At 65.4% G+C, this 56,838-nt stretch carries 52 protein-coding genes (1 of these 52 only partly in view); 14 read left to right on the forward strand and 38 right to left on the reverse strand.

What is annotated here, in order from left to right:
* Positions 1–34 precede the first annotated feature (34 nt).
* The 6 genes from ABZ720_RS07185 to ABZ720_RS07210 form a co-directional block, all read right to left on the reverse strand.
* Positions 35–283, reverse strand: a complete 249-nt coding sequence (locus ABZ720_RS07185) for a type II toxin-antitoxin system HicA family toxin (protein ID WP_366554837.1) — start codon at positions 281–283, stop codon at positions 35–37.
* A 54-nt stretch (positions 284–337) separates the two neighbouring features.
* Positions 338–1,132 carry a FadR/GntR family transcriptional regulator gene (locus tag ABZ720_RS07190; protein WP_366554838.1) on the reverse strand — a complete coding sequence of 265 codons (795 nt, stop codon included), beginning with the start codon at positions 1,130–1,132 and terminating at the stop codon, positions 338–340.
* Positions 1,133–1,142: 10 nt separating this feature from the next.
* Complete coding sequence (locus tag ABZ720_RS07195; RefSeq protein ID WP_366554839.1) at positions 1,143–2,153, reverse strand: ABC transporter ATP-binding protein; 1,011 nt, start codon at positions 2,151–2,153, stop codon at positions 1,143–1,145.
* Positions 2,146–4,077, reverse strand: coding sequence for a dipeptide/oligopeptide/nickel ABC transporter permease/ATP-binding protein (locus ABZ720_RS07200; RefSeq protein WP_366554840.1), 1,932 nt, complete (start codon positions 4,075–4,077; stop codon positions 2,146–2,148). Before ABZ720_RS07200 ends, ABZ720_RS07195 begins: the two co-directional genes overlap by 8 nt.
* A complete protein-coding gene (locus tag ABZ720_RS07205; protein ID WP_366554841.1) occupies positions 4,074–5,021 on the reverse strand; it encodes an ABC transporter permease in 948 nt (315 codons plus the stop codon). Before ABZ720_RS07205 ends, ABZ720_RS07200 begins: the two co-directional genes overlap by 4 nt.
* A gap of 73 nt (positions 5,022–5,094) precedes the next feature.
* Complete coding sequence (locus ABZ720_RS07210; protein WP_366554842.1) at positions 5,095–6,663, reverse strand: ABC transporter substrate-binding protein; 1,569 nt, start codon at positions 6,661–6,663, stop codon at positions 5,095–5,097.
* Between the two features lie 132 nt (positions 6,664–6,795).
* On the opposite strand from ABZ720_RS07210, the gene ABZ720_RS07215 reads away from it, so the two are divergent.
* Positions 6,796–8,049, forward strand: coding sequence for a Zn-dependent hydrolase (locus ABZ720_RS07215; protein WP_366554843.1), 1,254 nt, complete (start codon positions 6,796–6,798; stop codon positions 8,047–8,049).
* A 101-nt stretch (positions 8,050–8,150) separates the two neighbouring features.
* On the forward strand, positions 8,151–9,476 hold the full coding sequence (locus ABZ720_RS07220; protein WP_366554844.1) for an NAD(P)/FAD-dependent oxidoreductase: 1,326 nt from the start codon (positions 8,151–8,153) through the stop codon (positions 9,474–9,476).
* Between the two features lie 58 nt (positions 9,477–9,534).
* On the opposite strand, the gene ABZ720_RS07225 is transcribed toward ABZ720_RS07220, so the two are convergent.
* The 3 genes from ABZ720_RS07225 to leuC all read right to left on the reverse strand — a co-directional run bounded on the left by ABZ720_RS07225 (position 9,535) and on the right by leuC (position 12,487).
* The gene (locus ABZ720_RS07225) at positions 9,535–10,140 is read right to left on the reverse strand and encodes a hypothetical protein (protein ID WP_366554845.1); all 606 of its coding nucleotides are present in this window, start codon (positions 10,138–10,140) and stop codon (positions 9,535–9,537) included.
* A gap of 305 nt (positions 10,141–10,445) precedes the next feature.
* Entirely contained in the window at positions 10,446–11,054 is a 609-nt protein-coding gene (gene leuD / locus ABZ720_RS07230; protein ID WP_366554846.1) for a 3-isopropylmalate dehydratase small subunit, read from the reverse strand.
* Positions 11,055–11,077: 23 nt separating this feature from the next.
* Positions 11,078–12,487 carry a 3-isopropylmalate dehydratase large subunit gene (gene leuC, locus ABZ720_RS07235; RefSeq protein ID WP_366554847.1) on the reverse strand — a complete coding sequence of 470 codons (1,410 nt, stop codon included), beginning with the start codon at positions 12,485–12,487 and terminating at the stop codon, positions 11,078–11,080.
* 253 nt (positions 12,488–12,740) lie between these two features.
* Between leuC and ABZ720_RS07240 the strand changes: the two genes are divergently transcribed.
* Positions 12,741–13,127, forward strand: coding sequence for an ankyrin repeat domain-containing protein (locus ABZ720_RS07240; protein WP_366554848.1), 387 nt, complete (start codon positions 12,741–12,743; stop codon positions 13,125–13,127).
* A gap of 425 nt (positions 13,128–13,552) precedes the next feature.
* Here the strand turns inward: ABZ720_RS07240 and ABZ720_RS07245 are convergent, their stop codons facing one another.
* Genes ABZ720_RS07245 through ABZ720_RS07255 form a run of 3 tightly spaced genes read right to left on the reverse strand, consistent with a single transcriptional unit; the run spans position 13,553 to position 15,548 of the window.
* Positions 13,553–14,056 carry an MgtC/SapB family protein gene (locus ABZ720_RS07245; protein ID WP_366554849.1) on the reverse strand — a complete coding sequence of 168 codons (504 nt, stop codon included), beginning with the start codon at positions 14,054–14,056 and terminating at the stop codon, positions 13,553–13,555.
* A 47-nt stretch (positions 14,057–14,103) separates the two neighbouring features.
* Entirely contained in the window at positions 14,104–14,655 is a 552-nt protein-coding gene (locus ABZ720_RS07250) for a GNAT family N-acetyltransferase (protein WP_366554850.1), read from the reverse strand.
* Positions 14,652–15,548, reverse strand: coding sequence for an N-formylglutamate amidohydrolase (locus ABZ720_RS07255; protein WP_366554851.1), 897 nt, complete (start codon positions 15,546–15,548; stop codon positions 14,652–14,654). Before ABZ720_RS07255 ends, ABZ720_RS07250 begins: the two co-directional genes overlap by 4 nt.
* A gap of 113 nt (positions 15,549–15,661) precedes the next feature.
* Between ABZ720_RS07255 and sfsA the strand changes: the two genes are divergently transcribed.
* Complete coding sequence (gene sfsA / locus ABZ720_RS07260) at positions 15,662–16,366, forward strand: DNA/RNA nuclease SfsA (RefSeq protein WP_366554852.1); 705 nt, start codon at positions 15,662–15,664, stop codon at positions 16,364–16,366.
* 19 nt (positions 16,367–16,385) lie between these two features.
* Here the strand turns inward: sfsA and ABZ720_RS07265 are convergent, their stop codons facing one another.
* The 19 genes from ABZ720_RS07265 to ABZ720_RS07355 form a co-directional block, all read right to left on the reverse strand.
* Positions 16,386–19,454 carry an efflux RND transporter permease subunit gene (locus ABZ720_RS07265; RefSeq protein ID WP_366554853.1) on the reverse strand — a complete coding sequence of 1,023 codons (3,069 nt, stop codon included), beginning with the start codon at positions 19,452–19,454 and terminating at the stop codon, positions 16,386–16,388.
* A 4-nt stretch (positions 19,455–19,458) separates the two neighbouring features.
* The gene (locus tag ABZ720_RS07270) at positions 19,459–20,619 is read right to left on the reverse strand and encodes an efflux RND transporter periplasmic adaptor subunit (protein WP_366554854.1); all 1,161 of its coding nucleotides are present in this window, start codon (positions 20,617–20,619) and stop codon (positions 19,459–19,461) included.
* A gap of 119 nt (positions 20,620–20,738) precedes the next feature.
* A complete protein-coding gene (locus tag ABZ720_RS07275; protein ID WP_366554855.1) occupies positions 20,739–21,284 on the reverse strand; it encodes a hypothetical protein in 546 nt (181 codons plus the stop codon).
* 176 nt (positions 21,285–21,460) lie between these two features.
* The gene (clpA, locus tag ABZ720_RS07280; RefSeq protein ID WP_366554856.1) at positions 21,461–23,791 is read right to left on the reverse strand and encodes an ATP-dependent Clp protease ATP-binding subunit ClpA; all 2,331 of its coding nucleotides are present in this window, start codon (positions 23,789–23,791) and stop codon (positions 21,461–21,463) included.
* A 9-nt stretch (positions 23,792–23,800) separates the two neighbouring features.
* Positions 23,801–24,130 carry an ATP-dependent Clp protease adapter ClpS gene (clpS, locus tag ABZ720_RS07285; protein WP_275818977.1) on the reverse strand — a complete coding sequence of 110 codons (330 nt, stop codon included), beginning with the start codon at positions 24,128–24,130 and terminating at the stop codon, positions 23,801–23,803.
* A 245-nt stretch (positions 24,131–24,375) separates the two neighbouring features.
* Positions 24,376–24,915 (reverse strand): phasin family protein, encoded by a 540-nt coding sequence (locus ABZ720_RS07290; RefSeq protein ID WP_366554857.1) that lies wholly within the window; start codon positions 24,913–24,915, stop codon positions 24,376–24,378.
* Between the two features lie 219 nt (positions 24,916–25,134).
* Entirely contained in the window at positions 25,135–25,929 is a 795-nt protein-coding gene (locus ABZ720_RS07295; RefSeq protein ID WP_366554858.1) for an SDR family NAD(P)-dependent oxidoreductase, read from the reverse strand.
* A gap of 201 nt (positions 25,930–26,130) precedes the next feature.
* Positions 26,131–26,319, reverse strand: a complete 189-nt coding sequence (ccoS, locus tag ABZ720_RS07300; protein ID WP_366554859.1) for a cbb3-type cytochrome oxidase assembly protein CcoS — start codon at positions 26,317–26,319, stop codon at positions 26,131–26,133.
* Positions 26,316–28,613, reverse strand: a complete 2,298-nt coding sequence (locus ABZ720_RS07305) for a cation-translocating P-type ATPase (protein ID WP_366554860.1) — start codon at positions 28,611–28,613, stop codon at positions 26,316–26,318. The genes ccoS and ABZ720_RS07305 overlap by 4 nt, the downstream gene beginning before the upstream one ends.
* Complete coding sequence (locus ABZ720_RS07310) at positions 28,610–29,461, reverse strand: DUF2189 domain-containing protein (RefSeq protein WP_366554861.1); 852 nt, start codon at positions 29,459–29,461, stop codon at positions 28,610–28,612. Before ABZ720_RS07310 ends, ABZ720_RS07305 begins: the two co-directional genes overlap by 4 nt.
* A gap of 49 nt (positions 29,462–29,510) precedes the next feature.
* Positions 29,511–29,720, reverse strand: a complete 210-nt coding sequence (locus ABZ720_RS07315) for a hypothetical protein (protein WP_366554862.1) — start codon at positions 29,718–29,720, stop codon at positions 29,511–29,513.
* Positions 29,717–30,592 carry a cytochrome-c oxidase, cbb3-type subunit III gene (gene ccoP / locus ABZ720_RS07320; RefSeq protein WP_366554863.1) on the reverse strand — a complete coding sequence of 292 codons (876 nt, stop codon included), beginning with the start codon at positions 30,590–30,592 and terminating at the stop codon, positions 29,717–29,719. Before ccoP ends, ABZ720_RS07315 begins: the two co-directional genes overlap by 4 nt.
* The gene (locus ABZ720_RS07325; RefSeq protein ID WP_275818963.1) at positions 30,583–30,753 is read right to left on the reverse strand and encodes a cbb3-type cytochrome oxidase subunit 3; all 171 of its coding nucleotides are present in this window, start codon (positions 30,751–30,753) and stop codon (positions 30,583–30,585) included. Before ABZ720_RS07325 ends, ccoP begins: the two co-directional genes overlap by 10 nt.
* Before the next feature lie 6 nt (positions 30,754–30,759).
* Entirely contained in the window at positions 30,760–31,497 is a 738-nt protein-coding gene (gene ccoO / locus ABZ720_RS07330; protein ID WP_366554864.1) for a cytochrome-c oxidase, cbb3-type subunit II, read from the reverse strand.
* A 6-nt stretch (positions 31,498–31,503) separates the two neighbouring features.
* Entirely contained in the window at positions 31,504–33,162 is a 1,659-nt protein-coding gene (ccoN, locus tag ABZ720_RS07335) for a cytochrome-c oxidase, cbb3-type subunit I (protein WP_366554865.1), read from the reverse strand.
* A 196-nt stretch (positions 33,163–33,358) separates the two neighbouring features.
* Complete coding sequence (locus ABZ720_RS07340; RefSeq protein WP_366554866.1) at positions 33,359–36,091, reverse strand: ATP-binding protein; 2,733 nt, start codon at positions 36,089–36,091, stop codon at positions 33,359–33,361.
* The gene (locus ABZ720_RS07345) at positions 36,091–36,345 is read right to left on the reverse strand and encodes a DUF6332 family protein (protein ID WP_366554867.1); all 255 of its coding nucleotides are present in this window, start codon (positions 36,343–36,345) and stop codon (positions 36,091–36,093) included. Before ABZ720_RS07345 ends, ABZ720_RS07340 begins: the two co-directional genes overlap by 1 nt.
* 9 nt (positions 36,346–36,354) lie before the next feature.
* Positions 36,355–36,729 (reverse strand): response regulator transcription factor, encoded by a 375-nt coding sequence (locus tag ABZ720_RS07350; protein ID WP_366554868.1) that lies wholly within the window; start codon positions 36,727–36,729, stop codon positions 36,355–36,357.
* Positions 36,730–36,876: 147 nt separating this feature from the next.
* A complete protein-coding gene (locus ABZ720_RS07355; protein ID WP_366554869.1) occupies positions 36,877–38,370 on the reverse strand; it encodes a helix-turn-helix domain-containing protein in 1,494 nt (497 codons plus the stop codon).
* A gap of 208 nt (positions 38,371–38,578) precedes the next feature.
* On the opposite strand from ABZ720_RS07355, the gene ABZ720_RS07360 reads away from it, so the two are divergent.
* From ABZ720_RS07360 to ABZ720_RS07380, 5 genes are all read left to right on the forward strand, one after another.
* The gene (locus ABZ720_RS07360) at positions 38,579–39,919 is read left to right on the forward strand and encodes a substrate-binding protein (RefSeq protein ID WP_366554870.1); all 1,341 of its coding nucleotides are present in this window, start codon (positions 38,579–38,581) and stop codon (positions 39,917–39,919) included.
* Positions 39,920–40,013: 94 nt separating this feature from the next.
* Positions 40,014–41,018 (forward strand): branched-chain amino acid ABC transporter permease, encoded by a 1,005-nt coding sequence (locus tag ABZ720_RS07365; RefSeq protein ID WP_366554871.1) that lies wholly within the window; start codon positions 40,014–40,016, stop codon positions 41,016–41,018.
* Between the two features lie 7 nt (positions 41,019–41,025).
* Positions 41,026–42,159, forward strand: a complete 1,134-nt coding sequence (locus tag ABZ720_RS07370) for a branched-chain amino acid ABC transporter permease (protein ID WP_366554872.1) — start codon at positions 41,026–41,028, stop codon at positions 42,157–42,159.
* Positions 42,160–42,164: 5 nt separating this feature from the next.
* Positions 42,165–42,923 (forward strand): ABC transporter ATP-binding protein, encoded by a 759-nt coding sequence (locus ABZ720_RS07375; RefSeq protein WP_366554873.1) that lies wholly within the window; start codon positions 42,165–42,167, stop codon positions 42,921–42,923.
* On the forward strand, positions 42,923–43,696 hold the full coding sequence (locus ABZ720_RS07380; protein ID WP_366555165.1) for an ABC transporter ATP-binding protein: 774 nt from the start codon (positions 42,923–42,925) through the stop codon (positions 43,694–43,696). The genes ABZ720_RS07375 and ABZ720_RS07380 overlap by 1 nt, the downstream gene beginning before the upstream one ends.
* Before the next feature lie 25 nt (positions 43,697–43,721).
* Here ABZ720_RS07380 and ABZ720_RS07385 read toward each other — a convergent pair whose 3' ends face one another.
* The 5 genes from ABZ720_RS07385 to ABZ720_RS07405 form a co-directional block, all read right to left on the reverse strand.
* Positions 43,722–44,432: an ABC transporter ATP-binding protein gene (locus tag ABZ720_RS07385; RefSeq protein WP_366554874.1), complete on the reverse strand. Its 711-nt coding sequence runs from the start codon at positions 44,430–44,432 to the stop codon at positions 43,722–43,724.
* On the reverse strand, positions 44,429–45,205 hold the full coding sequence (locus tag ABZ720_RS07390; RefSeq protein ID WP_366554875.1) for an ABC transporter ATP-binding protein: 777 nt from the start codon (positions 45,203–45,205) through the stop codon (positions 44,429–44,431). The genes ABZ720_RS07385 and ABZ720_RS07390 overlap by 4 nt, the downstream gene beginning before the upstream one ends.
* On the reverse strand, positions 45,202–47,076 hold the full coding sequence (locus tag ABZ720_RS07395; protein WP_366554876.1) for an ABC transporter permease: 1,875 nt from the start codon (positions 47,074–47,076) through the stop codon (positions 45,202–45,204). The genes ABZ720_RS07390 and ABZ720_RS07395 overlap by 4 nt, the downstream gene beginning before the upstream one ends.
* A gap of 84 nt (positions 47,077–47,160) precedes the next feature.
* Positions 47,161–48,393 (reverse strand): ABC transporter substrate-binding protein, encoded by a 1,233-nt coding sequence (locus ABZ720_RS07400; protein ID WP_438264086.1) that lies wholly within the window; start codon positions 48,391–48,393, stop codon positions 47,161–47,163.
* Between the two features lie 87 nt (positions 48,394–48,480).
* The gene (locus ABZ720_RS07405) at positions 48,481–49,200 is read right to left on the reverse strand and encodes a response regulator transcription factor (protein ID WP_366554877.1); all 720 of its coding nucleotides are present in this window, start codon (positions 49,198–49,200) and stop codon (positions 48,481–48,483) included.
* 260 nt (positions 49,201–49,460) lie between these two features.
* On the opposite strand from ABZ720_RS07405, the gene ABZ720_RS07410 reads away from it, so the two are divergent.
* From ABZ720_RS07410 to ABZ720_RS07430, 5 genes are all read left to right on the forward strand, one after another.
* Positions 49,461–50,372 (forward strand): glycosyltransferase family protein, encoded by a 912-nt coding sequence (locus ABZ720_RS07410; protein WP_366554878.1) that lies wholly within the window; start codon positions 49,461–49,463, stop codon positions 50,370–50,372.
* Positions 50,373–50,655: 283 nt separating this feature from the next.
* Entirely contained in the window at positions 50,656–51,165 is a 510-nt protein-coding gene (locus tag ABZ720_RS07415) for a TRAP transporter small permease subunit (protein ID WP_366554879.1), read from the forward strand.
* Positions 51,162–52,487: a TRAP transporter large permease gene (locus tag ABZ720_RS07420; protein WP_366554880.1), complete on the forward strand. Its 1,326-nt coding sequence runs from the start codon at positions 51,162–51,164 to the stop codon at positions 52,485–52,487. The genes ABZ720_RS07415 and ABZ720_RS07420 overlap by 4 nt, the downstream gene beginning before the upstream one ends.
* Before the next feature lie 133 nt (positions 52,488–52,620).
* A complete protein-coding gene (locus ABZ720_RS07425; protein WP_366554881.1) occupies positions 52,621–53,679 on the forward strand; it encodes a TRAP transporter substrate-binding protein in 1,059 nt (352 codons plus the stop codon).
* A gap of 116 nt (positions 53,680–53,795) precedes the next feature.
* Complete coding sequence (locus ABZ720_RS07430; protein WP_366554882.1) at positions 53,796–54,539, forward strand: FadR/GntR family transcriptional regulator; 744 nt, start codon at positions 53,796–53,798, stop codon at positions 54,537–54,539.
* A 58-nt stretch (positions 54,540–54,597) separates the two neighbouring features.
* On the opposite strand, the gene ABZ720_RS07435 is transcribed toward ABZ720_RS07430, so the two are convergent.
* Both ABZ720_RS07435 and ABZ720_RS07440 read right to left on the reverse strand, forming a co-directional pair.
* Positions 54,598–55,770 carry a TRAP transporter substrate-binding protein gene (locus ABZ720_RS07435; RefSeq protein ID WP_366554883.1) on the reverse strand — a complete coding sequence of 391 codons (1,173 nt, stop codon included), beginning with the start codon at positions 55,768–55,770 and terminating at the stop codon, positions 54,598–54,600.
* A 241-nt stretch (positions 55,771–56,011) separates the two neighbouring features.
* Positions 56,012–56,838 carry the 3' portion of a PqqD family protein gene (locus ABZ720_RS07440; RefSeq protein WP_366554884.1) on the reverse strand. The gene runs 379 nt beyond the window's last position, so only the last 827 of its 1,206 coding nucleotides appear in the window; its start codon lies off the right edge, out of view; the stop codon is at positions 56,012–56,014.

The following is a 56,838-nucleotide window of genomic DNA, read 5'->3' on the forward strand; positions in this document are numbered from 1 at the left end:
ACCCCTCATCTCAGACCCTCCAAAGGCAGAAGAGTCAGACAGAATCCGCTACGATTGAGTCGAGCTTGAGGCCGTCAAACTTCTGAGTCGGGACACTAGCGGGATGCGGTCGATGAAAGGTTTCCACCGCGCCGTCACGTTCGAACCGCACCCGCGACCCTCTGCCCTCGATGATGCGGCAGCCCAGCGCAATAAGCAGAGACTCAATGGCCGCCCACTCGATGCTACCCGAGACGGGATCCTTGAACACCGCAGCCAGAGTCTTCCGCTGCTTGCTGTTCATGCAAGCAATATGGCATGGATGATGAAATGTGCAAGCGGACGAGGAGTTCGCCCCTCACCCGCCCTCCGGCTGGCGGATGGCGGCGCGGGTGAGCATGTAGCGTTCGGCCTCGGCCATGTGCTCGGCCATGAGCGCGCGGGCGCCCTCGGCGTCGCCCAGCTTGAGCAGGCGCATGAGGCGCACCTGGTAGTTCAGCGCCGTCTCGCGCAGTTGCGGGTTCGGGGTGGCGTAGATGGCGCGGCAGACAGCCATCTCGCGCAGCAGGCGATGCAGGAAGACGCAGGAGAAGGTCAGCAGGCGGTTGTCCGAGAAACCGGCCAGCACCGAGTGGAAATCCAGCTCCGACAGGCGCTGCTGGAACTCCTCCTCCGCGTCGGCGGGGAGGTGATCATAGAGTCGGATGGTCTCCTGCAGGCGCACATAGGCCGCCTCGTCCAGCCGCCCGGCCAGCCCCGCCACCAGCTCCGGCTCCAGCAGCTTGCGCAGGGCATAGATCTCGGAAAGGCTGGGCCGGCTGAAGAGGAAGAGGTTGCTGAGCAGGTCCATGGCCTGCCCCGCCGAGAGCGCCGAGACGAAGACGCCGCCGCCGGGGCCGGTGCGGGTCTTGATCAGCCCCTGGGTCTTCAGCGCCTTCAGCGCCTCGCGCACCGTGCCCTTGGCCGCCTGCAGATGCGCCTCCGAGAGCCACTCCTGCGGAATGCGGTCGCCAGGGCGCAGGCCGTGGGCGGCGATCAGGTCGCGGATCTGCTGGGCAATGGCGTCGGCCCGGCGGGTGGGCCGGCGCGGCGGCAGCTCCAGGCGCTCGCCCACCCAGGCCGGCTCGTCGGCCCCAGGCGCGTCAGGCCTCATTGTCGTCGCCTCATGCCCGCTCCCCGACCCGCGGCGGGTGGAAGCAGGCGGCCAGGTGCGCCGGCTCCTCTCCTTTGGCCTCGAGCGGCGGCCGCTCGCTGCGGCAGCGTTCATCGGCGGCGGGGCAGCGCGCGGCGAAGGCGCAGCCGGGCGGCGGGTTGAAGGGGTCGGGCAGCTCCCCGCTTTCGGACTCCGGCACCAGCACCGGCTTGCCCGGCACCGGCGCCGAGTCCAGCAGCAGCCGGGTGTAGTGATGCGCCGGCCGGGCGAAGATGCGCTTGGCCGGCCCGACCTCGGCCAGGCGGCCGAAGTACATCACCGCCACCCGGTCGCTCACGCTCTCCACCACCGCCAGATCGTGGCTGATGAAGACATAGGTGAGGCCGAAGCGCTGCTTCAGGTCGTCGAGCAGGTTGAGCACCTGCGCCTGCACCGAGACGTCCAGCGCCGACACCGGCTCGTCCAGCACCATGAGCTTGGGACTGGCCGCCAGCGCGCGGGCGATGCCGATGCGCTGCGCCTGGCCGCCGGAGAACTCGTGCGGATAGCGCTGCAGGAACTCCGGGCGCAGGTTGACCGCGTCCATCAGCTCGGCCAGCCGCTCCTCACGCTGTGCCCGGTTCAGGCCCAGCAGGTGGATCAGCGGGGTTTCGATGATGGTGCGGATGGTCTTGCGCGGGTTCAGCGAGGAGATCGGATCCTGGAAGACATACTGGATCTGCCGGGCCATGGCCTTGAAATCCCGGCGCACCGCCTCGGCCAGATCCTCGCCCTGAAAGCGGATGGCGCCGTCGGTGGGGCTGTCGAGCCCGGCCAGCATGCGCGCCAGCGTGGACTTGCCGCAGCCGGACTCGCCGACGATGCCCAGGGTCTCGCCCGGCTGCACCTCGAGGCTGACGCTCTGGACCGCGTGGACCGCCGGGCGCGGCTTGCCGAAGAGGCTCTTGCCGCCGCCAAAGCGCCGCTCCACCTGCTGCATCTCGACCAGGGGGGCCGTAACAGGCATGGCCGTATCAGGCATGGGCCGCAGCCTCCTCACCGGCTTCAAGTGGGAAGAGACAGCGCGCGGCGCGCCCCGGTGCCACCTCCTGCAGGGTGATCTCACCGCTGCGGCAGCTCTCCTGCGCCCGGGGACAGCGCGGCGCGAAGGCGCAGCCCGGCGGCAGGTCGTCCACCGAGGGCGGTAGCCCCTCGATGGCATCCAGCCGCCGCTCGCCCTGGCCCAGCACCGGCACGCAGTCGATCAGCTTGCGGGTATAGGGATGCGCCGGCGCGTCCAGCACCTCCTCCGTACGTCCTGTCTCCACGATGCGCCCGGCATACATCACCGCCACCCGGTCGCAGAGCGCGGAGACCACGCCGAAATCATGCGTGATGAAAAGGATCGAGGTCTGCTTGTCATGCCGCAGCTTGTTCATCAGGGTCAGAATCTGCGCCTGCACGGTGACGTCGAGCGCGGTGGTGGGCTCATCGGCGATGATCACCTCGGCGTCGTTGGCGAGCGCCATGGCGATGCAGACCCGCTGGCGCATGCCGCCGGAAAGCTCGTGCGGATAGGCGGACAGCCGCCGGCCGGCGTTGGGAATGCGCACCAGTTCCAGCAGCTCGCGCGCCCGGCTCTCCGCCTTGGCCCGGCCCAGCGGCTGGTGCGCCCGGATGGCCTCCACCAGCTGATCGCCGACAGTGAAGAGCGGGTGCAGGCTGGACAGCGGATCCTGGAAGACGTGGCTCACCGGCCCGCCGCGCAAGGCGCGGATACGCTCATCCGAGGCGGCGAGCAGGTCCTCGCCCTTCAGCAGGACCGCTCCGCCCACGATGCGTCCCGGGGGCGTGGGCACAAGACCCATGATCGACATGGCCGTGACCGACTTGCCGGAGCCGGACTCGCCCACCAGGCCAAGGCATTCGGTCTGCCCGAGCCGCAGGTCGACGCCGCCCACCGCCTCCACCTGACGCCGGCCCATGCGGAAGGCCGTGCGCAGCCCGCGCACCGAGAGGGCGGCCTTCTGGTCCTCTGCCTCCTCCGCCGGCACAGACGCCGGATCGCGCTCGATCGCCGTGCGCGCCACCGGACGGGTCAAGGCACCGGACTTCAGGCGTGGGTCGAGGACGTCGCGCACGCCGTCGCCGAAGAGGTTGATGCTCATCACCAGGAGGAAGATCGCCAGGCCCGGGATGATCGCCACATGCGGCGCGTTGAACAGCACCCCGCGGCCGTCGCCCAGCATGGAGCCGAGGTCGGCCTGCGGCGGCTGGGCGCCCAGGCCCAGGAAGCTGAGCCCGGCGGTCTCCAGGATCATCCAACCCACGGTGGTGGACATGGTGATGACGATGACCGGCAGGACGTTGGGCAGGATCTCGGTGAAGAGCACCCGTGCCGGCGACTTGCCCGCCAGACGCGCCGCATCGACGAACTCGCGCTGCGCCAGGCCCAGTGTGACGCCGCGGATGTTGCGGGCGAAGAAGGGGATGTTGACCAGGGCGATGGCATAGAGCGCGTTGATCAGTCCCGGCCCCAGCACGGCGACGATGGCCAGCGCCAGCAGGATGTAGGGAAAGGCCATCAGCATGTCGATGCCGCGCATCATCAGGTTGTCGACCCGCCCGCCGGCAAAGCCAGCCAGCAGGCCGATCAGCGAGCCGAAGAAGGCAGCGATGATCGTCGCAGACAGCCCCACCGCAATACTGACCCGCAGGCCCGAAAGGATGCGCGAGAGGATGTCCCGGCCCAGGGCGTCGGTGCCCAGGAGATGCCCCTCCGTCAGCGGCCGCAGCAGGCGGTTGGAGGGGTCCGTGGCATTGGGATCGTGCAGCGGCAGCAGCGGCGCGACGAGCGCCAGCAGCAGCAGCGCGACCAGGATGAAGAAGCCGCCGGCCGCCATGCGGTTGTTGAGCAGCAGGGCGAAGGCGCTGGGCCGCCGGTTGTCCTTGCGTTGGCCCGTCATCGCCGCAACCTCGGATCCAGAGTCGACTGCACCACGTCGGCAGCCAGATTGAAGAGGACGTAGCTGGCGGCGACCACCAGGACCCCGCCTTGCACCAGCAGCAGGTCGCGGGTGGAGATGGCCTTGACCAGCATGGCGCCGATGCCCGGCCACTGGAACACCGTCTCAATATAGACGGCCCCGCCCAGCACGAAGCCGGCCTGAATGCCGATGACGGGGATCACCGCCACCAGCGCCGACTTGGCCGCATGGCGATAGACCACCCGCCGCTCGCTCAGACCCTTGGCGCGGGCGGTGCGGATGAAGTCCTGGCGCAGCACCTCGAGCATGGCGGTGCGGGTGAGACGCGCGATCACGCCCGTTGCCACCGCCGCCAGCGTCACCGCCGGCAGCAACAGGTGGCGCAGCAGGTCGGGCAGGTCGCCGCCGCCGTAGATCGCATACATGCCGCTGGCCGGCAGCAGCTTGAGATTGACCGCGAAAAACAGGATCAGCAGCAGCCCGAGGAAGAAGGACGGCGTGGAGATGCCGATCAGCACGAAGAAGGTGACGATGCGGTCGGTCCAGCCGAACTGGCGCACCGCCGAGACGATCCCGGCCAGCAGGCCGAAGACCGAGCAGAGCAGCAGCGCCGTGCCGGCGAGGATCAACGTCGCCGAGAAGCGCTCCAGCACCTCGTCGATCACCGGGCGATTGAGGGAGTATGAGCGGCCGAAGTCGCCCTGCAGCAGATTGCCGAGCCAGACCAGATATTGCTCCGGCAGGGAGCGATCGAGCCCGAGCTGGCGGTTGAGCCGCTCCACATTCTCGGGCGTGGCGTAGGAGCCGAGGATCGCGGTGGCCGGATCGCCGGGGATCATCGCCATGATCAGGAAGACGATGAGCGTCAGGCCCAGCAGCACCGGCACCAGCGCGATCAGGCGTTTGAGGATATAGCCGCCCACGACTGCGTCCCCCCGAATGGGCGCGGGTCCGCCCGCTCGCTGACGGACGGACCCGGCTGGATCTACTGCAGGCCTACTGCTTGGCCACGTCGTGCAGCATCAGGAAGAAGGAGGGCTGCAGCCGGAAATTCTCCACGGCCGCGGTGGTCACCGCCCCTTGCTTCCAGTTGGCGACGAAGGCCCAGGGTGCATCCTCCTGCACGATCGCCTGCATTTCGCGATAGAGCTCGGCCCGCTCCTCCGGATCGGTGGAGATACGCGCCTGGTTCAGCAAAGCATCGACCTCCTCGTTGGAGTAGTAGCCCGAGTTGAAGCCACCCTCCTCCGGGAAAGCCTCGCTGCGCAGGGTGAGGAACGGCAGGGTGTCTGGATCGTTGGTCATCCAGGCCATCTCGGCCATGTCCGCCTTGCCCTCGAGCCCCGGGTTCACCTGATCGAGGAAGGTGTTCCACTCATAGGTCTCGATCTCGACTTCCATGCCCACCTCGGCCAGGTCGGCCTGGATTGCCGTGCCCATGGCGACGGGGTCGAGCATGCCGGAGCCGCCTTCGGTGACATAGAAGGTAACGGTCTCGCCGTCATAGCCGGCCTCGTCCAGCAGCTCGCGCGCCTTGTCCGGGTCGTGCGGATAGGGCTCGAGCTCCTCGTTGTAGGCCCAGGCGAAGGCCGGCGCGATCGGACCGGCAGCGATCTCGGCCGTGCCCTGCAGCACGTCCTCCACCAGCGCCCGCTTGTCGATGGCGTAGTTCACCGCCTGGCGCGCCGCCTTCTCGGTGAAGGGCCCCTCGCGCATGTTGAGGATCAGGAACCAGACGTGCGGGCCGGCCTGCTCATGCACGGCGAAGTCCGAGGCATCGCGGAAGTCGCTCATGGAATCCGGCGGCACCTCGACCATGATGTCGAGCCCGCCCGACAGCATTTCGGCCACGCGGGTGTTGGAATCGGTGATCGGGCGGAAGACCACGGCTTCCGGCTGCGGCGCGCCGTCCCAGTAGTCTTCGTTGCGGGTGACCACCACGCGCTGATTCGAGGCCCACTCCTCGAACTTGTACGCGCCGGTTCCCACCGGGTTGCGGCCGTAGTCCTCGCCCTGCTCCTCGACGGCAGTCGGCGAAACGATCAGGCCGGTGGGATAGGCCAGGTTGGACAGGAAGGGCGCGAAGGGCTCGCTCAGCGTGAAGCGCACCGTGAGCTCGTCCACCGCCTCGACCGAGTCCACCGCCGAGAAGAAGAAGGCCAGCGGGAAGGGCCCGGTGTCGTGATAGGGGTGTTCCTCGTCCAGCATACGCTCGAAGTTGAACTTCACCGCTTCGGCCGTCAGCGGCGTGCCATCATGGAAGGTCACCCCGTCGCGCAGGCTGAAGGTATAGACCGTGCCGTCCTCGGAGACCTCCCAGGAGTCTGCCAGAGAGGGTTCCACCTCCAGCGTCCCGTCGGCATAGCGCACCAGGCCGTCGTAGAGATTGACGAGAATGCGGAAGTCGTTGACCGCGGTGACGGCTTGGGGATCGAGCGACTGCGGCTCGGCAATCTGCCCCACCACGAGCACGTTGGGTGGGGTCTGGGCCGCTGCCGGCATGGCCAGAGCGAGCGCGGTGCCGGCGAGCGCGATCTGGAGCGATCGCTGCGCCATACGAAGCATTGGAAACCTCCCTCCTGCGAAAGCGTGATGCGATAATTAATCCTGAAAATTTTGTGACAAGCAACCATTGATCATTATAAATTCCGAGTGGTGGGTTACCCCCAACCTCCTCACAGCCTCGGGAGAACCAGGATGACGGACACCTCGGCCGCGCGGATCGACGCGGCGCGACTGAGCAGCCTGCTCGACGGCCTCAACCAGTTCGGGCGCAATCCCGACAGCGGCGGCTTCAATCGTCCGGGCTTTTCCGACGCCGACCTCGCCGCACGGCGCTGGCTGTCGACGCGCATGGAGTCGGAAGGGCTCAGCGTGCGCTGGGACGCAGCGGGCAATGTCTTCGGGCGTCTGGGTCCGGAAGACCGCCCCTCGGTGATGACCGGCTCCCACGCCGACACGGTGCCGGAAGGCGGCGCCTTCGACGGCACCCTGGGCGTGGCGGTGGCCCTGGAATGCGTCCTGGCCCTGCGCGATGCCGGCATCATGCCCGACTATCCCATCGAGGTGGTTGCCACCAGCGAGGAGGAAGGCCGCTTCGGCGGCATGCTGGGTTCCCAGGCCATGGTCGGGGCGATCGACAAGGATTGGCTCGAACAGGCCGCCGATGCCAACGGCGTGCGGCTCTGGGACGTGATGCTGGCCCAGGGACTCGATCCCTCCCTGGTCCCCGAAGCCCGCCGCGCCCCGGGCAGCGTGCGCGCCTTCCTGGAACTGCACATCGAACAGGGGCCGGTGCTGGAGCGCCGCGGCACCAGCATCGGCGTCGTCGACAGCGTATCCGGCGTGGTGAACTGGTCGGTCTCGCTTTTTGGTGAGGCCAATCACTCCGGCACCACGCCCATGTCGATGCGCGCCGACGCCTTCGCCGGCCTGGCGGAAGCAGCCGGGCAGATACCCCGAATCATCGCCGAGACGGGCAGCGAGCAGTCGCGCATCACCATCGGGAAGGTCGATCTGCAGCCAAACTTTCCCCACACCGTCCCGGGCCAGGCCGACTTCTCGGTGGTGCTGCGCGACACGGACCCGGCAATCATGCACGCGCTTTGCGCCGCCTTCCGCGCAGCGGTGGAGCAGGCCTGCCGCAACCACAACCTCACTCACGAAATCGTCGAGCGCAGCTGGCTCGATCCCGTGCGCCTCGACACGGATATCACCCAACTCCTGACCGAGGAGGTCGGGAAACTCGGGCTCAGCCATATGGTCATGCCTTCGGGCGCCGGCCACGATGCCCAGACCATGCAGGGCCTCTGCCCGTCCGGCTTGATCTTCGTGCCCAGCCGCGGCGGTGTGAGCCACGCGCCGGAAGAATGGACGGACTGGCCGGCGATCCTCGACGGCGCGCAGTTGATGCTGAACGCCCTGATCCGCCTCTGCCGCGCCGAGAACTGATCAGGCCCAAGCAGCCTTCTTGCGTTGATGTTCCGCCTGCCGCTTGCTTAGCTCGGGCTCCCGCCGCACGCGCGTCGCAGCAGCCAGGAGAGAGCGAGCAGATGGGTCCTGTTGTCGATCCCGTTACCCCGGATGAGCAGCTACCGGAAAAGGTCGATGTCGTTGTGGTCGGCGCCGGCATCGTCGGCACCTGCACTGCGCTCTCACTGGCCGAACGGGGTGTCTCAGTGGCGCTGTGCGAAAAGGGCGAGGTGGCCTGCGAGCAGTCGAGCCGCAACTGGGGTTGGGTGCGCACCACCGGTCGTGACAGCCGGGAAATGCCGCTGATCCAGGAAGCCCAGCGCCTCTGGGACGAGATGAACGCCAAGACCGGGGCGGATACCGGCCTGCGGCGACCGGGCATCGCCTATCTGGCGGACAGCGACGCCAAGGCGGAAGGCTTCGAACACTGGCTGGCCATGGCCAAGGCGCATCAGGTGGATTCGCGCCTCGTCACCGGCGCGGAGCTGGAAGCGCTCATGCCCGGGGCGACTCGAAGCTACAAGGCCGGGTTGCTGACCCCCAGCGACGGGCGCGCCGAGCCGCAGAAAGCCGCCCCGGCCATCGCCAGCGCGGCCCAGCGCCTGGGCGCGAAGCTTTTCACCCGCTGCGCCGTGCGCGGAATCGAAACCGAGGCCGGGCGCGTGTCCTCGGTGATCACCGAGCGCGGGCGCATTGCCTGCTCCTCGGTGGTGCTGGCCGGCGGGGCCTGGTCGCGCCTCTTCTGCGCGCGCCACGCCCTGACGCTGCCGCAGCTCACCGTGCGGGCCTCGGTCTTCCGCACGACACCTGTGGAGGGCGGGCCGGACAGCAATCTCTGGACCCCGAAGGTGGCGCTGCGCAAGCGCCTGGACGGCGGTTACAGCATCGCCAACGGCCACGCCAACCTGGCGGAGATCGTGCCGGACCACTTCGCCTTCTTCTTCCAGTTCCTGCCGGCCCTGCGCGCCGAACGCGGCAGTCTGAAGCTCAAGCTCAACAGCCGCTTTATCGAGGAACTGCGCCGGCCCAAGCGCTGGGCACTCGACGCCCCCTCGCCTTTCGAGGCAAACCGCTGCCTCGATCCAGAGCCGGTGGACTCGATCAATCAGGAGGCCTGGGACGACCTGCGCCAGCTCTTCCCCGTGTTCCAGCAGGCCCAGATCGCCCAAGCCTGGGCCGGCATGATCGACGTCACTCCGGATGCGGTTCCGGTCATCTCCGAAGTGGAGCAGCAGACGGGCTTTTTCGTGGCCACCGGCTTCTCCGGCCACGGCTTCGGCATCGGGCCCGGCGCCGGCACGCTCATGGCCGAACTCGTCACCGGCGCCCCGCCCTGCGTCGACCCGACGCCCTTCCGCTTCAGCCGCTATTCCGATGGCAGCAAGCCACGGTTGGAGATCTACTGAAGCGCTTGAATCTGCGCGAACACGTTCAAATCAGAGCAGATTCACGGGCCGAGCAGCCTCAGTAGTAGCGAACCCTTGTAGCGCTGCGCTGGGCCTCGTTGGCAGCAAGGCGTGCTTCACGTTCCTGTTGGATCGCCCCTATCGCCGAGTCGCAGGAGCGGGCGTCATTGTTGTTGCTCTGGCAGTTCTTTCGGACCTTGCTCATGGCATCGGCCGCTTCATCCTCGATGCGCGCGGCGCGCCTGTCGAACCAGATGTCCCGTTCCTCGAGGGTTCCAAACTCCTCCGGCGGGAGCAGGACCATGACGGACGAGGGGTACTTGTGCATGGCACCGGTGCTGGCATCGACGGCAACGCCGATCAGCCCTCCGAAGAGCACATTTCCGAAGGTCATACCCTGAAAGCTGCTGTCCAGGGGCGCAGCAGCTTTCTGGTACCCTTCCTTCTCACAATTCACCGACACGTGATCTTTAGACTTGCCCAAGGACACGCTGCCGGGCGTCGGATTGACGACCGCCACGACGCTGCCGCCACGCTCCAGACTGCAGGTGGCGCCTGATGGATCACTGTTGATGGTTACCGTCTGACTCGTGCCTTCCACGATGGAAGAGCAGGCAGACGTCAAGAATAGCAGCCCCAGTAAGGGCACGATGATACGAAACATGGACTCCCCCCGATATGCGAGAATTAGCTTCGCCATTCTACAAGGTGCAGGGGAATCGCAAACACAAAACCGCGTCGGCTAGCCGCCCTGGATCGCCGCGTCGGCTGCGCCTCCTCGCGATGACGCCGTGGGAATTGGGGGCTGATAATCCAGTCTCGTCATCGCGAGCCGCAAAGCGGCGCGGCGATCCAGGGCCATTTTCTAGTGGCCCCCAGGGATCTTGGGGACTGCCGCGCTCCCTGCGGTTGCCCGCAATTACGGCGGTTTGAGCCTTGCCGCCTGGACCGTTCGAGCAGAAGCGATTCTCAGCCGTAAAGCCAGGGTTGGCTGGCCTGCTGCTTGGCTTCGAAGGAGTCGATGGCCGGGGCGTTCTGCAGGGTCTGGCCCACGTCGTCGAGGCCGTTCAGCAGGCAGTGCTTCTTCCAGGCATCGACCTCGAAGGGGATCACCTCGCCGTCGGGACCCTGGATGGTCTGGCTTTCCAGGTCCACCGTCATGGTCGCGTTGGCGCCGCGTTCGGCCGCCTCCATCATCTTGTTGACCTGCTCCTCCGGCAGCACGATGGGCAGGATGCCGTTCTTGAAGCAGTTGTTGTGGAAGATGTCGGCAAAGGACGGCGCGATGACGCAGCGAATGCCGGCGTCGAGCAGCGCCCAGGGGGCATGCTCGCGCGAGGAACCGCAGCCGAAGTTGTCGCCGGCAATGAGGATCTTGGCATTCTTGTAGGCCGGGCGGTCGAGCACGAAATCCTTGGGGCTTCCGTCCTGGTTGTGACGCAGGGCGTAAAACAGCCCCTCCGCCAAACCGGTGCGCTTGATCGTCTTCAGAAAGCGCGCCGGGATGATCATGTCGGTGTCGACGTTCACCATCGGCAGCGGCGCGGCGACGGCGGTGAGCTTGTTGAACTTTTCCATTTCTCTCGTCCTTTGTCGCCGGCTCAGCAGGCCAGTTCGCGCACGTCGGCCAGATGGCCGTAGATCGCCGCGGCGGCGGCCATGGCGGGGCTCATCAGGTGCGTGCGGCCGCCAGGGCCCTGACGGCCCTCGAAGTTGCGGTTGGAGGTGGAGGCGCAGCGCTCGCCCGGCTCCAGCTTGTCCGCGTTCATGGCCAGGCACATGGAGCAGCCCGGCTCACGCCAGTCGAAGCCGGCTTCCGTGAAGATGCGATCCAGCCCCTCGGCCTCAGCCTGTTCCTTCACCAGGCCGGAGCCGGGAACGATCATGGCATAGACGCTTTCGGCGACCCTGCGGCCCTCGACCACCTGCGCCACTTCGCGCAGGTCCTCGATGCGTCCGTTGGTGCACGAGCCGATGAAGACCTTGTCAATCGCAACATCGGTCAGCTTCTGCCCGGCCTTCAGCCCCATGTACTCCAACGAGCGTTCGATCGCCTTGGCCTTGTTGGCGTCGCGGCCCGCTTCCGGCCCGGGAATGCTGCCGGTGATGGGCAGCACGTCTTCCGGCGAGGTTCCCCAGGTGACCAGGGGCTCGATCTCCGATGCGGTGAGGCGCACCTCCTTGTCGTAGTGCGCGCCTTCGTCGGATGGCAGGCTGCGCCACAAGGCCACGGCCTGTTCCCAGGCCGCGCCCTTCGGGGAGAACACCCGGCCCTTGAGATACTCGAAGGTGGTCTCATCCGGCGCGATCAGGCCGGCGCGCGCGCCCGCCTCGATCGACATGTTGCACACCGTCATGCGCCCTTCCATGGAGAGGCTGCGGATCGCCTCGCCGGCGTACTCGATGACGTGCCCCGTGCCGCCTGCGGTGCCCAGACGGGCGATGATCGCCAGGATCAGGTCCTTGGCCGTGATGCCGACCGGCAGCGGCCCGTCCACACTGACAAGCATGTTCTTGGCCGGGCGCTGGTAGAGCGTCTGGGTGGCCAGCACGTGTTCCACCTCACTGGTGCCGATGCCGAAGGCCAAGGCCCCGAAAGCGCCGTGGGTGGAGGTGTGGCTGTCGCCACAAACGATGGTCATGCCGGGCTGCGTCAGGCCCTGCTCCGGCCCGATGATGTGCACGATACCCTGTCGCACGTCGTTCATGGGGATGAGGGGCACGTCGAAATCGGCGCAGTTCTTGGTCAAGGTATCGACCTGGATCCGGCTTTCCTCGTCCGCGATGCCCTGGGCCCGATCGCTGGTGGGCACGTTGTGGTCAGGCACCGCCAGCGTGGCATCCGGGCGCCGGACCTTGCGGCCGGCCAGCCGGAGACCTTCGAATGCCTGGGGCGACGTCACTTCGTGCACGAGGTGACGGTCGATGTAGAGGAGGCAGGTGCCGTCCTCCTGTCGATCAACCACGTGTGCATCCCAGATCTTGTCGAACAGTGTCCGCGGTGCGGCCATGACTCTACTCTCTCCCGAACGGGCTCAAGGAATGGGACCAAGCGCAGCAAAGCTGCACCGGCGTGCGCATTTGTCCCTCGTCGCAGCGCCTGCTCTGCGGTGGCAGAGAATAGCGCCTGCCCCCGGCCATCGCAATTCTTCGAAACTTCATTGCGCCGCATGACGCAAGGGCGCTATGCATTTGCGTAAGGGATGCGTTCTTGACGCCGGCAGATGCTTGAAGAAGATCGGCGACCTGTGGGAGGGGATCGGTATGACCATCGACAACAAGACGCTATTCGCCCTGGTGGACCGCGGCGATCTGTCTGCCGTGACAAAGGCCCTGGAAGCGGGCGCCAGCGCGCAGACGGAGGACCGCTTCGGCGTGAGCCTCACCCACCGCGCCGCCGCGGGCGGGCACGCCGAGTTGCTGCGCCGGCTGCTTGCGCGCGGAGCCACGGCGGATTGCACCAGCGACGTCGGCAACACCCCCCTCATGCTGGCTGCCGCCAATGGCCATCTGCCGGTGGTGGAACTGCTTCTGGCCGAAGGCGTGGATCCGGAACGGGAGAACCGCTGGGGCTACCGCGCCGCGGCCTGGGCCGACTGGTCCGCCAGCGCCGCCGACATCAAGGCCGTCATTCAGGCCGCCCAGGGCTGAACCGGCGCGGGCCTTTCCGCGACCTGCGTGACGCGGGTTACTTCGGCCAAACTCTTGCCACGTTCTTGCGCAAGAAGAGGGTCGGTGGGGCAGCACAGCTTGTGCTGCTCCGCAACATCGATGGAAGTTATGGCTAACCGTCTGCGTTTGCCACACTTTTCATAGGATCGCATACAAACGGTAAATTTTTTTGTTGCATTGCAGCGTCTCATGAGACATATACTGCATTGCGGCATGAACGACTCAGGTTGCTTATGCCGCACGTCTCTAAGGGCGTTTCCTCCCTAGACTTGGGCCGTGCCTCGTGCACGGCCTTTTTTTTTCGTTCTCTGCGGATAAGCGGGGAGAGCTATCAATCCGTTCCGACTGAATCCGCTCTTTACCAGAATTGATCGCGATAAGTTGATATCGCGGCGCAATCCGGCCTAGTTCCCGGAGTCTTCGCCGCCATCCCGCCCCTTGGTAAAGTGCTGTTCGAGGCGCCCCAGCAGCACCATGACAATCAGACCGGTCGCCATGGCAATTGCCCCGACGGACCAAAGGCCGAGGCCACAGGCAACCCCGACAGCGCCCGCCAGCCAGAGCCCCGCCCCCGTGGTCAGGCCCTTCACGGCGCCGCGGGACTGGATGATGGCGCCGGCCGCGAGGAAGGCCACCCCGGCCGTCACCGCTTCTATCATGCGGATCGGGTCGACGCGGATATTGTCGCCCTGGATGATGTCCGCGTGCGTGATCTCCAGCGTCAGGATCGAGAAGAGAGCGCTGGCCAAGGACACAAGGATGTGTGTGCGCAAGCCCGCCGGACGCCGGCGCCACTCCCGCTCGAAGCCGATCACGGCACCCATCGTGGCGGCAAGCAGCAAGCGTATCGCGATGGTGTCCAGAGGCAGATAAGGCCAGGAGGTTACGTCGAGCAGCGATGATTCCATTGCCAGCTCTCCCTATGTTGGGCCGGCGGCGGCCCGAAGTATAAGTATCAGTCCTTAGGCGGCAGGCTGGCCCCCTCGCCCAACGGCCGCTGCAACAGCACTGTGTCGAGCCAGCGCCCGAACTTGAAACCGACGTTCTCGAAGGTTCCCACCCGGCGAAACCCCAGTGCCTCGTGTAGGGCAATGGAGCCGGTGTTGGCGCTGTCGCCCACCACCGCCACCATCTGGCGCCGGCCGGCCCGGGTGGCCTGGTCGATGACAGCCGCCAACAGCCCACGGCCAAGACCCTGGCCGCGCGCCGCCGGATGCACATAGACCGAATCCTCGACGGTGAAGCGATAGGCCGGGCGCGGCCGATAGACGCCGGCATAGGCATAGCCCAGCACCTGGTCTTGGCGCTTGGCCACCAACCAGGGCAGGCCTGCATCGAGAACCGCGCGACAGCGCCGGGCAAACTCCGCGCCATCCGGCGGCGCCAACTCGAAGGAAGCCGTGCCCTGCTCGACCTCTCGGGCGTAGATCAGGCGCATGGGCTCGAGATCGGCCTCCAGCGGCTTGTCGATGTCGATACCGGGCAGTGCCGGCGCTCCACAGGTCATTGTGCTTGCAGATCCTTCGCGTCCACGGCCGCCAGGGCCTCAAGCAGTGCCGGCATCAGCCCGGCAAGACGGCGCAGGCCCGAGCGGCGGCGAATGGCGGCCTCGTCCATGTAGAGCGCGCGATTGATCTCGATCTGCAGCGCATGGACGCCTTCGTGGGGCCGGCCGTAGTGGCGGGTCACGAAGCCGCCGGAATAGGGCTTGTTGCGGCGAACCCGATAGCCGGCACGCCGCAGCGTCTCAAGCGCCGCCTCGGTCAGCGCAGGCGCACAGGCCGTCCCGTAGCAGTCCCCCAGCACGAAATCTGCCGCCTGCTGCAGACCACCCGCCTCGCGGCTACCGGTGGTCGAGGGCATGGAGTGGCAATCCAGCAGAATGCAGTAGCCGAAGCGTCGCCGGGTCGCATCGATCAGTTCGGCCAGGTTGTGGTGGTAGGGGTAGTAGTAGTGCCGGATGCGCTCCAGCGCTTCGGAGAGCGCCAGCTTACCGCGATAGATCTCCGCCCCATTGGCGACAACGCGCGCGATGGTGCCCAGCCCCGCCGCCACCCTGGGCGAGCGGGTGTTGGCGAAGTCCGGCAAGGGCGCATCGAACATCGCCGGATCGAGTTCATAGGGTTCGCGGTTCGGATCGACGAAGGCCCGCGGGAAGAGCGCACGCAGGAGCGGAGCGCCCAGCTCCGGCGCGCAGGCGAAGATCTCATCCACGAAGCTGTCTTCCGACCGGCGCAGCATGAGCGGGTCGAGCCTGGAGGCTGCGAGGAACGCCGACGGGTAGCGCGACCCGCTGTGCGGCGAAGACAGCACCAGCGGCAGGGTCTGACGGGCAGGCTGCAGGACCTCGTGCCCCGCGATGAAGGTCTGTGTGTCGGAGACGGCGACGGACGCGTCCATGGCTGTCCAAAGTTGCGAATGCTTCTCTTCCAGGTTTACGTCAAAGGGGTGTGCGTGTCACTCATCGCAATCACCCTGCCCCTTCCGCCCCTCCTTCCAGATCAGGCGAGACGATGGATTTGCCCAGCCCCCTCCACCGCGGCCGATTGCTGCGCCGCTACAAGCGCTTTCTGGCCGATGTGCGCCTGGATGACGGCCGGGAGGTGACCGCCCACTGCGCCAACCCCGGCTCCATGCTGGGCCTGCTAGCCGAGGGGGCCGAGGTCTGGCTGGCCGGGAACAGCGATCCCAAGCGCAAGCTCGCCTGGTCCTGGGAGATGGTGCGCGCCGACGGGGTGCTCGTGCCGGTCAACACCAGCAATCCCAACCGCATCGTGCCGGAAGCCCTTGCGGCCGGCGCTCTGCCCGAACTGTCCGACTATGGCCTGGTTCGCCGCGAGGTGCGCTACGGCCAGGGCAGCCGCATCGACCTCTTGCTGCAGGGACCAGAGCGCCCCGACTGCTATGTGGAAATCAAGAACGTCCATCTGCGGCGTGATGGCATGGCCGCATTTCCGGACAGCGTGACCGCCCGTGGCACCCGGCACTTGAGAGAGCTCGTCGACATGGTCGCCGCCGGCGCCCGCGCGGTGCTGCTCTTTCTCGTGCAGCGTGAAGACTGCGAGGCCTTCACCGTGGCGGGCGACCTTGACTCGGCCTACGCCGAGGCGCTTGAACTTGCCGCGCGCAGCGGCGTCGAGGTGCTCTGCTACGACTGCAGCATCACCCTCGAAACGGTACACCTGCGCCGCCGGCTGCCCACGGCCTTCGATTGGTAGAGAGCACAGTAGGCTGGCATCAGGCCTTGGCAGCACGCGCACGCGCTCTGCGGCGGGCCCGGGGCCGCTCGACCAGCGAATAGAGCGCTGGGATCACCACTAGGGTCAGGATCATGGAGGTGATCATGCCGCCGATGATCGCCGCTGCCATGGGCGCCGTGGTATCCGCACCGGCGCCCAGGCCCAGCACGGCCGGCACCATGGCCAGCACCAGGGTCATGGAGGTCATGATCACCGGCCGGAAGCGCAGCGGACAGGCGGCGAGCAGCGCCTCGTCCACCCCCATGTCGCGCTTCTCGCGATACTGATTGGTCAGGTCGACCAACAGGATGCCGTTCTTGGTGACCAGTCCCATCAGCAGCAGCAGGCCGATCATGGAGTAGATGTTCAGGCTGTAGCCGCCGATCCAGATGCCGACCACCCCACCGACCAGCGCCACCGGCTGGGCCGCCATGATGAAGAAGGGTTGGATCAAGGAATTGAACTGGCTGGCCAGCACCATGTAGACCAGCGCCACCGCCAGCAGGAGCACGAAGAGCATCGCATCGGCGGTCTGGCGCAGTTCCTCCGCCTCGCCCACCAGTTCCAGATTGTACCCCAGCGGCAGCAGGTCGGCGGCATGGGCCTCGACCCGCTCGATGGCCTCGCCCAGACCCGTCGCCGGCGTGGCGAAGAACTCCGCGGCATAGTTCATGCCGTAACGGGCGATCACGGCCGGACCGGTTCGCCGTTCGAAGTGCGCGACGTTGTCCAGGCGCACAAGGTCGCCGCTGTCGGCGCGCAGATAGATCTTATTGATGTCCTCCGGTCCCTCGAAGGTGCCGTCGATCGCCTTGACGCGCAGGTTGTAGCGCTGGCCGTCGCCCGGCCAATCATTGTAGCGCGCCACATTGACGCCGCCCATCAGGGCGTTCGTGGTGTCGCCGATCTGCTGTGCGGACAGGCCGAGACTGCGTGCCCGGTGACGGTCGATCACCAGGCTGATCTGCGGGAGGTCGAGTTCCAGTTCGAGGTCGACTGAACTCAAGGCCTCCTCGCCTTCCAGGCGCGTCAACAGTTCGGAGGAGAGCTCGTTGACCCGGTCCAGATCGTCTCCGGTGAGCACGAACTGCAGCGGCTCGCCGCGCTCGCCTCCCAGAAAAGGAATGTCGGAGGCGAAGGCGCGCACGCCGGCCAGCTGATCCAGCCTGGGCTGCAAGCGCTCCATGATCTCCTGCTGCGAGGCATCCCGCTCATCGCGATCCGTCAGCGTGACGAAGACGACACCCGAACTCACTTGGCCGTCACGGCCCAGCCCCAGGGCGGAGAAGGTGGTAGAGACCGCCTCGTCCTCCTGCAGCAGTTCATCGACGAGTGCCAGACGCGTCGCCGTATAGTCCAGACTGGAGCCCAGGGGAGCCTGCACGCTCACAGTGAACTGTCCCGTGTCCTCTCGCGGGGTGAACTCGGCGTCGATGTTGCGCAGCGGCCAGAAAGCCAGCGCCAAGGCGAGCGCCACCAGAACCAGGACGGGCAACCGCGCCTTCAACGTGAGAGCGAGCAGGCGCCGGTAGCTGTTCTCCATCCCTGACTGGATGCGCTCCAATGCCCGATACACCGGGCCATGCTCCTTGCGCACCTCCAGGAAGCGGGAGCAGAGCATGGGCACAAGTGTCAGGGCGACCAGGGAGGAAGCCAGAATGCCGAAGGTGACCACGACGGCGAAGGATTCGAAAAAGCGGCCGATGATGGCGTCAAGGAACAGCACGGAGACGAAGATCGACACCAGCGCCAGCGAGGTGGCGATGACGGCCATGAAAACCTCGTCGCTGCCTGCGATGGCGCCATCCCAGGCGCCCCGCCCTTCGCTTTCGCGGTGCCGGTAGATGTTCTCCAGCACCACGATGGCATCGTCGACAACGATGCCGATGAGCAGCAGCATCGCCAGCATGGTGACGGAATTGAGCGTATAGCCGAAGAAGTAGATGACCGCGACCGAGGCCATGAGGGATATGGGGATGGAGAGCGAAACGATGAGGGTGGAGCGCAGGTTCTTGAGGAAGAACCAGATCATCAGCGCAGTCAGCACCACCCCGAGAAAGATCGTGAGGAACAGGCCCTCCACCTGCTCCTGGATGAACACTGACTCATCGTAGGCAACCGAGAGCTCTATGCCAGGAGGCAGAGCCGGTGCGATGCGGGTTTCGACACGCTCGCGAATTTCGGCTGCGATAGCGGCGGTGTTGGAGCCGGGAATCTTGACCACGCCCAGTCCGACCGTCGGCTCGCCGTTGAACAGCGAGTGACGTCGCCGGTCTGCAGTGCCGTCGACCACCCGGGCCACGTCCCCGAGTGTGATCAGCGCGCCTTCGCGCTCGGCAACCAACAGGTCCAGCAGGGCGACGGGATCGTGAAACTCGAGGTCGAGCTGAATCTGCTCCTCGCGCTGGCCGGCCTCAAGGAAGCCGCCCGCCATCATGACGTGCTCTTCGCGCAGAGCGGAGATCAGTTCGGTGACAGTCACATTGTGCGCGGCCAGCTTCGCCGGATCCACTTCAACCCGGATGTTGCGAATCTCGCCGCCACCGTACTGGACCTCTCCCACACCGGTGACGCTTCGGATCTGCGGCCGGATGACTTGGCGGGCATAGGTGTCCAGATCGCGCAGAGTCCAATCCCCGGTCAGCGACAGCCAGAGAACCGGCTGAGAGGCCGAGTTCACCTTCTCGATGACCGGATTGTTGGCGTCCTCCGGCAGGGTGCTCAGACGGCTGACGCGAGCCTGCACCTCATTGAAGGCAACGTCGATGTCCTTGCCCAGTTCGAATGTGATCGTGACGATGGAGGCACCGGGAACCGAGATCGATCGGATGTTGCGTATGCCGGGCACGGCATTCACGCCGCGCTCCATCGGCTCGGAGATCGAGGAATCGACGATCTGCGCATCGGCACCGGAATAGCTCGTGCTGACGCTGATGACGGGCATGTCCACGTCGGGCATGCGGTCAACGCCGATGCTGCGCATGGAAATGGCCCCGAAGAGCACGATCACGGCACTGAGCATCACCGCCAGGACGTGGCGGCGGACGGAAACTTCGGGCAAATTCACCGGTTCAGCCTTCGCTCTCGGCTGCGTCAGGAGTCTCGGCGTCGTCGCCGGTCGGATCAGGCAGCATGTCGTCCGAAGCCGGCTGCGCCTCTACCACAACGCCGTCGGCCAGGAACCCGGCGCCATCGATGATGACGCGCTGGCCCGGTTCCACCCCCTCACGCAACTCCACCCAGGAGGCGGTCCTTCGGCCGAGCACGACCGGCGTTTCCACGGCCACCCCCTCCTCTTCCACGTAGACCACATCACCGTCGGGGCGCAGCACCACCGCCTGGCCAGGAACCACTACACTTTCGCGCATCTCCAGAACGACTTCGGCATGCACGCTGCCCCCGGGGCGCCAATCACCGGGATTGCTCAACTCCGCCAGGGCCACGATTGCGCGGCTTTCCGCGCCGACCGTGGGCAGCAGCGAGGATACTTCTGTTTCCACCGTGGCCTCGTCGGCGCCATTTCCGTAAAGCCTAACCGCCTGTCCAACCTCCAGTCGTTCGCTCAGGCGCTCCGGGAACGGCATCTCCAATTCAAGCCGGTCGCCGCGGACGATCCGAAACATCTCCTGTCCGGGCGACATGTACTCGCCTTCACTGACGTGGCGCACATCAACTCGGCCGGCAAAGGGCGCGAGAATGGTGCTGCGGTCGCGATTGAGTTGGCTGCTTGCCAGCCGAGCGCGGGCCATGATCAGGGATTGCTCCAAGGAGACGAGGTCGGACTCTGTCTGCTGCATCACGGCTTCCGGCACATGCCCGCCCTCGCGCAGCTGGCGCTGGCGATCCACCTCCGCTTCCATGGTCTCGATCTCGGCAGTCAATTGCCCGATTTCCGCCCGTGCCTGGCTCAGCTGCAGTTCGAAATCGAGGGGATCGATGACCGCCAATTCTTCCCCCAACTCCACTTCATCGCCCTCGGAGACTCGGATCTCGATCAGGCGCCCTTCCACCTCCGCGGAAATGGTCGTATCGGCGCGCGCGCGCAGCCGCCCCAGCGAGCGCTCCACATCCTCGACCTGCTGCAATTCGGTCGCCATGACCGTCACCCGAGGTGCCGGCGGCCCCACTTCGGTTTCATCGGTTTCCGCCTCGCTGCAGGCGGTCAGCAGAAGGACTGCACCCAGAGGCAACAGCCAGCGGGTTCGCGAGAAACCGAAAGGGCAAGGAAACATAATCTTCCGTGTCAGGTATAGCGGGAGGGAGGCGGCTGCCATGGGGGGAGCCATACCACTTTCGGCCCAGAAACGAAGGCGGGCCAAGGGGTTTTTGCGCCTGTCAGCAGGATCTGAAGTCAATCGTACTCGGGCAGCAGCGCAAGTTGCGCGCCGCTGACGGCCAGCCTGAGGGTCTCTGCCGTACTGTTCTTGATCACAATGGCGCTCAAAGGAACGACGAACTCACGACCGCCAAAACCGAGAAAGCCGCCCTTGCGCGCCAGCAGCGCAACAGGCTCGTCCTCACTGGCGAGCACCGCCGTCACCTTCCCGGCGGAGCGTCCGTCCGCGTCGCGCAGTGCGCCCCCGATTGCCTTCTGCAGTGACAGGCCGCGATGGTAAAGCCCGGCCGCCTGATCGGGGTCCAGGGGGATAAGTGCGACGCTGCCACCGGAATTGGGAGTTGTAGACTGGCGCCCTCCGTCCGCCGAGAAGGGCGCAAGCATCACCGCGAGGTCGGCATTCTCGGCGCCGCGGATCTGCTCATTCTCTGGGGGAACAACGTGAGGATCCAGGTGCGGAAGTGTGTCCTCGGCCGCAGCCGGTGCCATCAGGACTCCGCCGACCATTCCGGCGAGAACCAGCGTGGTCAGCGAGCCCCTTGCACCGTCCCTGCGTGTCATCGTCCGTCACCTCTCGGTTCAATCCTCGAGCGTGACCATCATCTGATGGCTGCAGTTCTCGGCTCAAGCTCCCGCGAAAGGTTGCCCCCCGCTTGTCATCGGCGCGTACCACTTTTGGTCACACGAAGGAGAAAGCGAGGGGTTCTGTGTCATGTTCCAGGTCTGATCGGTGGACGTCACTCCACGAGCAGCGGGACTTTCGGCTGCGATGAGGAACCGTCCGGGCCGGAGTCCTTGCGTTTCGTGCGCTTCTCGGGCTCCTCGAACTGGAAGCTCAGGCCCTCACCTTCCACATCAATGCGCACCATGCCGCCTTCCATGAGGCGCCCGAACAGCAGTTCCTCGGCCAGGGGCTTCTTGATGTGCTCCTGGATCACGCGGGCCAGCGGACGCGCACCATAGGCCGGTTCGTACCCCTTCCGACCCAGCCAGGCGCGGGCCGCATCGCTCAACTCGATGGTCACGTTGCGGTCGGCAAGCTGCGCCTCGAGCTGGATGACGAATTTGTCGACCACGCGGCCGATCGTCTCCGGCAAGAGGCCTGCGAAGGACACCACGGCGTCCAGGCGGTTGCGGAACTCCGGCGTGAAGAGGCGGTTGATCGCTTCCAGATCCTCTTCCGTGCGGACTTCGCGCCCGAAGCCGATCACCGGCTTGGCCATCTCCGCCGCTCCTGCGTTCGTGGTCATGATCAGGATGACGTTGCGGAAATCGACCGTCTTGCCGTTGTGGTCGGTCAGCTTGCCGTAGTCCATGACCTGCAGCAGCACGTTGAACAGGTCTGGGTGCGCCTTCTCGATCTCGTCCAGGAGCAGCACCGAGTGGGGGTGCTGGTCCACAGCATCGGTCAGCAAACCGCCCTGGTCGAAGCCGACGTAGCCCGGCGGCGCGCCGATAAGGCGGCTGACCGAATGGCGCTCCATGTACTCGGACATATCGAAGCGCGTGAGCTCGATGCCCATCGTGCGCGCGAGCTGGCGGGCCACCTCGGTCTTGCCGACACCGGTGGGGCCGGCGAAGAGGTAGCTGCCGATGGGCTTTTCCGGGTCGCGCAGGCCGGCACGGGACAGCTTGATCGCAGCCGTCAGCGTGTCGATGGCCGCGTCCTGCCCGAAGACCATGGTCTTGAGATCGCGCTCCAGATTGCGCAGCGCTTCCTTGTCGTCGCGATTGACCACTTTCGGCGGAATGCGGGCGATCTTGGCGACGATGGCCTCGACCTCCTTTACCCCGATCAGCTTGCGCCGGCGTGATTCGGGCAGCAGGGCCTGGGCGGCGCCGACCTCGTCGATCACGTCGATGGCCTTGTCGGGCAGCTTGCGGTCATGGACGTAGCGGTGCGCCAGCTCCACGGCTGTACGCAGCGCCTCGTTGGTGTAGCGCACCGAATGGTGCTTCTCGTAGTAGGGCTTGAGCCCGCGCAGGATCTTCACCGCGTCTTCGACGCTGGGCTCGTTGACGTCGATCTTCTGGAAGCGCCGCACCAGCGCGCGGTCCTTCTCGAAGTAGTTGCGGTACTCCTTGTAGGTCGTGGAGCCGATGCAGCGCAGCGTGCCGGTCTGCAGCGCCGGCTTGAGCAGGTTGGAGGCATCCATGGCGCCGCCGGAAGTGGCGCCGGCGCCGATGACGGTGTGAATCTCGTCGATGAAGAGGATCGCGTGATCCTGCTGCTCCATCTCGGTCATCACCGCCTTCAGCCGCTCCTCGAAGTCGCCGCGATAGCGGGTGCCGGCCAAAAGCGCGCCCATATCCAAGGCGAAGATGGTGGCATCGGCCAGCACCTCGGGTACGTCCTTGTCGACGATGCGCTTGGCCAGCCCTTCGGCAATGGCGGTCTTGCCGACACCGGGGTCACCGACCAGAAGAGGGTTGTTCTTGGTGCGACGGCAGAGCACCTGGATGGTGCGCTCGATCTCGGCCGCACGGCCGATCAGCGGATCGATCCGCCCCTCGCCCGCCTTGCGGTTGAGGTCGACGCAATAGGCGTCCAGCGCCTCGCGTCCCTTGCGCACGACCTTTTCGGACTGCGCGTCGTTCTCGGCGCCATGCACGGTGCGGGCCTGTTCCTTGCCGGAGACCTTGGCAATCCCGTGGCTGATGTAGTTCACCGCATCCAGCCGGGTCATATCCTGCTCCTGCAGGTAATAGACCGCGTGGCTCTCGCGCTCCGAGAACATGGCCACCAACACGTTGGCGCCGGTCACCTCGGCCCGACCGGAGGACTGCACATGGATGGCGGCGCGCTGCAGCACGCGCTGAAAACCGGCCGTGGGTTTGCTCTCCCCGGCGTGGATGTTGATGAGGTTGCTCAGTTCGTTGTCGATGTACTCGGTGAGTTCCGAGGTCAGCCTGTCGAGATCGACGCCACAGGCGCGCATCACGGCAACGGCATCGTTGTCCTCACCCAGGGCCAGCAGCAGGTGTTCAAGCGTGGCGTACTCGTGACGCCGCTCGTTGGCCAGCGCAAGCGCTCGGTGAAGGGTCTTTTCCAGGCTGGGGGAGAGCATGGGTCTCGCCTACTCCTTTTCCAACGTGCATTGCAGCGGATGCTGATGCTTGCGTGCGTAGTCCATCACCTGGGTCACCTTGGTCTCGGCCACCTCGTAGGTAAAGACTCCACAAATCCCAACACCACGCCGATGCACGTGCAACATAATCTGCGTTGCTTCTTCACGATTTTTCCCGAAGAAGCGTTCCAGAACATGAACGACAAACTCCATGGGTGTGTAGTCGTCGTTCAACATCAACACTTTGTAGAGTGCCGGCTTCTTTGGCCGCACACGGGGTTTAACCACCACCTGTGTGGAGGGGCCGCGGCCGCCGCTGCCGCCCTGATCATCACTCATATCACCCTCAACCCTATCCGCGGGCCCGGCGGGCCCGTTACCTATCGCGTGCGCACAGCCTATCACGAATCACGGCGGATGATGACGGCTTCCTGCTGCCCGTCCGGACCGGCAGGATCCACTCGTCTTCCCTCACAGGGATATAGGCATTCCCATCGGCTGCAACAGCGGGCAGAATCAAAAAGACCCGGCGGATCGCTCCGCCGGGCCCTTCAAGACCGGTATGACCGGGATGTTGCAGACGGTCAGGCCGCCGGCTTCATCATCTTCTCGACGTTCTGGTGCATGCGCGACTGCAGCGGCTGGAAAGCCTCATTGGCGACCTGCACGCTGAGCTCGGTCAGCTTGGCCGACTCAGAGAGCATCTTGTCGATCTGGCCGCGGGTAAACTCGCTCTGCAGATCAACGAACTCCTGAGCGGTCTTCGCACCCATCAGCTTCTTGGAAGCGGAGAGGCTCTGCTCCATGTTCGCCTGGGTCATGGCGAGCATCTGCTTGCTAAGCGCCTCGAAGCCCTTGGCGAAGCTGTTGCTGGAGGCAACGAAGGCCTCGAAGTTCGCCTGGTTCACAGACGTCAGCTCGTTGTAGTTCTGAAACAGGGAAGCGGAGGTCTTCTCGACCTGCTCCTGGGTCATGGAAATGGCCTGCTCGTACTGCTTGGAGGCAGCGTCGGTGCTGACCTTCACGAAAGCCTCGACGCTTTCCTTGCCGGCATTGACGGCGGCCTCGACGGGCTTCATGGCGTCCTGGGCGGAATTGTTCTTCTTGCTGGAAGCGGTGGACATGGCAAATATCTCCTGAGTTCTAGGGGGCTGCATTCTGTGGAGAACGCGCATCCCTGATGCCGCGTCCCCTTGAACGGTACCTTGTTCCGGGTGACCGCTTTGCTGCAGTGCAGCATGACAGGAACATAATCAGCCCCTATCGGGAGTCAAGGCAGTTTTTGTGCGCCGCAACAAAAATTCCCCATAAGGGTTGCCCGCCAGAACTCAGAAGACCTGAGCTCAGAAGAGATGCTGCCCCCCGGTCACGAACACCTCCGAACCGGTGACATAGCCGAAATCCGGCGTGCAGAGGCGAAAAACCGCGCCGGCCACCTCGTCCGGCGTGCCCATGCGCCGCAGCGGAATGCGCGGGATCAGCGATTCGTACTCCGGGCCGATCATCGCGGTTTCAATCTCGCCCGGGGCCACCGCGTTGACGCGCACACCCAATTCGGCGAACTCGACCGCCATCTCGCGGGTCAGGGCCGAAAGCGCCGCCTTGGAGGTGGAGTAGGCCGAGCCGGCAAAGGGGTGGATGGCGTGCCCGGCGATGGAGGTAATGTTGACGATGCAGCCCTGGGCCTTGCGCAGGGGCACGGCAAAGCCGCGGGCCAGCACCAGCGGCGCAAAGAAGTTGAGCTCGAAGACCCGCCGCCAGCCTTCGATCTCGCCGTTGAGGCAGCCAAGCCGTTCCTTGAAGGGGGTCTTTGGCGACACCGCGGCGTTGTTGACCAGCGCGTGCAGCCCGCCGTCGCCCAGCACCGCATTGCCCTGTTCGACAAAGTCCTCGACGCCGGCCGGATCGCCGAGGTCGACCGTGATGTGGTGGGTCCAGTTGGGATCGCGACGGCATTCGTCGGGAATGCCTTCGCGCGAGCAGGTGATGACCCGCCAGCCCTCGCGGCTGAAGCGTTGCACCGTGGCGTGACCGATCCCGCGGCTGGCGCCTGTCAGCACCACGGTGCGGCGCTCTCCCGCTGGCGGGTTCAACGGCACGCCGCTGGGAGTCTGCTCAGCTTGCTGTTCACTGCTCATGGTCGGCTGCTGCGCCTCCGCTCGACATCTGGGATGGGCGAGGCATTAACACGTCTGCCCGGGAAGGGTCAGTGCAAAGCTTGTCCTGAGTGCAGATCGCGTTCAATTGGCATCGCTTTGCGATCCAAGTGGAACGCGTGAATCTGCACGACCTTTTTGGTGCTAGACCGGATTCACGCGTTCAATCTGAAACCTTGTGGTTCAGATTGAACGCGATCCGGTCTGGTCCCCCTTTGGGCCACCGGGACCATCTTCTTCGTCGAAGAGGATGCGCTGCGCCGCACCGTCGAGATCCTCGTACTGCCCGCTGCGCAGCGACCAGAGGAAGGCGCCCAGGCCGATAAGCCCAAGCCCGAGCGAGATGGGGATGAGCCAGAGCAGGGCCGTCATAAAGCTGCCTCCGGGGCGGCGGCGGGGCCAGTCGGATGCCCTTCGGAGATCACTGAGCGCCGCGACCGACGCGCACCAGCGTTGAGGCGCAAGGCATTGGCCACCACGAGGATGGACGAAAGCGACATGGCCAGCGCGGCGATCAGCGGGGTTACGAAGCCGAGCACCGCAAAGGGCAAGGCCAACACATTATAGAACAGCGAGAGCGCGAAGTTCTGCTGCACCAGCCGCCCGGCCCGCTCAGCGATGGCCAGTGCGCCGGGAACAGCCTCGAGGCTGTCGCGCAGGAAGACGAGATCCGCCGCGTTGCGCCCGACATCGGCGGCATTGGCCGGCGCCATCGAGACATGTGCGGCCGCCAGGGCCGGCGCGTCGTTGAGTCCGTCGCCGACCATTAGCACCCGGCGTCCGGCCGCAGCCAGGGCCGCAAGATGCGCCGCCTTGTCCGCCGGCCGGGTCGCGGCCCGATGCTCCGTCACGCCGAGGCGCCGGGCCAGGTTCTCGACCGCGCCAGCATGGTCACCGGAAAGGATCTCCACGCTCAGCCCGCGCCGTTTCAGTGCTGCCACGGCATCCGCCGCAGCGGGTCGCAAGGGGTCCTCGAAGTGGTAGAGCCCAAGCGGCCGGCCGTCGCGGCTCAGCACAGTGCCGCCGTCGGGAAGGTTCTCCCCCTCCGCCAGCGCCCAGGACGGCAGGCCCAGGCGATAAACGGTTTCGCCGATCCGGCCCTCGAGCCCATAGCCCGGACGCTCTTCCACCCGGTCGAAAGTCAGCCTGGGCGCCTGCGTGCTCGCCGCGTCCAGCAGCGCGCGCGAGTGCGGGTGGCGCGAATGCGCCGCCAATGCCGCCGCGATGCCCAGGTTTTCGTGGTCCAGGCGGTCGCGTTCCAGCAGGCGCGGGCGGCCGAGGGTCAGGGTGCCGGTCTTGTCGAACACCACCGTGTCCACTTCGGCGAGCCGCTCCAGCCCACCGCCATCCTTGACCATGATGCCCTGGTCGAAGAGGCGACGCGCGGCGACCACCTGCACCATCGGCACCGAGAGGCCCAGGGCACAGGGACAGGTGATGATCAGGACGGCAACGGCGATGGTCACGGCCAGATGCCAATCCCCCGCCACCACCATCCAGCCGAGGAAGCTGAGCAGCGCCAGGGAATGCACCACCGGGGCATAGAGCCGCGAGGCGCGGTCGGCAATCCGGCGATAGGTGCCGCGTCCGGCCTCGGCGCTCTCCATCAAGCGGATCATTTCGGCCAGGAAGGAATCGCGCGCGGTGGCCGTCGCCCGCAGCGTCAGCGGCCCGGTGAGGTTCAGCGTACCAGCCTGGAGCCGGGCACCGGGCGCAACAGTCATGGGGGCGCTCTCCCCGCTCACCAGGGAGGCGTCGAGATCGGATGTACCGTAATGCACCTCGCCATCCACCGGCACGCGCTCGCCAGCAGCTACCAGCACCCGCGCGCCAACCTCGATGTCCTCGACGGGCCGGTAGCGGCGACGCCCCTCCGCATCCTCGACCACCGCACCGCGCGCCCCAAGTCGCGCCAGGCCCGCCACTGCCGAGCGCGCCCGCTCCCGCATGACATGATCCAGCGTGCGCCCAATCAGCAGGAAGAACAGCAGCATGACCGTGGCATCGAAGTAGGCGTGCGGGCCGTGATGGATGGTGTCGTAAAGGCTCATGCCGAAGGCGAGCAGCACGCCGATGGAAATCGGCACGTCCATGTTGGTCTGCCCGCGCCGCAGCGCCGCCCAGGCGGAGCGGAAAAAGATCCGGCCGGAATAGGCCAGCACCGGCAGCGCGATGGCCGCCGATATCCAGTGAAAGAGGTTCCGGGCCTCCGCATCGGCACCCGACCAGACCGACACCGACAGGAGCATGATGTTCCCGGCCGCGAAGCCGGCCACGGCGAGCGCGCGCAGCAGCTCGGAAAGCACCCGGTCCTTGCGGTCTTCCGTCGGGCTATAGAAGTGGGCGTCATAGCCCAGATCCTGCAGCGTCTCCAACAGGGGCGGGGGATCCCCGCCGTCCCAGCGCACGGCCACGCGCTTGGCGGTCAGATTGACCCGAGCCCCCACCACGCCGGGCAAGGCGTTGAGCGCGCCTTCGATGCGCCGGATACAGCCGCCGCAATGCATGGCGGGAACGGCGAGCTCAACCACATGCTGCCCCTCGTCCGTCCTGCGGCTTTCCAGGCGCAACTCTTCCCGCCCGGCGGCGGCCGATGAACGGTCGCGCTCGATCGAACTGGGCTCGACCGGCCCGGACTCCACCGACCTGGACGGGCAGCAGGTCACGTAACGGCTTCCCTGGCTCGATCCTGGGCCGCCGACGCCTCGGCCTGCTCGGCGATGTGGGATTCGCGGCGCATGGCCTTGTAGGCATGCCAGGTGGCATGACCCAGCACCGGGAAGACCACGATCAGGCCAAGCAGGCCCGTGGCCACACCGCCCGCGGAAAGCACCACGACGATGGCGCCCCAGGTGATCATCACCGGCAGATTTTTCCAGACCATCGCCATGCTGGTGCCCATGGCCGTCAGCGCGTCACTGCGCTCATTGAGCAGCATGGGGACCGAGAAGACGCTGATAGCAAAGGCGAAGGCAGCAAAGAGCCCGCCCACCAGGCTGCCGACGAGCAGCAAGCCCCATCCCAAAGCAGTGGTGAACAGCAGGCCGATCACCTCCCCCAGGCCCGGGAAGGGCGTCAGACCGAAGAAAAGGGCATAGAGCAGCACGGCGGCGCGCATCCACAGCAGCATCAGGAGCATCAGCAGGACGCCGGTGAAGACGACCTGGCCGCCGGAGCGCGAGTGCACCCGCAGCATGTCCATGAGGCCGACGGACTCGCCGTCCGCCAGTCGCCGGCTCTTCTCGTAGAGGCCAATCGCCAGCGCCGGCCCGACAACCATGAAACCGGCCAGGGCCGGCAGCAGGATGTAGTCCATGGACAGGGTGACCAGCGCTGCGACCACCAGCAGAGAGACGATGAAAACCGCAATGCCGTAGGCAAGGCTGGGTGCCGGCTGAGCCTTGAAGTCGGACCAGCCCTGCCCCAGCCAGTCGAAAGCGGCGGAAACGGGAAGATCGCGCTTCAGGCCACGGTCGCGCGGAAGCGGCGGTACGGGATCGGGAAGCCTCGTCATGTCACTGCGCTCGCTTTGCCTGTGTCTCTGGGCAGGTCATCATTCTCAATCAACAGGAGGAGCGGGCAGCACGGAAGCTGTCCGGCTGCCCGTCGCTCACCTTCTCGTGCGGCACGCACTCCGGCTGGGAGGTGAGGGCGACGTGCAGGAGGTGCGCATTGGCGCCCACCACGATCAGCACACCGGCCGCCACCGCCAGGCCGATGAGCAGCCTGGGACGCCAGCGCCGACGGGCGGTGGCCTCCTTCGGCGCTGTCATCGCGCCTGCTCCCCCAGGTCACGCACGTAGAGCGTCAGGATCTTGCGCTCCACCGGGCTCAGCCGCGTCTCCCACTGCGGCATATGCCCCTGCCGCCCATGGAAGACCGACTGATAGATGGAGTTGCGATCGCCGCCGTAGATCCAGAAGCCATCGGTCAGATCGGGTGCGCCCATGGTGGTGTCGCCCTGCCCGCTTTCGCCGTGACAGGAGGAGCAGTTCATGGCGAAGGCCTCTTCTCCGCGCGTCACGGCTTCGGGGTCGAGGCCCTCCGTGGCGCCTGAGAGCGACTGCACGTAGCTCACCGTGTCCAGAACCGACTGGCGGTCGAGGATGCCGTCCCGCCCGAAGGCCAACATCTGGGCGATGCGGGTCTCGGGGTGCTCGGCATTGATGCCGACACGCAGGGTCTCCCAGATATCCTCCGCCTCGCCGCCCCACAGCCAGGTCCCATCGGTCAGCGCGGGGTATCCAGGTCCACCTTCGCCGCGCTCGCCATGGCAAACGGCGCAGTTGTCGCCGAACAGCGTGCTGCCGCTGTGCCGCACGATCGCCATGAGGGTGTCGTCCTCGGCGATCTGGCCGAAATCCTGCTCGGCCAGGGCCTCGGACCAGCTCGACCGCTCCTGCGCCGCCTCGCTCAGCCGCGCCTCAACCGTGGTGCGTTGATCGATGCCCAGCAGCCCCTTGGTGTAGGTCACACCCAGCGGCCAAGCCGGCATGAGCACCCAGTAGACCAGCGAGAAGATTACGGTCGCCGCCAGGAAGTACAGCACAGGCTTGGGGACCGGCGTGTTTAGTTCCTTGATGCCGTTCCAGTCGTGCCCGGTCGTCATGTGACCGGTATGGGGATCGCGCTCGCCTACCGACATGGCCGGTCCTCATCATTGAGAATGCTGTGGGCGGCACGATCGAAGCGGTTCTTGTTGGATGGCCAGAGTGCGTAGATCAGCACGCCAATGAAGAACGCGAAGAGATAGAAAAGGCCGAATGATTTGGCGAAAGCCACCAGGGATTCGTGCTCGAAAGGCATGGGCCCTCACTCCTCCAACGCTTCTGCTGCGTCCGTTCCGTAGGCTGCGTCGGTCAAGCGGCCGAGCACCTGCAGATAAGCCACCAGCGCGTCCATCTCGGTCACGCGGTCGGGATTGCCGTCGAAAGTCCGCACGTTGGTCGCCTCCCCATAGCGCTCGACAACCCCGGACGCCCGATCACTGTTCGGCATGGCCTGGCCGTAGGTGTCGGCCTGGGCGTTGGCGATCATCTCCTCGCTGTAGGGCACGCCGATCTTGCTGAGGGCGTTGAGGCGCAGGTGGACGTCGCTCATGTCCAGGCTGTTGCGGCTGAGCCAGGAGTAGGCCGGCATGACCGACTCCGGCACCACGTCACGCGGGTTGTTGAGGTGTGCGACGTGCCATTCATCGGAGTATTTGCCGCCGACGCGGGCCAGGTCGGGCCCGGTCCGCTTCGAGCCCCACTGCATGGGATGGTCGTACTGGGATTCCACTGCAAGCGAGTAGGGTCCATAGCGTTCCACCTCGTCGCGCAGGGTGCGGATCATCTGGGAATGGCAGGCATAGCAGCCCTCCCGGATGTAGATGTCGCGGCCCACCTGCTCCAGCGGGGTGTAGACCCGCATGTCCGGGGCCTCCTCCACCGTTTCGTCGATGGTGAAGAGCGGCGCAATTTCCACCAGCCCGCCGATGCTCGCCACCACGATGATGGCCAGGGCAAAGCCGATGGAGTGGCGTTCGAGTTTGTAGTGTGCTCCGAACATCGCCGCTTACTCCCCGGCCTCGACCGTGCCGGCGCGCGCCGGCAGGGTGACGGGACGATCGGGGGCAGTTTCTTCCTGCACCGCCGGCGCCTCCTTGATGGTCTTCCAGATGTTGTAGAACCCGACCACCGCCCCGGTGAGGAAAAGCAGTCCGCCGAAGGTGCGGGCAACGTAGTAGGGGTGCATGGCGATCATGGACTCGAGGAACGAGTAGGCCAGGGTCCCGCTTTCGTTGTAGGTGCGCCACATCAGGCCCTGGATGATGCCCGAGTTCCACATGGCGAAGACGTAGACCAGCGTTCCCGCCAGGGCGAGCCAGAAGTGGACCTCCACCAGCTTCCAGGAATACATGCTCTTGCGGTTCCACAGCTTCGGCACGACGGCGTAGATCGCCCCGAAGGTGATCAGCGCCACCCAGCCCAGGGCACCGGCGTGAACGTGCCCCACCGTCCAGTCGGTGTAGTGCGAGAGCGAGTTGACCGAGCGAATGGCCAGGAAAGAGCCTTCGAAGGTGCTGAGCCCGTAGAACACCGCTGCCACCATCATGAAGCGCAGGGTCGCGTCGTCGCGCACCTTGTGCCAGGCGCCGTTCAGGGTCAGGAGCGCGTTGGCCGCAGAGGCCCAGGAGGGCACCAGCAGCATGACGGAGAAGGTCATGCCCAGTGTCTGCACCCAGTGCGGCAGGGCGGTGTAGTGCAGGTGGTGCGAACCCGCCCACATATAGAAAAAGGTGATGCCCCAGAAGGAGATGATGGACAGGCGATAGGAGAAGATCGGCCGCCCCGCCCGGGTGGGTAGGTAGTAGTACATCATCCCCAGGAAACCGGCGGTCAGGAAGAAGGCCACGGCGTTATGACCGTACCACCACTGCACCATGGCGTCCTGCACGCCGGAGAAGACCGGGTAGCTCTTGGCGCTCGCCAGGGAGATCGGCATCGCCAGGCCGTTCACGATATGCAGCATCGCCACGACCAGGATGAAGGCCAGATAGTACCAGTTGGCCACGTAGATGTGCGGCTCCTGCCGGCGGGCCAGGGTTCGCAGGTAGAGCACCAGATAGGTCACCCAGACCACGACCAGCCAAAGGTCCGCATACCACTCGGCCTCGGCGTACTCCTTGGACTGGGTGATGCCGATAAAATAGCCGCTGACGGCCAGCACGCAGAAGAGGTTGTAGCCGATCAGAACGAACCAGGGGCTGAGCTGGCCCGGCATGCGTGCGCGTGAGGTGCGCTGCATCACATGGAAAGAGGTGGCGATCAGCGCGTTGCCGCCAAATCCGAAGATCACCGAGGTGGTGTGCACCGGCCGCAGGCGCCCGAAGCTCGACCAGGCCGCATCGAAGGTCAGTTCGGGCCAGGCCAGCAGGGCTGCAACCCAAACACCGATGAACAGGCCGAAGATGGCCCAGATCATCGAGATGATGATGCCGACCTTAATGGGATCGTCGTAGTAGCGCGCCAGCCGCTCCTTGGCAGGCTCCGGCAGGTGGGCGCCGGAAATCACCAGAAAGGCGGCGCCGACACCGAAGGCAACGACGATGAGACCGTGAACGCCGAGCAGGTCCTGCCGACCGGCCGCAGCCATCGCCAGGCCGAGCAGCGTGACGAGCACGGCGATGGCAAGGCCGAACTGCCGCTCGGTCTTCGTGAGCTGGCCAACCATTTTACCCCCGATTACTGACGCAGGTCTCGCCATGACCGCCAACCGTGCAGACGCACGACCCGGCCTCGGCTCACCTCTCCATTCTCCGACAGGCTAAACTCGCCCAAGAGCCAAATCACCACAATGCGTAGAATTGCGTATGAGGCTCTTTGCCGCGCGACACACAGTTCCCGGGTTCCCGGAGGGTGAGTGTCGCTCACTTGGCGGCAGCCGGGGGTGCCTCCCCTCCCGCATCGCGGGAGCTCCCTACCTCGACCGGACGCAGCCGCACCACGAACTCGGCCCCCTGCTCGCAGTTTTCCGCGAGTTCCAGGCTGCCGCCGAAGCGCTCCACGATCTGACGGCTGATCGGCAAGCCCAGCCCCGCGCCGCTGCGCCCGGCATAGCGCCCGCGCTCGAACTTGATGAAGATGAGCTCACGCTCCTGCTGCGGGATGCCGGGACCGTTGTCCGCGATGCGGACTTCGTAGACACCCTCGCGAATCGCGCTGGTGACCCGAACCAAGGGCTCGGGGTCGGCGTTGTGTTTGATGGCGTTGGAAATCAGGTTGATGAAGACCTGGGCCAGCTTGTCCGCGTTGCCCAGCACGCGGACATTTCCGGCCCGCATCCCGCGCTCCAGGCACACGCCCGCAGAGTGCGCCAAGGCTTCGCAGCTCTCCAACGCCTGATCCAGGGCTTCCTCGGGATCCAGGAGTTCGAGTGTCCAGGCGGGCTCGCCGCGCTCCATTTGATTCAGGTGCAGGATGGTGTCGAGCAGGCGGGTGAGCCTGATGCTTTCGTTCTGGATGATCTCAAGGAAGCGCTGCTTGCGCGCCTCGTCCATCTCCCGGTCGTGCAGCAGGATGTCGCTGAAGGAGCGGATCGAGGCCATGGGGGTGCGCACCTCATGGCTCACCTGGCTCAAGAACTCGTCCTTCTGCTTGTCGATCTCGCGCAGGCGCCGGTTCGCCGAGGCCAGCTCCGCCGCCGCCTCCTCGATCTGCCGCGACTTGCGTTCCAGCTCCTCTGAATAGGCGCGAATCTGCTCGGCCTCCCCGGCCAGTCGCTTGAGTTCCTGCACGCTGATCGTCTCGTTGGTCACAACCCGGGAGACCAGCGAGCGCGCCGAGGCGGCGCCGATGTGCGAGGCGAGTCGCTGCTCCACCTGGCTCAGCAGGTCGTCACTGGCGATCACGGTGCGCTCGGCGCCCTGCCCGCTGGCGAAGAGCTGGAGCGCATCCCGCGGTCCCAGAATGCGTTCGGCGACCTGGCGCAACTCCGCCACCCGCGCGGTGCGCCGCATGATCCTTTGCTCGCTCTCGGTCTGGCGCCGGAAAACGTCAATGAAGAGCGTGGACTGCAGTCGCGCCAGGGGTGTGGGTTCCGTGAGCAGCGAAGTCCCGATCAGCAGCGTCGTGTTGATGAAGAGGCTCCAGAAGACCGCATGCACCAGAGGATCGAAACCCGACAGGCCGAAAAGTGCGTAGGGCTTGAGCCAGGCGAATCCGAACAGCCCTCCCTCGATCACCGAGATCGGCATGAAGGGCATGCCGCCGAAGCTGGGCAGGAAGAGGGTATAAGCCCAGAGCATGAAGCCGGCGATCAGACCGGCGATCACGCCGCTGTCGCTGGCCCGGCGCCAGAAGAGGCCGCTGACGATACCCGGCAGGAACTGCGCCACGCCGCAAAAGGAGATGAGCCCGATGGAGGCCAGGGCGCTCGAAGTGCCACTGAGCCAGTAATAGAGAAATCCCAGGAAGACGATGAAGATGACCGACGCGCGGCGGGTGTTCAGGATGAAACGCCGCACGCTCTGGGCGCTGGCCGAGGGAATGACGGAAAAGCGCAAGGCGAGCGGGACGATCAGGTGGTTGGAGATCATCGTCGACAAGGCGATGGACGAAACGATCACCATGGAGGTCGCCGAGGAGAAGCCGCCCAGAAAAACCAGAAGCCCCAGCAGGTGCTGATTGTTGTTCAACGGCAGGGTGAGCACGTAAAGGTCGGGGTTGGAGCCCGCCGGCAGGTGATTGAGCCCGGCGATGGCGATGGGCAAGACGAACAGGCAGAGAAGAAACAGATAGAGCGGAAAAAGCCAGGACGCGGTCCGCAACTGCCTCTCGCTGGAGTTCTCCACCACCGTGACCTGGAACTGGCGCGGCAGGCAGATCACGGCCACAGCCGACAGAAAGCACAGCGTCACCCAGCGCGTACCGAAGGTGTCCTCGGGACGAAGCAGGCTAACCGGGGCGTTGGCCAAGAGTTCGCTTGGCGTGCCGCGCAGGGCAATCAGCACCCACACGCCGAGAATGACCAGCGCCACCAGCTTGACCACAGCCTCCAGCGCGATGGCCGCGATCACGCCGTGGTGATGCTCATTCACGTTGAGGTTGCGTACACCGAAGATGATAGCGAAGGTGCACAGGCCGGCCGCCAGCCAGAAGGCCACCGCGTAGTCCGGCTCCAGGGCCGTGTTGGCGGCAACGATAGCGCCCTGGGGAAAGGTGATCACCTGGAAGCTGTCGGCGAGCGCTTTGAGCTGCAACGCGATATAGGGCGCGGTTGCAAAGAGTGCCACCAGCGTCACCATGGCCCCCAGGCCCGGGTTCTTGCCGAATCGCGCAGAGATGAAGTCGGCGATCGAGGTGGTCTGGTGCACCCGTCCCACCGCCACAAGCTTGCGCAGGAAGACCCACCAGCCGGTGAAGACGATCATCGGCCCAAGATAAATGGTGGCGAATTCGAGCCCATCACGCGCTGCCGAACCCACCGCCCCGTAGAAGGTCCAGGACGTGCAGTAGATCGAAATGGAAAGGGTGTAGACCAGCGGAGAGGACAGCCAGCCACCGGGGTCACGCCGCGCCTTGCGGTCGCCGGCAAACGCGACGCAGAAGAGTATCGCGACGTAAAGCAGGCAAGTCAGAATGACGAAGTCGGCGTTGAGCATCAGCCGTTTCCGTCCGCATCCTCCCGCCCGCCGTCGGCGTCCAGGCGCTCAAGCCGTCGGGCGATCACGTAGGCCGCGAGGATGGCAGCCGCCCAGACCCCGTACATGTAGAGAACGATCAGCGGGATGCCGAACAGTAACTGGGGTGCTGCGAAGATCAGTACCACCGGTGGGGCGAGCAGTACGGCCGCTGCAAAGGGCAGGACCGTGGCCGCGTCTCGGGTCGCCTGGCTCCGGGTCTCCCAATCGGTCATGGCGCTGCCCTAGGGCCCGCCGGTAAAGCTGCGGAGGCGCTCGACCACCTCCGCATTGGAGAAAGGCTTGGTGATGAAAGCACTGGCCCCGATCTCTTCCGCGGTCTGCCGGTCCTTGGCCTGCCCCTTGGCGGTCAGGACCAGAACGGGCAAGTCGGCCAAAGCTTGGTCCTCGCGCACCGCCTTGAGCAGTTCGAAGCCGTTCATGCGCGGAATCATCAGGTCCAGCACCACGGCGCCAAAGCGCTCCCGGCGCAGGCGTTCCAAGGCGACAACCCCATCGGTTGCCACCTCCACCGCGAAGCCCGCGCGCTGTAATATGTAGCTCAGGGCCTCGACGATGTTGGCTTCGTCCTCGACAACAAGGATCGGTTCCTGTGCCAATCTCTAAACGCGCCCCCTCTTTCTTTTGCCCAGATTACACGTCCGACGCGAAGCATTCACAAGCATTTTGTGGAAACCCGCTGCCACTTGTCGTGTCAAGCGGCAGGCAGCCTCCGCCTATGGTGCTCCTCCGGTCGCTCCACGTCGTCACTGCATGATCAGCGGCTGTTCCTGGCGAAAGGCGCAGTCGAGGCGGGAGCAGAGGCGGCAGACCGTTCCCAGCGGAATCATCGCGTGGGCCCGGTCTATGCCGTCGCCCGCCGTTACCCGGTGGGCATCCTCCTCGGCACAGGCCAACATGACCGACAAGAGATGTCGTGGATAGCCGGCATGGGCGGGATGCTTTTCCACGGCGCGGGCAAAGAAAAGGAACTGTTCCCCGCTCGGCAACTCACCGAAATTGCGCACAGTCATGCCCGGGGTCTGGAAGGCGCTGTAGACCACCCAGAGCGGACAGGCCGTGCCGTAGCGCGGCAGCGGCAGGCGATTGAGCGGCAGGCGCTTGGTGACGTAGCCCGAGGGATCGGAGCGCATGAAGGCGAAGCGCACCCCCGGTGCGTCCGGACGGCGCAGCGTGGCCAGTCGGTGGGCCGCCTGCTCATAGGACACGTGGAAGCGCCGCATCAGGAGGTCGAGGTCGTAGCGCTCGGCCTCGGCTGCCTCCAAGAAGGCGTCGTAGGGCATGACGATGGCCGCCGCGAGATAGGACTCCAGCGCCGAGGTCGCCAGGGCACGCGCCTCCTCCGTTTCCAGTACTCTCGCCTCCTGCACGAGGGCCGCAATGGCGTCGCCACCCAGGTGGCGCACGAAGGCGCGCACCTCATGCAGCAACTGCGAGTCCGCCGGCCGCATGGCATCGCGAACGCCCGTGCCAGTTTCCGAAGACCCCAAGGCGGGATGGAGACGTCGCAACGTCTCCGCGGGACTTTCCCCCGGAGCCATTTGCCGTATCACAGAGGTGGCAATCTCCTCCAATTCCGGGAAGTGGTTGTCCTTCTCCAGAATGAAGGCATCCACATGCTCCATCGGCGTGGCCGAGCGCACCCGGACCTGGGCGCTGTCGAAGAAGTCGGCCAGGGCCTGGGCACTTTGGGAGAGGCGTTGGCTGTCCGAGGAGACAATCGCCAAGAAGCGCTGCCGGTCTGCAGGCGACAAAGGCTCGTCCAGTTCCAGGATCTCCGCCGCGGCTCGAATGGAGGTCACCTGGGTCAAGATGCGGTGGACGCTGTCACCGAGAAAGGGATCGCGGTTCATGCGGTCGGCCAGCGCCAGGACCGCCTGGTTGCGATCCTGATACGCTTGGTAGAGCCGAATGAGGAGTCGCGCCCAGCCCGGTTGCTGCCCGACCAATTCATCCGCCGAACCGGGCATTTCTCCGCCGCTTAGCAGGGCAGGATCCGCGGGGATCTCCTGCAGCGTATCTATGGCCCGACGTTCAGCCACGCCGTCCAGTGCCGCTCGCGGCACGCCGAGACCGTCGGCGATGCGGTCCAGCAGGGCACCGGCCACGCTGCGCTTGTTGCGCTCGATGAGGTTCAGATAGGAGGGCGAGATACCGGAACGACGCGCCAGTTCGCCCTGCGCCAGGCCCTGCTCCCGGCGCAGCGTCCTGATCTTGAAACCGGTGACATCCCGCCCCATCCCGTTCCTCCCCGCGGCGACGCGTGCAGATGGATTGTAAATAATTTACAGCCGCCGTGGCCAGTCAATACAAAAACTGACAAAATTATTCAATTAAAACAATATCTTGTTGTCGCCGTGACAGATTCTGGGAAGAATGCAGTCTGGCGATATCGCCAAGACCAATCGGCTCCGACAACGCGAGCCACCCGAACCGGGGAGGAAACAAATGACTTTCAACAGGATCAATCGGCGCGTCTTTCTGAAGAGTACGGCCGTGGCCGGCGCCGGCCTGGCCATGCCGACCATCTTCTCCAGGCCCTCCAACGCCCAGGACTTCTGCAACATGCCCAGCGGCTCGTCGGTTGTGCTGGGCTTCAACGTGCCCCAGACCGGCCCCTATGCCGACGAGGGCGCGGACGAACTGCGGGCCTATCAGCTTGCCGTGAAGCATCTCAACGGTGAGGGCGACGGCGGCATGCTCAACACCTTCACGGGCTCCGTGCTCAAGGGCAACGGCGTCCTGGGCAAGAAGGTCGACTACGTCACCGGCGACACCCAGACCAAGTCCGACGCGGCCCGGGCCTCGGCAACCCGCATGATCGAGCGCGACGGCGCCGTCATGATCACCGGCGGCTCCTCCTCCGGCGTGGCCGTGGCGGTGCAGTCCCTGTGCCAGGACATGGGCATCATCTTCATGTCCGGCCTGACCCACTCCAACGACACGACGGGCAAGGACAAGCGGCGTAACGGCTTCCGCCACTTCTTCAATGCCTACATGTCTGGCCAGGCCATCGCGCCGGTAATCGGCGATGCCTATGGCCGCGACCGTCGCGCCTACCACCTCACGGCCGACTACACCTGGGGCTGGACTCAGCAGGAATCCATCGTCAACGCCACCGAGGCGCTGGGCTGGGAGACGGTCGAGACGGTGCTCACGCCGCTGGGCGCCTCGGACTACTCGCAGTACCTGACGCCGGTGATCAACTCGGGCGCCGACGTGCTGATCCTGAACCACTACGGCCAGGACATGGTGAACTCGCTGACTCAGGCGGTTCAGTTCGGCATCCGCGAGCAGCAGGCCAACGGCAAGAACTTCGAAATCGTCGTGCCGCTCTTCTCCGAACTGATGGCCCAGGGTGCGGGCGATGCCATCAAGGGCATCTTCGGCACTGCCAACTGGGACTGGAAGCTGCAGAACCCGGGTACGCAGGCCTTCACCAAGTCCTTCGGTGAAGAGTATGGCACGCCGCCGTCGCAGGCCGCGCAAACCTGCTACGTCCAAACCCTGCTCTATGCCAATGCCTGCGAGATGGCCGGCACCTTCAACCCCGAGGGCGTCGTCGAGGCTCTTGAGGACTTCGAGTTCGACGGCCTGGGCAACGGCCCGACGATCTACCGGGGCAGCGACCATCAGTGCTTCAAGCCGGTTCTGGTCGTGCAGGGTAAGGAGGATCCCTCCGACCGCTTCGACCTGCTCGAGGTGGTGCGCGAGGTTCCGACGGAAGACGTGATGTATGACCCCGAGATCTTCGGTGGTGAAATGGGCCCGGTGAACACGGCCTGCTGATCGACGTCTGACGGCCGCGGTCGGCCCCTGCCGGCCGCGGCCGCTTCCTATTCTGCTTCCGGCTGACTGCTTCCTCCAGGAAGGCACAACAACCATGGACGTGTTTCTGCTGCAGCTGCTGAACGGCCTGGACAAGGGCGGGGCCTATGCCTTGATCGCGCTGGGCCTGACGCTGGTCTTCGGCACCTTGGGCGTCGTCAATTTCGCCCATGGGGCGCTATTCATGATCGGCGCCTTTGTCGCCGTCACCTTCGGCCGCCTGCTCAAGCTCGAAACGGTTACCGTCGACCCGGACAAGCTGACCCCCTGGGGCTCGCCGATGGAGATCCGCACACCCCTGGTGCAGGCCTGGCTGGGCGACTTCGGTGCCCTCCTCGTGAACTACGCGGTGCCGATCTCCATACTCGTGGCCATTCCCGTGATGCTTCTGATCGGCTGGGCCATGGAGCGCGGGTTGATCCGCTTCTTCTACAAGCGCCCGCATGCCGAGCAGATTCTCGTCACCTTCGGGCTGGCCATCGTCATCCAGGAACTGGTGAAGGCCGGCTTCGGTGCCAATCCCCTGCCCCAGGCTGCACCCGCGAGCCTCTCCGGCAGCGCCGATTTGGGCGGCATCAGCTATCCCTACTGGCGTCTCATATACCTGGCATTTTCCCTGTTCGTGGTGGGGCTGGTGATCGCCTTCCTGCGCTTTACCACCTACGGCATGGTGGTGCGCGCCGGCATGGAAGACCGGCAGACGGTGGGATTCCTTGGCATCGACATCCAGAAGCGCTTTACCGTGGTCTTCGGCATCGCCGCCGTGGTCGCCGGTCTGGCCGGCGTGATGTACACGCCGATCGTGCCACCCAGCTATCACCTGGGCATGGATTTCCTGGTGCTGTCCTTCGTGGTCGTGGTTGTGGGCGGCATGGGGTCGGTCAGCGGTGCCGTGCTGGCAGGGTTCATGCTGGGAATCCTGCAGTCCTTCGCGTCGATGACCATCGTCAAGAATGTGCTGCCCGGCATCGACCAGGTGATCATTTACCTCATTGCCGTCATCGTCCTCCTCGCCCGCCCGCGCGGACTGATGGGGCGCAAGGGCGTGATGGAGAATTGAGCCTCCCATGAGCACCGCACGCAACGAACTCCTCTACATGGCCATCTTCACGCTGGTGGTCCTGACCATGCCGATCTGGCTCCAGCCCTTCGGCGCGGCCTATCCCGACCTCATGCAGAAGTTCGCCATCTACGGCATCTTCGCGATCGGCTTCAACATCCTCTTCGGCATGACCGGCTATCTCTCCTTCGGCCATGCCGCCTTTCTCGGCGCCGGATCCTACGCCGCGGTCTGGTCGTTCAAACTCTTCACCATGAACGCCCTGCCTGCGGTTGCCTTCGCCGTGCTGATCGGCGGGCTCTTCGCGGCAGCCATCGGCTATATCTGCCTCAAGCGCTCGGGCATCTACTTCGCGATCCTGACCCTGGCCTTTGCGCAGATGTCGTACAATCTGGCCTATTCGGTGCTCACGCCGATCACCAACGGCGAGACGGGCCTGCAGCTGGCGATCGGCGATGCGCGCATCCTGGACCGCCTGGTCGGGATCGAGGCACAGGGCATCCCGACGCCGAACTTCTTCGGCATCAGCTTGAGCGGCATCTACGGCTTCTACTTCTGTGCGATCGTCCTGATCCTCTGCTTCTACTTCGCCATGCGACTCAGCCGCTCGCCCTTCGGCATGATGCTGCGCGCCATCAAGTCCAATCAGACGCGCATGGCCTACACCGGCTTCAACACCAAGCCCTATGCTCGCACGGCTTTCATCATCTCGGGCATGTACGCCGGCCTGGCCGGAGGCCTGCTGGCCGCCACCGATCCGCTGGCCGGGGCTGAACGCATGCAGTGGACCGCCTCGGGCGAGGTGGTGCTGATGACCATCCTGGGCGGCGCCGGCACCCTACTGGGTCCGCTGATCGGTGCCGGGGTGATCAAGTACTTCGAGAACATCTTCTCCGCCTATCACGAAGGCAAGCTGCACGAGGCCTTCTCCTTCCTGCCTGATGGGCTGGAATATGTGATGGTCCAGATCACCGCCCCCTTCGTTGGCGAAGGCTGGCACCTGACCTTGGGCATTGTCTTCATGCTGATCGTGATTTTCCTGCCCGGTGGCCTGATGGAAGGCGCGCGCAGGATTGGCAACCGCGTGCGCCGCTCCTCGAAGCAGGATGACGGCAGCCGCAAGCTCAAGCCGGCGGAGTGACCAGGATGGATAACGTCGTTCTACACGTTGCCGATGTGCACAAGAGCTTCGGCGGATTGCGGGCTCTCTCGGACATCGATCTGCAGGTGAAGGCGGGCACGACGCACGCCATCATCGGCCCCAACGGCGCCGGCAAGTCGACCCTGCTGAATGTCTGCATCGGGCGCCTGCCGCCCGACACCGGTGCCGTGGTCTTCGACGGGGAGGTGATCACCGGCAAGCAGCCGCACGAGATCAACCAGATGGGCATCGTGCGTGTCTTCCAGGCCCCGGAGATCTTTCCGGACCTGACCCTGATGCAGAACGTCATGGTTCCGGCCTTCGCCAAGCGCGACGGCGCCTTCCGGCTCAACATGCTGCAGTCGGTGGTGGGACAGCAGGAGATCCAGGACGAGGCCGAACACTGGCTGCAAGACGTCGGCCTGGGCGCCCAGCGCAACCAGGTCGCTTCCAGCCTGTCGCGCGGCGACAAGCGGCGCCTGGAACTCGCCATGGGGCTGGTTCAGCATCCACGCCTGCTCCTACTCGACGAGCCCACCGCCGGCATGTCCCGCCACGACACCAACTCCACCATCGATCTGCTGAAAAAGATCAAGGAACGGGGGATGACCAAGGTGATCATCGAGCACGACATGCACGTCGTCTTCTCCCTGGCCGACCGCATCACCGTGCTGGCCCAGGGGCAGATCATCGCCGAGGGCACGCCCGAGGAAATGCGCGGCAACCCCAAGGTCCAGGAAGCCTATCTCGGAGGCCATCAGTGATGCAGGCAACGATGCAGGCTGCGAGCCAGGAAGCCACCCCCGCCGGTCCGACCGCGGCAAGCGCCACCAAGCCCTACTTCAGCGTGAAGGACATCCACGCCTACTACGGCGAAAGCTATATCGTGCAGGGCGTCAGCTTCGCGATCGCCGAGGGCGACATCGTGGCGCTGCTCGGCCGCAACGGCGCCGGCAAGACCTCCACCCTGCGCACCATCGCCCGCGCGTCGGAGCCCGAACTCAAGGGCGGCGAGATCTGGCTCGGCAACGAGGCCATTCACAAGCTGAAGGACTTTCAAGCCGCGCGAAAGGGCATCCAGCTGGTCCAGGAAGACCGGCGGATCGTGCCCGGCCTCACCGTGGAAGAGAACCTGCAGCTCGCCCAGATCGCCGAGCCCAAGGGCTGGCCCCTGGAGCAGATCTACCAGCACTTCCCGCGCCTGGCGGAGCGCCGCAAGCAGGAAGGCATCACGCTCTCCGGCGGCGAGCAGCAGATGCTGGCGGTCGCGCGCGCCCTGGCCCGCGACATCAAGCTGCTGCTGCTCGACGAACCCTATGAAGGTTTGGCGCCGGTGATCGTGCGCGAGATCGAGGGCATCGTGCGCGAGATCAAGAATCTCGGCATCACCACCATCATCGTGGAGCAGAACGCCGTGGCGGCGCTGCAACTGGCGAACCGCGCGCTCATCCTCGACATGGGACAGATCGTCTACAGCGGCTCGCCGGACGAGTTGCTGGCGAACGAGGACCTGCGCAACCAGTATCTGGCGATCTGATCGGCCTGGGGCGGAAGGCTGAAACTCAAAGGCCGAGGTAGGCCTCTCGCACTGCCCGGTCGGCGCGCAGGGCGGCCATACTCCCCTCAAAGCGGAGCTGTCCGCTTTCGATGACGCAGGCGCGGTCCGCCAGAGCGCCGGCAAACTGTAGGTTCTGTTCGCTCAGCAGGACACTCAGCCCCTCGCCCTTCAGTGCGGCGATGGTGCGTCCCATTTGTTCGACGATCACGGGGGCGAGGCCTTCCGACGGCTCATCCAGCAGGATCGCCTGAGGGTTGCCCATCAGGGTGCGCGCGATGGTGAGCATCTGCTGCTCGCCGCCGGACATGCGGCCACCCGCACGCTCGCGCATCTCTCCAAGGTTGGGAAAGAGCTCGAAGAGGCGTTGCGGTGTCCACTGCGGGGCCCCGTCACGCGGCGGCTGGCGCCCCACCTCGAGGTTCTCCAGCACAGTGAGCTCGGGAAAGATCCGCCGCTCCTCGGGTACGTAGCCCAGCCCCAGGCGGGCGATGCGATGCGACGGCCAGCCGGTCACCTCCTGCCCGGCGAAATGGACCCGCCCCCTGGTGCCCGCGAGCATGCCCATGATCGCCTTCAACGTGGTCGACTTTCCGGCACCATTGCGCCCGATGAGGGCAACGACCTCTCCGCGGGCCACGGCAAAGGAGAGGCCGAAGAGCACTTGGGCGCGGCCGTAGAAGGCCTCGAGGTTTTCGACCTGCAGCACTGGACTCATGCGTCCACCTCCCAGCCCGCACCCGCCGGCGCGCCGCTGCCGAGATAGCTTGCCTGCACCTGGGGATCGGCACGCACGGCCTCGGGCTCGCCCTCGGCGATCTTCTGGCCGCGATCCAGCACCATGATGCGGTCGGCGTGGCCGAAGACCACATCCATGTCGTGCTCGGTGAAGAGCACGGCGATGCCGCGTTCGCGCACGATGCTCGCCGTCAACGCCATCAGCGCCTTGCGCTCGGCCGGGGCCATGCCGGCCGTGGGCTCGTCCATCAGGAGCATCCGCGGCGCGGCTGCCAATGCCAGTGCCAGTTCCACCCGCTTGATGTCGCCATAGGCCAGAATGCCGCAGGCGCGCTCCGCCTGGCCGGCCATGCCCACCTGCTCCAGCAGTGCCATTGCCTCATCCCGGTAAAGCGCGCTGGCCGAGGGCAGCAGGGCGCGCAAGCGCCGATGATAGGCGATCAACGCCATCTGCACGTTCTCGCACACCGACATGGAGGCAAAGGCAGCGGCGATCTGAAACGTGCGGCCGACCCCGAGGCGCCAGATCCGCCGCGGCGTCAGGCCGATCAACGCCTCACCCGCCAGCCGCACGCTGCCGGCGTCGGGCTGCAGCTGACCGTTGATGAGATTGAAGCAGGTGGACTTGCCCGCTCCGTTGGGGCCGATCATGGCCAGCAGTTCGCCGGGCTTCAGGTCGAAGTCCACGGCGCGCACCGCCTGCACGCCGCCGAAAGCCTTGGACAGGCCGCGAACCTGCAGCAAGGCGGTCATGCCTGCCCCTCCCCGCGGCGGCGCAGGCCAGCCGTGGCGCCGGCCAGACCCTGGGGAAAGAGCACGACCAGCAGGATGATGATGCAACCAAGTATGGCGCGCCAGTAGTTGGTCAGGCTGAGCAGTTCGGTCTTCAGCAGGGTGAAGGCCGCCGCCCCGGCAATGGGGCCGGTCAGGGCCTGGACCCCGCCGAGCAGCACCATGACCAAAGCGTCCACCGACAAGGGCAGCGCCATGGCCTCCGGGGACACCGAGCCCTTGAGGTAGGCAAAAAGGCCCCCGGCAATCCCGGCAAAGCTGCCGGCCAGCGTGAAGGCCAGCCAACGGTGCCGGCGCACATCGATGCCGATGGCATCAGCACGCAGGGGCGAGTCCCGTCCGGCGCGCAGGGTGTAGCCGAAGGGCGCGAAGGCGAAGTGCCGCAGCAGCAGCACAGCGATCACGCAGATGGTACCGGCGAAGTAGTAGTAGGCCGTCACACTGCCCACCCAGGCCGGCGGCCAGATGCCGATGATCCCATTGTCGCCGCCGGTCAGCTCGATCCACTGGAAGGCGATGGACCAGGCGATCTGCGCGAAGGCGAGCGTGAGCATGGCGAGATAGACACCGCTGAGCCGCACGCAGAACCAACCGAAGAGCAGCGCGCCACCCGCCGCCAGCAGCGGCGCGGCCAGCAGCGCCAGTTCCATCGGCGCGCCCCAATGGCGAACGGCCAGGCCGACGCCATAGGCGCCAAGACCGAAGTAGGCGGCATGGCCGAAGGAGATCACGCCGCCCAGCCCCATGAGGAACTGCAGCGAGGCGGCAAAGAGAACAAAGATCAGCACCTCGGTCGCCACCGACACCAGGTAGGGACCGGCGATCCAGGGCAGCACAAGCAGCAGCACGAGAACTGCCAGGCCCGCCAGCTGCAGGCTGCGGTCGGCGGGACGCAGCATCGGCTCAGGCGTGCCGCTGTGCTGATAGCCCAGCACCTCCCGGCGGCCGAGCAGACCCCAGGGGCGCAGGATCAGCACCAGCGCCATCACCAGGAACATGGAAACCAGTTCCATCTGCCAGGCCGCCACGCCTCCGAGGGTGACCTGTGCATTGGTGATGAGCAGGACCCGGATCAGCGAGATCAGGAGGGCGGCCAGGTAGGCCCCCAAGATCGAGCCCATGCCGCCCACGACGACGACCACGAAGACCGAAGCGATGATCTGCAGGTCCATGTGCAGGTGCGCGCTGCCCTTGGGAAGCTGCACTGCCCCGCCGAGCCCGGCCAGGGCCGCGCCGAGGAAGAAGACCCCGGTGAAAAGCCATTTCCGGTTCACGCCCAGGGCCGAGACCATCTCGCGATCCTGGGTCGCCGCGCGGATCAGGATGCCCCAACGGGTGCGATTGAACAGCAGCCAGAGGGTGCCGAGGACCACTGGTGCGAAGAGAATGAGAAAGATGTCGTAGGTGGGAACCCGAAGGCCGAAGAGTTGCGTCGCTCCGCCCAGCCCCGGCGCGCGCGGGCCCAACAGGTCCTGCGCGCCCCAGATCCAAAGCGTTGCGTCCTGGACCACCAGCACCAGGCCGAAGGTTGCCAGCAGTTGGAAGAGCTCAGGCGCCTGATAGATGCGCCGCAGCACCGCCATCTCGAAAAAGGCGCCCACCGCCCCCACCACCAGGGCCGCCAGCAGCAGTCCGCCCCAGAAACCCAGCGCCCCCCCGCCGAACAGCCCGATCAGGCTGACGCCCAGGTAGGCGCCCAGCATGTAGAGGCTGCCGTGGGCAAAATTGACGATACGGGTCACCCCGAAAATAATCGTCAAACCGCTGGCCACGAGGAAGAGGCCGGAGGCACTGGCGAGCCCGGTCAGCAGTTGCTGCAGCAGGAATTCCATGGGTTACGTGCCGGCCCTCTCACGCGGCCTGGAAGCAGCCGGAAGACAATGCCATGCGGCATGCCTCGAACTGCTGCGGCGCGCTCACTCGCCGCGAAGCTGCCGCACGGTTTCGTCGTCGGGAAGATAGTCGCTGCCTGCGCCGAAGCGCCAGTCGACCATGCGCGGCTTGGCGTCCTGAACCGTCAGGCGGCCGACATAGGCCCCCATATCGCTTTGCTGGTCGATTGCGCGATAGGTGATCGGCCCCACGGGCGAATCGATGGTCAGTCCGCGCAAGGCATCGATCACCGCTTCCACCTCGGCGGTACCCGCGGTTTCGATGGCATCGGCAATCGAGTGGAGGGCCGCATAGCCGACGACGGAGCCGAGGCGTGGATAGTCGTCGAAGCGTTCCTGATAGGCCTCCAGGAAGCGGTCATGCTCCGGCGTGTCGATGGCGTACCAGGGATAACCGGTGACGATCCAGCCTTCCGGCGCTTCGGCGCCCAAGGGATCGATCCACTCCGGCTCGCCTGAGAGCACCGAAGCCACGGTGCGGCCCTCGAAGAGGCCGCGCACCTCCCCTTCCCGCACAAAGCGGGCGAGATCGCCGCTGAAGGTCACATTGAAGATGGCGTCGGGATCGGCGGCTTCGAGCGCCTGGACCGCAGCGCCGGCATCGATCTGCCCCAGGCCCGGCCACTGCTCGGCCACGAACTCGACGTCCGGCCGGCGCTCTTTCAAAAGGTCCTTGAAGGCGGCGACCGCCGCCTGGCCGTACTCATAGTTCGGCGCGATGGTCACCCAGCGCACCGCCTCATCGATCTTGGCCGCTTCCTCCGCCAGCATCGCGGCCTGAACGTAGGTGCCGGGGCGCAGGCGGAAGGTGTAGCGATTGCCCAGCGACCAGGCGAGCGTGTCGGTCAGGGGCTCGGCGGCGAGGAACAGCACCTTGCGCTGCTTGGCAAAATCCGACACGGCGACGCCAACATTGCTCAAGAAGGTGCCGAAGAGAATGTCCACGCCCTCGCGGGCAACCAGCTCATTGGCCACGGTCACTGCATCGGCAGGCGAAGCACCATCGTCGCGGCTGATGACCTCCAGTGGCCGACCGAGCACACCGCCGGCGTCATTGATTTCTTCCAGCGCCAGGGTCCAGCCATCGCGATAGGGCAGCGTGAAAGCGGCAAAGCCAGTGTAGCTGTTGAACTCGCCGATGCGGATGGGGTCCTGGGCCGCCGCCGTCCCGGCCGGCCCGGTCAGCAGACCCGCCCCCACGCCCAGCGCCAGCGCCGCTGCCCCCAGGAAACCCTTGAACCACCTGCCGTGCATCATGCCGCTTCCTTCTTCGTTTCCGTCCTGGCGATCGTGCGCAAGAGCGCAAGCGCATCGTCGTAAGTATAGATCATTTGCGGGCGACGCCTATAAGCGTCCGGCGCGCAACAGGTATCCCTGTCCGCGTACGGTCACGATCCGCACACCCAGTTCACCGCGCTCTTCAAGTTTGCGGCGCAAGGACACAATGATCTGATCCACCGACCGATCCAAGGGCTGCCACTGTCGATTTAGGGCTTTCTCGGTCAGAACCTCGCGCGTGACCACCGCGGCCAAGTGTTGGGCGAGACAGACGAGTACGTCGAACTCCGCCGTCGTCAGGAGCACCTCGCCTCTTGTGGCGTGCGTCAGGCTGCGATCAGTGGGGTTGAGGCGATAGGCCCCGAACTCCAGCGCGCGTCCAACCCCGGCGCTTTCTCCTAAGCTGCGCCGCAACACGCCGCGCACTCGCGCCGCCAATTCGCGCAGGGAGAAGGGCTTGACCAAATAGTCATCGGCTCCCAGTTCCAGGCCCAGCACGCGATCCCGCTCCTCTCCCTTGCCAGAGGCGATGATGACCGCCGGACCCCCGGTCAGCTGGAAAAAAGGGACCAGTTCGAGTCCATCCCCGTCGGGCAGCGTGATATCGAGGATGACCAGATCGTACGCCCTGCTCCCCAGACACTCGCGCGCCCGGGCCAGACTGTTCGCGTGATCGACCGCAAAGCCCTCTCGATGCAAGAAAGAGGTGATGGTTTCGGCCACAAGATCCTGATCCTCCACCACCAGCAGGCGCCCCGCGACCCGTTGCACCCCCTCTGTCGTCAAACTGTCTCTCCCCCAACACTCAGATCGAAAATTGCTGATGCGCCCCTTATGCATGGCCTCCACCGTCGGCGTCCCCACTCGCCAATACCCGCGTCGCCATACTTCGAATAGCGACAGCATGACACCTTACCCTCAAGGCCCACCTTTGGTAAAACATGTCTGGCCTTTGGCAAAAGAAGAATGACCTTTGGCTCAGGCGAAGCACGCCGTACCCGCCTCAGCCGTTTCGGCCTCAGCCCGCTCGACAGGAGCCACGGATCGTGACTGCAAGACCCACCGTCTTCATCCACACCAATCACAAGCAGATGCTGGGCGCGCTCGTCTCGCAGCATTCGCTCAAGCGCAACTCGCGCAACCCCGATGCCTTCGACGTGCGCATCATCGACACGGCGGACCATCCCTTCCTGGCCGCCAAGGAAGGGCAGGAGTTCCTGCGCGACGGGGGCAAGCGGGTCTGGCACATGGAGGATCTGCAGTCCTTCACACCCCTGCGCTTCCTGCCGCCGCAGCTGATGGGCTACGAGGGACGCGCCGTGGTGATCGACCCGGATATATTCGCCGTCGGCGACGTCGGGGAACTCCTGGACCGTGACATGGAAGGCAAGGCGATATTCTGCCGTCCACGGGCGGGCGCCAAGGGACTGGGCGGCTGCCTGGCATCCTCGGTTATGCTGCTCGATTGCGCCAAGCTCACCCATTGGCGGGTGGAAGAGGCCTTCGAGGAGCTGTTCCGCTTCGAGCGCGACTACATGGATTGGATCTGCCTCAAGCTCGAGCCGCGCGAAACCCTCGGCCTGTTCGAGGACTACTGGAATGACTTCGACCGCCTGGGTGACCAGACGCGGCTGCTGCACAACACCAAGCGCCAGACCCAACCCTGGAAGACCGGTCTGCCGGTCGACTTCGTGCCGGCCGGCAAGCGACTGAAACTGGTGCAGCCGAAGTCCTGGCTGCGCTTCATCCGCAGCGACCTCCTGGGCCTGCCGGCAAGCCCGCAACGCTACAAGTCCCATCCCGACCCGCGGCAGGAGGCCTTCTTCTTCGGCCTGCTGCGCGAGTGCCTGGAGAACGGCACGGTCACGGAGGCCTTCCTGCGCGCCGAAATGGCCGCCAATCACGTCCGCCAAGACGCCTTCGAAGTGATGGAGCGCAGCGCCCGCCAAGCGGCGTGAGGCTCTCGGCGGCCTTCCGCCGCGGCCTTCTACCCCGCTTCCGGCTCATTATAGACGCTGCCGCCCCCGACCCGGGACGGCAGCGTTTGTTTTTGTGGCCCACCCCAAGCTTCGTGATTCAAGTGAAACGCGATCTGGTATAGAGAAGAAGCAGCCGAGTCTGGAGCACTCGAATGTGCCCGCGGCGCGGCAGGGATCGGACGGCGTTCACTCTGAGGCAGGAAAGTGCCCGAATGAGCACGTGACTCCGGGTCGGTCGGAAGACGGGAAGCGAGGGAGAACCTTGCCAGGTTTCTTGAAAGCCTACGTCCGCTGGGTCGATTCGGCGAATCGCGCCATCGGCTACGCCGCCATGCTGCTGATCTTCGTCATGGTCGGCATCCTGCTCTATTCCTCCATCATGAAGACGGTGGACATCCCGCCGCTCTGGACCCTGGAAATGGCGCAGTTCGCGCTGATGGCCTATTTCCTGCTGGGTGGGCCCTACGCCATGCAGATGGGCGCGCATGTGCGCATGGATCTGCTCTACAGCACCTGGTCGGATCGTCGCAAAGCGCAGGTCGACTGCTTCACGGTCATTTTCCTGCTGATCTACCTCGGGTTCCTGCTCTACGGCGGCTTCTCCAGCACGATGTACGCGCTGGAATACGACGAACGCAGCTTCTCCGCCTGGCGGCCCTACATGGCCCCGATCAAGATCGTCATGACCTTCGGGGTCTTCCTTATGCTCCTGCAGACGCTGTCCGAGCTCATCAAGGACATAGCCAAGCTGCGCGGCGAGAGCCTGTCATGAGTTACGAGCTCATCGCCATTTTGATGTTCGCCTCGATGATGCTGATGCTGATGACGGGGCAGCGGGTTTTCGCCGCCATTGGTTTTGTCGCCGTCGTCGCTGCCTTCTTCCTCTGGGGCGAGGGCGGCTCGGAGATCGGCTTCTCGTCGGGCATCAAGCTGATGCGCTGGTATCCGCTGATCACCCTGCCGCTCTTCGTCTACATGGGCTACATCCTGTCGGAGTCGGGGATCGCGGACGAGCTCTACCAGATGTTCCACGTCTGGTTCGGACCGCTGCGCGGCGGGCTGGCGGTGGGCACGATCCTGCTGATGGTTGCCATCTCCGCGATGAATGGCCTCAGCGTCGCCGGGCTGGCCATCGGCGCCACAATTGCGCTGCCCGAACTGCTGCGCCGGGGCTATGACAAGATCATGGTCACCGGCGTGATCCAGGCCGGCTCGACCCTTGGCATTCTGGTGCCTCCCAGCGTCGTGCTCGTGCTCTATGGCATGATCGCGCGCCAGCCGGTGGGCCAGCTCTGGCTGGCCGGCGTCTTTCCGGGCCTGCTCATGGCCTCGCTTTTCATCCTCTACATCGTCATTCGTTGCTGGCTGCAGCCGAACCTGGGCCCGGCCCTGACAAAGGAGGAACGCCAGATTCCCCTGGGCGAGAAGCTGAAGCTGCTGCGCGCCGGCATCCCGCCGCTGCTGATCTTCTTCTTCATGACCGGGCTCTTCCTGATGGGCGTGACGAGCCTGGTCGAAAGCGCGGCCTTTGGCGCCACGGCGGCCACGGTCATTGCTCTGGCCAAGGGGCGGCTGACCTTCCCGGTCCTCTGGGAGACGCTGCGCAAGACGCTGGGCGTCAGTTGCATGTTCATGTGGATCATCCTGGCGGCCCTGTCCTTCGGCTCGGTCTTCGACGGCCTCGGGGCGGTGCGGGCGATCGAGGACTTCTTCCTGCAGAACCTGGGCCTGGGCCCCTGGGAAGTGCTGATCCTGATGCAGCTCTCCTTCCTGCTGATGGGCACATTCCTGGACGACACGGCCATGCTGGTGATCGTGGCCCCGCTTTACGTGCCGCTGGTCGACGCCCTGGGCTTCAACCTCATCTGGTACGGCGTGCTCTACACCATCACCTGCCAGATCGCCTACATGACGCCGCCCTTCGGCTACAATCTCTTCCTGATGCGGGCCATGGCCCCGCCGGAGGTGAGTCTGGCGGACATCTATCGCTCGATTTGGCCCTTCGTGCTGGTGATGCTGCTGGCCCTGACACTGGTCATGGTCTTCCCGCAGATCGCCCTCTGGTTGCCGCAGCATGTCTATGTCGGTAGTTGAGTTTCCTAAACGCTCCTGCCCGGTCGGGCAGAGCCAGCTGCCTGTGTGGGTGCGCCCTAATGCGCACCATCCGCAGCGGCAGCGCAAAGTGGAGGGTCGAATGGGTCGGCCCCACAACAGGTGAGGCAAAGCAATGAATCAGAGAAGAAACTTTCTGAAACTGGCCGGGGCAGCCGGCACCGCCGGTGTCGCCGCGGCTGCGTCAAGCTTCCCGGCGCCTGCCGTCAAGGCGCAAAGCCCGATCCGCTGGCGCCTGCAGACCTATGCCGGCTCCTCGTTGGGCGAGCACGTCATCAAGCCCTCCATCGACGCCTTCAACAAAGCGGCCAACGGTGAGATGGAGATCGAGCTCTTCTACGCCGATCAGCTCGTGCCGCACGGTGAGCTGTTCCGCGCCATGCAGCGGGGCACCATCGACGCGGTGCAGTCGGACGACGATTCGATCGCCGCCCCGGTGGACGTCTCGGTCTTCGCCGGCTACTTCCCCTTCGGTTGCCGCTACAGCCTCGACGTGCCGGTGCTCTTCGATCAGTGGGGTCTGAAGGAAATCTGGCAGGAGGCTTACAGCGAGGTCGAAGGCGTGACCTGGCTTTCGTCGGGCGCCTGGGACCCCTGCCACTTCGTCAGCAAGGACCCCATCACCAGCCTGGACGACCTGCGCGGCAAGCGCGTCTTCACCTTCCCGACGGCGGGCCGCTTCCTCTCGCGCTTTGGGGTGGTGCCGGTGAACGTGCCTTTCGAGGATGCGGAAATGGCAGTGCAGACCGGTGAGCTCGACGGCATTGCCTGGTGCGGCATCACCGAGGACTACACGGTCGGCTGGGCCGACGTGAACAGCTATTTCCTGACCAACAACATCTCCGGCGCCTGGATCGGCTCCTACTTCGTCAACTCGGAGCGCTGGGAAGAACTGCCGGAGCACCTCAAGCAGCTCTACATGCTCTGCATCGACAACTCGCACTACTATCGCCAGTACTGGTACTGGGGCGGAGAAGCCAACCTGCGTGTGAATGGCGAGAAACTGGAACTGACCACCATCCCCGACGATCAGTGGGCTCAGGTGGAAGCCGAGGCGCGCAACTTCTGGGACGAGATCGCCGAGGAAAGCCCGCGCTGCGCCAAGGTGGTCGAGATCCTGAGAGAGTACAACGAGACCATGGAGAAGGCCGGGCGGCCCTACCGCTACAGCTGATCCGGAGCGATTCTCTCGCTGTACGTCATGACCCCCTTCCGCAGCCGGGAGGGGGTCATTGGTTTTGCGCAGTGAAACATGCTAACAATTCATCAGACAAATTTGCGGTGCCTCGGATGCCGGATACTGCGTCACCCACTGTGCTCACCACCAGCCGGGCGCCCGGACGCGGCCTGCCGCTTCAGGTGGCCCAGAAGGTCGCCCAGCGCATTCTGACCGGGCACTATCCGCCCGGCAGCACCATCCCCATCGAAAGCGCCCTGGCCGAAGAGTTCGCGGTCAGCCGTTCGGTCCTGCGCGAAGCGGTCAAGCTGCTCTCGGCCAAGGGCCTGCTCACCACCCGGCCGAAGCTCGGGACACTGGTGCGCCCGGAATCGGACTGGAGTCACCTGGACCCGGATCTCCTGGTCTGGCGCGCGGAACTGGGGGTGGATGAGCGTTTCGCCCGCCATCTGGCGGAGGTCCGCCGCCTGCTCGAGAGCGAGGCGGCGGTGCTGGCGGCACGGCGCGCCTCTCCAGAGGAGAAGACCAAGATTCTCGCCGCCATGCAGGCCATGGAAGCTGCACAGACACTCGACGCGCAGGTGAGCGCCGACCTTGCCTTTCACCGCTGCGTTCTCGAAGCCGCGGGCAATCCGCTGTTGCTCTCCCTTGGCGGCGCCGTCTGGGGCGCGCTGGCCGTCAGCTTTGCCGTCGGCACCCGCGACGAACGGCAATGGCGCGCCACCTTGCCGCGCCACCGCCGGCTGGCCGAAGCCATCGCCGGCGGCGACGAGGAGGCAGCGCGGGCCGCCATGCTGGACATCATTGTCCGGCACATCGGCGAAGTCAGAGCCACACCGGCTGTAAGCTCTGATTAGACCAAAGTCATCGCAAAGGATGACTCCCCTCCCTCACGCGGAGAGAGGGGAGTAGCCGTCAACGGGCGAAGGTCTGGTAGTAGTCCGGCACCTCATAGTCGAACTCGTCGAGGAAATCGACGCTCTGCAGGTAGCCCTCCGGGCCCCAGTAGAGGTCCGCAATGTCGTAGTAGCTGGGCTCCAGGATGCGCCGCGCCGGCACCACTTGCGAGGCATAGGCGATCTGCGAATTGGCGATGCGCCGGAAGGCGTCGTTGGTCTCGTACTCCTCCTGGAAAAGGCGGTGCCAAACCTCGAGACTCTCCTCAAGAATGTCGTCGGGGGTCCGATGGAACTGCACCCCCTCGTCCTGCATAGCGTCCATGGCCTCCTTGTCGGCCCGCTGCTGCTTCTGTTCCCACCACATCATGGAGCTCTCGGTGACGAGCTCGTAGATGTTCTTGAGGTCGTCCGGCAACGAGTCCCAGACGTCCTTGCTGATCAGGATCTCTGCCGTCGTCACCACCTCGTGGTAGGCGGGTGCGTAGTAGTGCTTCCAGATGTCCTGGAAGCCCAGGGCATAGTCGATCGAGGGGCCGACGAACTCCGCCGCGTCGATCACGCCGCGCTCGCCGGCCGGCGCAATCTCGCCGCCGGGCAGGGTGACAACGCTCACGCCCATACCCTCGTACATCTCTCCGGGAATCCCCGGGATGCGCAGGCGCACACCGCGCAAGTCATCGGCCGAGTTGATCTCTTGGTTGAACCAGCCCAATGGCTGCGAGCCAGAGGACAGCAGCGGACGCCACACGACATCCATGCCCAGATCCTCCTGGAAGAAGGCGTTGTTCACCTCCATGCCGCCGCCCTGATAGAGCCAGCCCCAGTAGTCCATCCAGTCCATGCCGAAAGGACCCGCCGGGCCACTCGCCACCATCACGGCCGCGCGGTTCTTGCCCACCCAGAAGCCGGACCAGGCATGGGCGCCGTCGATCACCCCGTCGTGGGTGGCATCCAGCACCTCGAACGCCGGCACGATGGCGCCGGCCGGCAAGGCCTCGATGGTCAGTCGGCCGTTGGTGAAGGTGGTCACGCGCTCCGCCCACCAGGCGAAGTGCTCATACTGGGGGTCGCCGGAGGGATAAGCCGACTGGAAGGTCAGATCGAAGCTTTCCTGCGCCTGGGCGGCCGGCAGGAAAGCAACGGCTGCCGTGGCGAGCGCCGTAGCCGAGAAGAGTGATTTCAGCGTCATGAGTTTCCTCCCTGAGTGAAGCCAATTCAACGGTTCTGCCATTTAGCTCTCGACCGAAATCGAGAACGACTGAATCCGAGTTCCGGATGGTGGTCTTTGCCCCATTGCCCGAGAACTTCCACCGGGAGCCTATCACAGCGTCGAAGACCAATTCCATAATAACTGGCTACCGGCGCGGAGCCGGCACGCAAGGGAGATAGCAAGTGGGCAAAAGCAGCCTACGGGCTCCGATATCTACTCCTCAGCACGGTTGGATCAGGCCGCGTTGTTCCAGATCAGACAGCAGGCGCCGGGTGTCGGCGGCGATGGTGCGTGGCTCAGTGTCTTCAAAGACGTTCACCAACACGGCCGTCACCTCTTCCAGGCTGTGCGGTTCGGCGAGCAGGTTCCAGACGCCAGCGCCCAGCAGATTCAGTTCGCAGAGGCCGCCGCTGTCCGGCTCCGTCAGGAAGAGATGTTCCCCCACGGCCCTGCCCCGCACGCCGGGTGCCTGCCGAAAGCGCCGGCCGAGCCCAGAGCTTGGTGAAACCGGTTCGAGAGGGTACTCCGCTGCTCTGAGCACGATCGGTGAAGAAGCCAGACTGGCCGCCTGCTCTGAGAACGCCTGCCCATCCTGCAAGAGCGCAACAGCCTGCTCGAGATCGCTATAGTGCAAGATCAGGCAGGGGCGGGCTGCGAGGAGGTCATGCAGGTCTTCCAGCAGGCGCGAGCCGCAGCCCCCTATGGACAGGCTCTGGCCCAGCAGCAGACGGAGCGCCTGCGCCGGTTCCGCTGGCTCCAGGCGGGCCTGCGAGACCTCCGGATCGCGCTCGAGCAACACCACGGCACCCAGAGAGGCGCTGGTGCCAAAGCTCGCCTGTCGGTCGGGCGGCAGGTCGAGATAGACATAATAAGCGTCCCTTGGTCCCGCATGCTCTTCGATGAAGGCCGTGAAGGCGGGGTCCAGACCCGGCGGCAAGGGCCGCCGAAGTCGTGGCGGCACGCCGAAAGCCATGCCCGTGCCGCTGTGTGGGTCGAGGGCCAGGAGATCATCGGTGAAAGCCTGCCGGCCGGCCGCTGCCAGGCGTG

It is taken from the genome of Aquibaculum sediminis (assembly GCF_040712085.1).
GTDB lineage: Bacteria > Pseudomonadota > Alphaproteobacteria > Kiloniellales > DSM-21159 > Aquibaculum > Aquibaculum sediminis.

Bases quoted from the DNA above. Each gene is read 5' to 3' on its own strand.
- ABZ720_RS07190 (WP_366554838.1), bottom strand. From the start codon at position 1,132: ATGAGGCCTGACGCGCCTGGGGCCGACGAGCCGGCCTGGGTGGGCGAG.
- ABZ720_RS07310 (WP_366554861.1), bottom strand. From the start codon at position 29,461: ATGACGAGGCTTCCCGATCCCGTACCGCCGCTTCCGCGCGACCGTGGC.
- ABZ720_RS07275 (WP_366554855.1), bottom strand. From the start codon at position 21,284: ATGACACGCAGGGACGGTGCAAGGGGCTCGCTGACCACGCTGGTTCTC.
- ABZ720_RS07315 (WP_366554862.1), bottom strand. From the start codon at position 29,720: ATGACAGCGCCGAAGGAGGCCACCGCCCGTCGGCGCTGGCGTCCCAGG.
- clpS (WP_275818977.1), bottom strand. From the start codon at position 24,130: ATGAGTGATGATCAGGGCGGCAGCGGCGGCCGCGGCCCCTCCACACAG.
- ccoN (WP_366554865.1), bottom strand. From the start codon at position 33,162: ATGGTTGGCCAGCTCACGAAGACCGAGCGGCAGTTCGGCCTTGCCATC.
- ABZ720_RS07215 (WP_366554843.1), top strand. From the start codon at position 6,796: ATGACGGACACCTCGGCCGCGCGGATCGACGCGGCGCGACTGAGCAGC.
- ABZ720_RS07360 (WP_366554870.1), top strand. From the start codon at position 38,579: ATGACTTTCAACAGGATCAATCGGCGCGTCTTTCTGAAGAGTACGGCC.
- ccoP (WP_366554863.1), bottom strand. From the start codon at position 30,592: ATGTCGGTAGGCGAGCGCGATCCCCATACCGGTCACATGACGACCGGG.
- ABZ720_RS07195 (WP_366554839.1), bottom strand. From the start codon at position 2,153: ATGCCTGATACGGCCATGCCTGTTACGGCCCCCCTGGTCGAGATGCAG.
- ABZ720_RS07385 (WP_366554874.1), bottom strand. From the start codon at position 44,432: ATGAGTCCAGTGCTGCAGGTCGAAAACCTCGAGGCCTTCTACGGCCGC.
- leuD (WP_366554846.1), bottom strand. From the start codon at position 11,054: ATGGAAAAGTTCAACAAGCTCACCGCCGTCGCCGCGCCGCTGCCGATG.
- leuC (WP_366554847.1), bottom strand. From the start codon at position 12,487: ATGGCCGCACCGCGGACACTGTTCGACAAGATCTGGGATGCACACGTG.
- clpA (WP_366554856.1), bottom strand. From the start codon at position 23,791: ATGCTCTCCCCCAGCCTGGAAAAGACCCTTCACCGAGCGCTTGCGCTG.
- ABZ720_RS07375 (WP_366554873.1), top strand. From the start codon at position 42,165: ATGGATAACGTCGTTCTACACGTTGCCGATGTGCACAAGAGCTTCGGC.
- ABZ720_RS07345 (WP_366554867.1), bottom strand. From the start codon at position 36,345: ATGACCGATTGGGAGACCCGGAGCCAGGCGACCCGAGACGCGGCCACG.
- ABZ720_RS07370 (WP_366554872.1), top strand. From the start codon at position 41,026: ATGAGCACCGCACGCAACGAACTCCTCTACATGGCCATCTTCACGCTG.
- ABZ720_RS07200 (WP_366554840.1), bottom strand. From the start codon at position 4,077: ATGACGGGCCAACGCAAGGACAACCGGCGGCCCAGCGCCTTCGCCCTG.
- ABZ720_RS07295 (WP_366554858.1), bottom strand. From the start codon at position 25,929: ATGAGCAGTGAACAGCAAGCTGAGCAGACTCCCAGCGGCGTGCCGTTG.
- ABZ720_RS07250 (WP_366554850.1), bottom strand. From the start codon at position 14,655: ATGACCTGTGGAGCGCCGGCACTGCCCGGTATCGACATCGACAAGCCG.
- ABZ720_RS07400 (WP_438264086.1), bottom strand. From the start codon at position 48,393: ATGATGCACGGCAGGTGGTTCAAGGGTTTCCTGGGGGCAGCGGCGCTG.
- ABZ720_RS07270 (WP_366554854.1), bottom strand. From the start codon at position 20,619: ATGTTTCCTTGCCCTTTCGGTTTCTCGCGAACCCGCTGGCTGTTGCCT.
- ABZ720_RS07435 (WP_366554883.1), bottom strand. From the start codon at position 55,770: ATGACGCTGAAATCACTCTTCTCGGCTACGGCGCTCGCCACGGCAGCC.
- ABZ720_RS07355 (WP_366554869.1), bottom strand. From the start codon at position 38,370: ATGGGGCGGGATGTCACCGGTTTCAAGATCAGGACGCTGCGCCGGGAG.
- ABZ720_RS07390 (WP_366554875.1), bottom strand. From the start codon at position 45,205: ATGACCGCCTTGCTGCAGGTTCGCGGCCTGTCCAAGGCTTTCGGCGGC.
- ABZ720_RS07255 (WP_366554851.1), bottom strand. From the start codon at position 15,548: ATGGACGCGTCCGTCGCCGTCTCCGACACACAGACCTTCATCGCGGGG.
- ABZ720_RS07225 (WP_366554845.1), bottom strand. From the start codon at position 10,140: ATGTTTCGTATCATCGTGCCCTTACTGGGGCTGCTATTCTTGACGTCT.
- ccoO (WP_366554864.1), bottom strand. From the start codon at position 31,497: ATGTTCGGAGCACACTACAAACTCGAACGCCACTCCATCGGCTTTGCC.
- ABZ720_RS07210 (WP_366554842.1), bottom strand. From the start codon at position 6,663: ATGCTTCGTATGGCGCAGCGATCGCTCCAGATCGCGCTCGCCGGCACC.
- ABZ720_RS07340 (WP_366554866.1), bottom strand. From the start codon at position 36,091: ATGCTCAACGCCGACTTCGTCATTCTGACTTGCCTGCTTTACGTCGCG.
- ABZ720_RS07240 (WP_366554848.1), top strand. From the start codon at position 12,741: ATGACCATCGACAACAAGACGCTATTCGCCCTGGTGGACCGCGGCGAT.
- ABZ720_RS07185 (WP_366554837.1), bottom strand. From the start codon at position 283: ATGAACAGCAAGCAGCGGAAGACTCTGGCTGCGGTGTTCAAGGATCCC.
- ABZ720_RS07325 (WP_275818963.1), bottom strand. From the start codon at position 30,753: ATGCCTTTCGAGCACGAATCCCTGGTGGCTTTCGCCAAATCATTCGGC.
- ABZ720_RS07245 (WP_366554849.1), bottom strand. From the start codon at position 14,056: ATGGAATCATCGCTGCTCGACGTAACCTCCTGGCCTTATCTGCCTCTG.
- ABZ720_RS07365 (WP_366554871.1), top strand. From the start codon at position 40,014: ATGGACGTGTTTCTGCTGCAGCTGCTGAACGGCCTGGACAAGGGCGGG.
- ABZ720_RS07220 (WP_366554844.1), top strand. From the start codon at position 8,151: ATGGGTCCTGTTGTCGATCCCGTTACCCCGGATGAGCAGCTACCGGAA.
- ABZ720_RS07420 (WP_366554880.1), top strand. From the start codon at position 51,162: ATGAGTTACGAGCTCATCGCCATTTTGATGTTCGCCTCGATGATGCTG.
- sfsA (WP_366554852.1), top strand. From the start codon at position 15,662: ATGGATTTGCCCAGCCCCCTCCACCGCGGCCGATTGCTGCGCCGCTAC.
- ABZ720_RS07425 (WP_366554881.1), top strand. From the start codon at position 52,621: ATGAATCAGAGAAGAAACTTTCTGAAACTGGCCGGGGCAGCCGGCACC.
- ccoS (WP_366554859.1), bottom strand. From the start codon at position 26,319: ATGACGGCCCTGCTCTGGCTCATCCCCATCTCGCTCGGGCTTGGGCTT.
- ABZ720_RS07395 (WP_366554876.1), bottom strand. From the start codon at position 47,076: ATGGAATTCCTGCTGCAGCAACTGCTGACCGGGCTCGCCAGTGCCTCC.
- ABZ720_RS07380 (WP_366555165.1), top strand. From the start codon at position 42,923: ATGCAGGCAACGATGCAGGCTGCGAGCCAGGAAGCCACCCCCGCCGGT.
- ABZ720_RS07430 (WP_366554882.1), top strand. From the start codon at position 53,796: ATGCCGGATACTGCGTCACCCACTGTGCTCACCACCAGCCGGGCGCCC.
- ABZ720_RS07290 (WP_366554857.1), bottom strand. From the start codon at position 24,915: ATGTCCACCGCTTCCAGCAAGAAGAACAATTCCGCCCAGGACGCCATG.